Here is a 56,347-nt window from a genome sequence, read left to right on the forward strand (position 1 = left end):
ACCGCTGGGAGGTACCCCCAGCGGCAGGCCCACCCCAGGGGCTTTGGGGGCTCCGCCCCTGGCCTTCGGCCACCCCTGGCCCGGGCCTGCCTCCGGACCCGACCTGCCACCCCTGTCAAGCGCCTCCCCCACACACCACGGGCCGGCACTCCCTTGTGAGATGGCGGCCCGGGTGTCAGCTTCCCGACCCGTCGCGCTTGCTCCCGTGACACCGGTGGTTGCTGGTTGGTTGTGTCGGCTGTCGGCTGTCGGCTGTCGGCTGTCGGCTGTCGGTTGCGGTTGTCGGCTCGGGCCGGTGGGGGTGTGCGGCTACTCCGGGAGGTGGAAGCCGTTGAAGAGGTCGTCCATGCCTCGCAGGGCCAGGCGGGTGGGCGTGGCGTGGACCGCGAGGTCGCGGGCCGCCGTCGCGAGGGGGTTGCGGAGCGCCCCGAGGCGGCCGACCCGGCGGGCGCGGACCCGTACCGCGTCGGTCCGGTCGCGGCGGGCGGCGGTGTACGCGGCCAGGGCTGCCGGTACGGCGTCCGTGGCGTCCGCGTCGTCGCCCGCGGGGAGCAGGTGGGCCAGCACCGCCGCGTCCTCGATGCCCTGGCAGCCGCCCTGGCCGAGGTTGGGCGCCATGGCGTGGGCGGCGTCGCCGAGCCAGGCGATCCGGCCGTGGTGCAGGCGGGGGAGCGGGGCGGCCAGGTCGTAGAGGTCGTTCTGGAGGACGTCGGCGGCGTCGAGGCGGCCGATGCGGTCCAGCAGGGCAGGGATCGGGTCGTGCCACGTGCCGAAGCGGCGGCGGAGTTCGGCGCGCGCGTCGGACGGCCGCGTACCGGGGGGTACGACGGCGGTCGCGTACACGTAGTACCGCCCGTCCGAGAGCGGGGTCACGCCGAACCGCTCGCCCCGCCCCCAGGTTTCGGTCATGGCCGGCACCCGGAGGTCCGGCGCGTCCACGAGCGCCCGCCAGGCGGTCTCGCCGAGGTAGTGCAGACCGGGGTGGTCGGGGAAGAACGCACGCCGCAGCGGGCTGTGGATGCCGTCGGCGGCGACGACCAGGTCGGCGTGCAGGTCCGGGCCGTCCGTCGTACGTACGGTCGGCCGGCCGGAGGAGTCGTCGACCGCGGTCACGGCGGTTCCGTAGCGCAGGGACCCCGGCGGCAGTGCGGCGGCCAGGGCAGTGGTGAGGGCCGGGCGCGGGACGGCGATGGGGGCGGTGCCGTAGCGGGCCGCCAGGTCCGCGGTGGCGGAGCGGACGAGCCACCGCCCGCCGGCGCCGCGCACCCCCATCGTCGCGGGCACCGCGCGGCCCGCGGCGTAGGCGGCGTCGACGCCGATGGCTTCTAGGGCGCGCAGGGCGTTGGGTGCGAGGCCGATGCCGGCCCCGGTGACGGGGGGTTCGGGGGCGCGTTCGCAGACGGTGACGTGCCAGCCGCGGCGGTGCAGGGCGACGGCGGCGGTGAGTCCGGCGATACCGGCCCCGGCCACCACGGCGTGACGTTTCGGCATGGAAGACCCCCCTCGTTGGGTGTCCGGCGGCCGGGTGAACGGGGCGGTGGACCGGCCGGTCGGGCACCTGTTCCGACTGCGGAGGCCTCACTCTGCCACCCCGTCGGAAGCGGCGTCCCGGAGGCCTCTTCGACGGCCGTCACCGACGCCGCCGGGCCGCTGCGATGCGCCGGGGGGCGGTCGTACGTGTACGGCGTCGGCCGGTCGGTGGAATGCCGGGCGGCACGCGGTTGGGCCGCCCGGCCCGGCGGGAAGCGTGCCCGCGTGACGACCTCCGCGCTCCCGCCGCCCGCGGCGCGGCCCGCCCCGCCGGAACGCGCCGGGCCGACGGTGCGGCAGGCGGTCCTCGCCGGTGCCGTCGGCAACTTCGTCGAGTGGTACGAGTTCGGCGTCTACGGCTACTTCGCCACCGTCCTCGCCGCCACGTTCTTCTCCCCGACCGGCACGGTCGACACCGGCTCGCTCGCCGCCACCTACGCGGCGTTCGCCCTGGCCTTCTTCTTCCGGCCGGTCGGGGCACTGCTCTTCGGCCGGCTCGGCGACCGCGCGGGCCGGCGCCCCGCCCTGCTCGCCTCCCTCACCCTGATGACCCTGGCCACCGCGGCCATCGGAGTGCTGCCCGGCCATGCCGCGGCCGGTCCGGCCGCTCCCGTCCTGCTCACCGTGCTGCGCGCGCTTCAGGGCCTGTGCGCGGGCGGCGAGTTCGGTGGCGCGGTCTCCGTCCTCACGGAGTTCGCTCCGCCCGGTCGGCGCGGCCGGTACGGCTCCTGGCAGTCGTGCACCGTCGCGCTCGGGCTGCTGGCGGGCGCGGGCACCGCCGCCGCCCTGGCGACCGCACTGCCGGAGGGCGAACTGTACGCGTGGGGCTGGCGGATCGCCTTCCTGCTGACGCTCCCTCTGGGTGCGGCCGCGCTGGCCCTGCGGGTCCGACTCCCGGAGACCCCGGAGTTCCTCGCCGTCGCCGCCGTCCCCGCGCCGCCCGGCGGGGCGACGGCCCAGCGGGCCCCGGCCGCGGCCGGCACGGCGGCGGCCGCGCCCGACCCCGCGGCCCTGTCCCTCCCGGCCGGTGCGGCGGTCGGGGCGGTGCTGCTCGGCAGCGGGCGCATCGTCGGCTGGTCCGGTGCCGGGTACGCCTTCCTCGTCGTCCTCCCCTCCCACCTCCAGACCGCGCTCGGCACCTCCTACCGCGACGCGCTGCTCGCCACGCTGCTCGCCAACCTCGGGTTCGCCGCGGCCATCGTGCCCGCCGGCGCGCTGAGCGACCGGGTCGGCCGCCGTGCCGTCATGCTCACCGGCACCGTGCTGGTCATCGGCCTGGCCCTGCCGCTGTTCGCCCTGATCACGGACCCCGCCGCGGCCACAACGGGCAAGGCCGCGGCTGTCCTGCTCGCCGGGGCCCTGGTAGGCCTGCTGGCCGGGCCGGGGCCGGCGATGCTCGCCGAGATGTTCCCGGCCCGCGTGCGCTGCACCGGTCTGGGCACGGCGTACGCACTGGCCAACGCGGTGTTCGCGGGCTGCGCCGGCCTCACCGTCACGCGGCTCGCCCAGAGCACCGGACGCGCCGACGTACCGGCCCTCTACGCGGCCGCCGCCTGCACGTTGAGCCTGCCGGCCCTGTGGACCCTGCGCCCCGACGACCACCTGCGGCCCCTGCGGTGACCGGAGCGCACGGCCTGCGCGTGATCGGCCTGATGTCCGGGACGTCGTACGACGCCGTCGACGCCGCGGCCGCCGACCTCGCCGTGGACGGCGGCACGCTGCGCCTCACCCCGCTGGGCGCGCTCAGCCGGCCGTACGCCGCCGACCTCAAGGAGGCCCTCGTCCGGGCCCTGCCGCCCGGGGCCGTCACCATGGCGGACGTCTGCCGGCTCGACACCGGCATCGGCCGGGCCTTCGCCGACGTCGCCGTGCTCGCCGACCGCGAACTGTGCGCGGGAGCGGCGGAGCTGGTCGCCTCGCACGGCCAGACCGTCTACCACTGGGCGGACCCGGGCGGCCGGGTGCACGGCACCCTCCAGCTGGGACAGCCCGCCTGGATCGCCGAGGCCACCGGCCTCCCGGTGGCGGCCGACTTCCGGCCGCGGGACGTCGCGGCCGGCGGCCAGGGCGCCCCGCTGGTCGGCCTGGTGGACCGGATGTGGCTGCGCGGCCGCCCCGGCCGCCCGGTGGCGCTCAACATCGGTGGGATCGCCAACATCACCGCGGTCCGCCCGGCAGCGGGCACCGGCGACGGCGCGGTGGCCTTCGACACCGGTCCCGGCAACGCCCTGATCGACGCCGCCGTACGCGAACTCACCGGCGGACGCCGCGACCACGACGAGGACGGCCGGCTCGCCGCGGCGGGCGCGGTCCACGAGCCGCTGCTGCGGTACCTGCTGGCCGAGCCCTACTACCGGCTGCCGGTGCCCCGGACGACCGGCAAGGAGCTGTTCAACGGGGGCTACCTGCGCGCGGCCCTGCACGCCGCGGGACTCGAGGGACCCGACCGGGACGTCGTCGCCACCCTCACCCTCCTGACCGCCCGCACGATCGCCGACGCGGTACGTCCGCTCGGCGCGACGGAGGTGGTGGCCTCGGGCGGCGGCGTCCGCAACCCGGTCCTGATGGACCGGCTCCGTCGCGAGCTGCCGGGCGTACCGGTGCGGGAGTCGGACGGCCTGGGCCTGCCCGCGCAGGCCAAGGAGGCGTACGCGTTCGCCGTGCTCGGCTTCCTCACCGCCCTGGGACTGCCCGGCAACGCGCCCGCCTGCACGGGCGCCGTAGGCCCCCGCGTGCTCGGCTCCCTCACCCCCGGCCGGCGCCCCCTGCGCCTGCCCGCGACCCCCGCGGCCGCGCCGCACACCCTCGTCGTCACCCGGTGAGCCCGCGCCGCCGCGCGTTCAGTGCCCGGCGGCCTTGACCAGTGCGACCAGGGTGCCGATCGCCGCGTCGACGGCCCCGCCCACCAGGGCCGCGACCGTGCCGCCGCCCATCTTCAGCGCTCCGGAGCAGCCCCAGGCGAACAGCCCGGCCACGTTCACGCCGGCCGAGGTGAGCAGTGCGGTGTCGAGGGCCATCAGGCCCAGCCCCGCCGCCCCGATGAGGACCAGGGGCCCCACGGCCGACAGCAGCAGCGGACTGGAGACGAACAGCAGGCGGCGCAGCTCGCGGACGCCACCGGTGCTGCCGTGCACCACGCGGTGCGCCTGCGCGTCCGCCACCAGCGTCGCCAGCCACAGGCCGACCGAGGTCGCGCCGACCGAGGCCGCGGCGGCGGGGGCGGTGGTGTGCTCGGCCACGGCCAGGCCGATGGCCACCGCGATCATGGTGATCGCCGCGTACAGGCGCTCCTTGAGGCGCGCCGACTCCAGCTGGGGGTCCCGCGCGGGGGGCGGCTCGGCAGCCGCGCCGGGGGTGGGCTCGTGGGCCATGCGGCCACCGTAGGACGCGCGCGCCGCGCGGCCCGTACCCGGCGCACGCGGCCCCGCGTGTCCCTCCGGTCGCGGTGTCCGCCGTCCGCCCGACCGGGTGAGAGGTGAGGGGGAGGGGCGGGCGCCGGGGCCAACCCCTCCACCGGGACGGGGGTTTACCCCACCACGGGTGGGCGGTCGGCCGGATGTCGGGGGCGGGGTGGCCCTCCGTAGCGTCGGGGCCATGACGAACGACATCGACACCGACGACTCCAGTACGTACGCACGGAACGTGACGGGACGCCAGGGCGTGCTCCGCGCGCCGGGGTCGGCGCGGCGGGCGGCCGCCGCCGTGCTGCTCGCGGCCGTGCTCGCGGGTGCGGCCGCCCCCGCGGCGTTCGCCGCGACGCCCGCCCGCCCCCCGGCCGTCGCCCCCGCCGGGCGCGGCACGCTGCTCGCCCTGACCCCGGTCGGCGCGTTCGACCGGCAGCAGGTCGTCGCGTACGAGACCCAGGCCGGGATCAAGGGCGCCCCGCTGCGGTACGGCGTCCGCGCCTACCGGCTCACGTACGCCACCGTCACCCCGCACGGGCGCCCCACCACGGCGACCGGGCTGCTGGTGCTGCCCGTCGGCGGGCCGCGCCGCCTCGACCTGGTGTCCGACACCCACGGCACCGTCACCCACCGCGACAGCGCCCCCTCCGGCGGTATCGGCGACAACCGGCTGACCGCCTACCTGCACGCCTCCGCCGGGCGGGCCGTCGCCGCGCCGGACTACCTCGGGCTCGGCGGCGGCCCCGGCCGGCACCCCTACATGGACACCCGCTCGTCCGTCACCGCCTCGCACGACATGCTCCGCGCCGCCCGCGCGGCCGCCGCCCGTCTCGGCCGCCCCGTCAGCCGCGACGTGTACGTCACCGGCTTCTCCCAGGGCGGCCAGGTCGCGATGGCCCTCGGCCGCGAACTCGCCCGCCCCGGCTCCGGGTTCCGGCTCCGCGCCCTCGCCCCGATCGCCGGCCCGTACGACATCGCGGGCGAGCAGGTGCCGGCCCTGTTCGACGGCCGCGTCGACCCGCACAGCGGCGTCTTCTACCTCTCCTACTTCCTCACCGCGCAGAACCGGCTCCACCCGCTGTACAAGAGCCCGTCCGACGTGTTCAAGGCCCCCTACGCCTCCTTCGTCGAGGACCTGTTCGACGGCCGTCACCAGGAGGACGCGGTCCTCGCCGCCCTGCCCGCGGACGCCGGCCGACTCCTCACCCCGGCCTGGGCCGCGGGACTCCGCCACCCGCACGGCGTCCTGAAGGCCGTGCTCACCTCCAACAGCCGGGCCTGCGACTGGAAGCCGGCCGTCCCGGTCCGCCTGTACGCCGCCGCCGGCGACCGCGACGTGCCCATCGGGAACTCCCGCTCCTGCGCCCGCGACCTGGTCGCACACGGCGCCCGCGCGGTGCGGGTGGTCGACCAGGGGGCCGACGCCACCCACTTCGTCAGCGCTTTCAGGTCGGCGCCCCGGACGGCCCGCTGGTTCGACTCCCTGGCCGACTGAGGTCAGGGCACGGGCGCGCCGGCGGAGAGCCGGGCGAGCCGGTCCTCGGCCAGGATCCGGCGCGTCGTGACCCGGTCCGGGTAGCAGCGCATGAACATCCGTGTGAAGTGCGCCCCGTAGTGGATCTCCTCCGCACCTGGCCCCGCCCGCCGCCCGGCCGGCCGCAGCGGCCGGAGCACGGCGTCGAAGGCCGGTTCGTGGAAGTAGGCCAGCGCGTACCGCTCACGCTCGGCGAGTGCGACCCGGTGCGGCGTCGACAGCAGCGGTCCGCCCGCCAGCTCCGCCGTCAGGAACTGCATCATGTCGCCCGGGAAGACGGTGAAAACCCCCGGGACCGGAGGCACGAAGCACCACCCCGGCTCCCGTTCCCACCGGCCCGCCGTGCTCTCGCCCGGCCGCCAGTTGCACGGCCGGTCCTCGCCCGGCACGGGCGGGCGCACGTACAGTCCGCCCACCTCGTCCTGGGCGGCGATGACGAGCAGCCCGTAGTCCGTGTGCGCGCCGATCCCGCTCCCGCCCGCGACGGTGCGGGCCGGGAAGCGCAGCACCCGCATGTGGTGCCAGCCGCCGCGGGTCAGCCCGGCGAGGGCCGCGGCCCCGCGCTCCCCGAGGCGCAGCCCCAGCGCGACCAGCCGCAGCAGCCGCTCGCCGAGCTCGCCGACGACCGCGAGGTATGCCTCCATCGCCGCCCGGTACCCGGAGTCCGGCCACGGCACCGGGCCGTGCGCGGGCCAGCCCGCCCGCACCCGCGGGTGGGTAGGCGGCAGGTCCGGGGTGACGGTGAAGACCTCCGAACGGTCCGGGCGGCCCGCCGTCAGCTCCTCGCCGGAGGCGATGTACCCGCTGTACGACACGTCGCTGACCAGCGCGGCCTTCTCCGGGTACGGCCGGGCGAAGAACCGCCGGCTTGCCGCCAGGGCGTCCTCGGTGCGGGCGCGGCCACCGGCGTCCGCCGCCACCTGGAAGATCCCGTCCCGCCGCCAGGCCGCCACCATCGCCCGGCCCAGCGCGGCGTCCGCCGCCGTGCCGGCACCGCACGCCGGCATCCGAAAGGTCGTCAACTCTCCCATGAGGACGGCTCCTTAACCCACCGTTGCCGTTCCCCGCGCGCCGCGCGCGGGTTCCGTACGGCTGCACGGACCGGACCACCCCGGGTTCGCCCGTCCGGGGACAGTGACCAACACTTCCGGCAGTCGCCGGTCGGTCCGCGCGGGAGGGGGCGGCGGCACGCGGGGGCGGACCGGATCCCGTGGGGGAGCCGGTCCGCGCGGTGGTGGGGGAGTGGCCTCGGCCCTACGGCACGTTGGTGGCCGTCTCGCAGCCGACGGCCAGGTCGGTGCCCTCCTTGCCGTCGCACGTGTCGGCGGTGCCCTCGCCGGCGTCGAGCACGTCGTTGCCGCCCGCATCGGCGGCGACTGCCGGTGCGGCGGCCGGCGACCCGGCGGGGGCGCCGCCCGTGCCGGAGGCCGTGCCCGGCTCCGTACCCGTTCCCTTGCCGGACCCGGACCCGGACCCGGTACCCGCTCCGGTGCCCGCACCGGGCTCGTCGCGGCCGTGGGCGACGCGGCCGGAGTTGCTGTCCCCGATGAGCGCGTCGTCGCCCGCGCCGCCCACGATGACGTCGTTCCCGCTGCCCGTGGCCCGGGACTCGGCCGAGGAGTCCCCCGTGATCTGGTCGTCCCCGGCGCCGCCGTCGAGGAAGTCGTTGCCGCCGCCCGAGGCGTCGATGCCGCCGCGGCTGTCGCCCACCATGTGGTCGTCGCCGGCGTCGCCGTAGACGGCGTCGTTGCCGCCGCCGGTGGCGCTCGCACCGAAGGCGATGCTGTCGCCGCCGACCCGGTCGTTGCCGTCGCCGCCCCGTACGACGTCGTTGCCGCCGCCCTCGACCGGTGTCCGGGTGGAGATCAGATCGCCGCGCACGAGGTCGTCTCCCGACCCGCCGTCCACCCGGTCGTCGCCGAGTCCGCCGGCGAGGCTGTCGTTGCCGGCCTCGCCGTGCACGACGTCGTCGCCCGTCCCGGCGTCCACCTGGTCGTCGCCGTCACCGCCACGGACCGTGTCGTCGCCGGCTCCGGAGCAGACCAGGTCGTTGCCGCCGCCCGCGTCGATCGTGTCCTCGCCGGCCCCGGCGAGGATGACGTCGTCCCCCGCGGTGCCGGTGATCGTGCCGGAGCCGGTGAGCGTGACCGGCTTGCCGAGGCAGGTGGCCACCGGCGAACCGGTCGCCGAGCAGGGGAACGCGAGGGCGAGCAGGACGACGGCCGTCGCCACCGTGAGCGTCTTGCGGCGGGACATGGGCGGCCTCCGGTCGATACGGCCGCACGCGCGGCCGGCCCCGGGCCTGGGGCGAGGGACGCTGGAGACCCGGGGCCCGGCACGGGAACCCGGCCCGGGGTCGCTGTGGACCCTAGGCCGGGTCGCCACCCGGTTCAATCAAATCCTGAGGGTTGGAGGAGATTCATCCCCTATTGGCCCTGTGCGGGAGTGCGGGTCCCGGGGTCAGCGCCCCCGGACGGGCCGCGGCTGACGGACGATGCGGAAGCCGTGGTACTCGCTGGCCAGCACCCGCCCCGACCCGTCCGTGAACACCCCCGTGACGTCGTACGTCACATCACCGCCCGTGCGGCTCTTGGGCAGGCGCTCGGGCCGCAGGTGGATCTCGTACGGGCCGCCCGCCCGGAACCCGCCCAGCGGCGTCTGCGTACTGGCCGTGACCCGGCCCTCGGAGCTCCGCGTGTCGGTGAACGTCAGACCGTCGACGTCCGTACCCAGCCGGAACGTGAGCGCGACGGTGACCACCGCCCCCTCGGGCAGCTCGACGGGCCTGCGCACCGGTCCCGGGCCCAGCGGGATCCGGATCCTGTCGAGCCCCTCCGGTATGACGGAGATGTCGAGCAGCTCGAAGTCGGTGGCGACGCGTGTGACGTCCATACCCGGCGACTGCCCTGCCGGAAGGGCCGGAAACCCCGCCGCCGGCCGGATCCGGAGCCGCATCCGGATCCGTTTCGGGACACCCGTCGATCCGTGGGGCCGTGCGCGCATGTCCGGCGCCGTACCGGGCAGCCGCGCTTCCGTACGGCCGCCCGGTGCGGGCCCCTGCCCCCGGGACGGCGCGCCGACGAACGCGAGGAGTACGGATCATGGGCCATGGCGGAGACGTCATCGCAGAGCTGACCGCCGACCACGGCGAGGTGAAGGACTTCTTCCAGCGGATCGACCGCACCACCGCCGCCGACGAGCGGCGCACCCTCGCCGACAAGATGACGATCGAGCTGGTGCGCCACTCGATCGCCGAGGAGATGTACCTCTATCCCGCGGTGCGCGAGCACATCGACGGCGGTGACTCGATCGCCGACAAGGAGATCGAGGACCACGCCAAGGTGGAGGCGCTCCTCAAGGAACTGGAGGACCTCGACGCCTCCGGTGCCGCCTTCACCACCACGATGCGGCGGATCGAGACCGAGGTGCTGGACCACATCGCCGACGAGGAGGAGAACCTCTTCCCGGCGCTGCGCCGGGCCTGCCAGGCCGGGATGCTCCACGACCTCGGCGACAAGATCCGGACGGCCAAGAAGACGGCCCCCACCCGCCCGCACCCCGGCCTCCCCTCCACGCCGCCCGCGAACAAGCTGGTCGGCCCCGGCATCGGACTCGTCGACCGGGCCCGCGACCTGCTGTCCGGCCGCGGCAAGGACGACGGTGAGGAATCCGGCGGCGCGGACCGGAGCAGGGCGGCCTGAGCCATGAAGGCCGTCGTCGTCGGGGCCACCGGGAACGCCGGGACGAGCGTCGTCCGGCACCTGGCCGGAGAACCGCAGGTCACCGAGGTCCTGGGGCTGGCCCGCCGGATTCCCGAGTGGCACCCCCAGGGGGTCCGGTGGGCCGAGGCCGACGTCGATCCGGGCGGCACCTCCCTGGAGCCGCTCTTCGACGGGGCCGACGCCGTGGTCCACCTCGCCTGGAAGTTCCAGCCCGCCCGCCGGCCGGTGGAGACCTGGCGCACCAACGTCCTGGGGACCGTCCGCGTGTGCGAGGCGGCCGCCGCGGCCGGCGTACGGGCCCTCGTGTACGCGTCCTCGGTCGGGGCGTACGCGCCCGGTCCGCCGGACGGCCGCCCCGTGGACGAGTCCTGGCCCACCCACGGCTGGCCGGGGGCGGCCTACACCCGCGAGAAGGCGTACGTGGAGCGCTACCTCGACGGGTTCCAACTGGCCCATCCGGAGCTGCGGGTGGTCAGGATGCGGCCCGGCTTCCTCTTCAAGGAGACCGCCGCCTCCGAGCAGTGGCGGATCTTCGCGGGCGGGCTGCTGCCGCAGCGGCTGCTGCGCCCCGACCTGCTTCCGGTGGTGCCCGACCTGCCCGGCCTGCGCTTCCAGGCGCTGCACACCGACGACGCGGCGGCCGCGTACGCCGCCGCCGTGCTGCGGCCGGTGCGGGGACCGTTCAACCTGGCGGCCGACCCGGTCGTGGACGCCGGGGTGCTGGCCGACCTGCTGGAGGCGCGGACGGTGCCGCTGCCGGCCGCCGCGGCGCGGGCGGCGCTGGCCGCCGCGTGGCGGCTGCGCCTGGTGCCGGCCGACCCCGGCCTGTTCGACGCGGTCCTGCGGCTGCCGCTGCTGGACACCGCGCGGGCGCGCGGGGAACTCGGCTGGCGGCCCCGGCACACGGCGACGGAGGCACTGGCCGCGTTCCTGAGCGGGCTGCGGGCCGGCGCGGGCCTGCCGACCCCGCCGCTCCACGCGGCCGCGCCCGCGCTGCACCGCCGGCCGTACGCCCGTCCGCACGCGACCGGCTGACCGGCTGACCGGCCGGCCGCCGGACAGCGACGACCGGGGCCCCGTCCGGAAGGGACGGGGCCCCGGTCGTCGCCGCTCCTCACGCGTTGCCGCTCACCGAGGTGTCCTCGGGCGGCCCGCACGGGGCGGTGATGCACACCCACTCCGGCTCCGTGTGGTGCTTCTTCCCGCCCTCGCCCTTGTGCGGCCGGTGCTTCTTGAGGGGACCGTCGCCCTTGCCGGGGTCGATCCGGATGGTGCCGGGGGCGCCCGGCTCCGCCCTGTGCTCCAGCGTGGAGCTGCTGCCGGCGCCGTCGACGGCACCGCCCTTCACGACCGCGTGGGCCGTGGCGGGGGTGGCGGCGAAGGCCGTCGCGGGGACGAGGACGCCGCCCGCGGCCATCGCGGTCGAGGCGGCGAAGAGGACGAGACGGTGGGGGCGGAAGGGACGGGTCACGGTGCTTCTCCTCTGACGGAAGGGGCGGGCCGGGCGGGTGGTGCACTTCCAGTACGCCCTGCCGCGCGCCCCCCGTCATGCCCCTGGAAGTCGTGTCTTGACGCCCGGGAGGGACCTTGGTAGCCGCGCCTGGTCGCCGCCGCGTCCGCCCGGCCTTCCGGCCCACCCCGTTTCCAGCCCGGCCTTCCGGCCCACCCGTTGCCGGCCGGCCTTCCGGCCCACCCGTTGCCGGCCCGGCCTTCCGGCCCACCCCGTTCCCGGCCGGCCGCACCGTCGCGGGCCGGGCCGCGGCGTTGCGGTGGCACGGAACGCGTCCGCACCGGCACGATGGGTGACATGCCACCTCACTCGCCCCGCCTCGACGGCCGGGTCTGCCTGGTGACCGGCGCCGCCTCGGGGATCGGCAGGGCCACCGCGGCGCGTTTCCACCAGGAGGGCGCCCACGTCGTCGCCTGCGACATCGACGCCGACGGGCTGGACCGGCTCGCCGCCGACCTGCCCGGCCCGGCGGTCACCCTCGTCGTGGGGGACGTGTCCCGGCCCGAGGACGCGCGCCGCATGGTCGAGGCGGCGGTCGCCGCGCACGGCCGACTGGACGTGGCCGTCGCCAACGCCGGGGTCATCCCGCTCATGGACATCCGCGAGGCCGGCGCCGAGGACTTCGACCGGGTGATGGCGGTGGACGGCCGCGGGATGTTCCTGACGTGCAAGTACGCGATCGAGGCCATGCTGGCGCAGGGTGACGGCGGCTCGATCGTGTGCGTCTCGTCCATCTCCGGCGAGGCGGGCCAGAAGGGCCAGGCGGTCTACGGCCCGGCCAAGTTCGTCGCCAGCGGCCTGACCAAGCACCTGGCCGTGGAGTGGGCCGGGCACGGCATCCGCGTGAACGCCGTGGCTCCCGGCACGATCCGCACCGAACGGGTCGCGCGGCTCCCGGAGGAGCCCGGGGGACCCGAGTACCTCGACGCCATCGTGCGCCTGCACCCGCTGGGGCGCCTCGGGCTGCCGGAGGAGGTCGCGGCCGCGATCCTCTTCCTCGCCTCGCCCGAGGCGTCCTTCGTCACCGGCGCGGTCCTCCCGGTCGACGGCGGATACCTGGCCCAGTGACGCGCGGGCGTCCACCGGCCGCCGCCCCGGTGGATCCGGGTCAGGCCGCCGGCGCCCCGAGCAGCCGGGTGCGGAACAGGTCGAGCACCTGCTCCAGCGCCTCGCGGGTGGGCTGCCCCGGCTCGTCGACCAGGTGCTCCGTCAGCACGGAGTGCGGCGGGAGCACGGCGTCCGGGTTCGCGCTGGCGTCGTCGAGTTCGACGGCGACGAACGCGTCCCCGAGCTCGCGGCGCAGGAACGCGAACCGCTCCCCGGGCACCAACCGGTCGCCCTGGAACCGCAGTCCCAGGACCTGGAGGCCCTCGCGCTCGCAGCGCCCGCGGACCACCGCCAGCTCCGCCGGGCCGATGTCGACGGTGCCGGCCCGGCCGGGCAGGCCGGCCAGCGGCAGCGACGGCTGGGACAGCACCGGCGCCAGCAGCCGCTCGTCCGTGGCCATCGCCAGGGCGAACCCCCCGGTCAGGCACATCCCCACGGCCCCGACGCCCGGGCCGCCGCACCGTTCGTGCTCGTGCGCGGCCAGCGCCCGCAGCCATGTCACCACGCGCGAACTGCGGCCCGTCGCCATGAGCGTGAACTCGCGGCTCACGCACACGCGCGCGACGGTGCTGGCCAGGTAGCGGGCCGCCGCGACCCGGCCGTGCGCGTCGGGGTGCGGATCGCGGCCCGGCGTGCCGAACAGCACCGGCAGCACCGCCGTGCACCCGAGGTCCGCCACGCGGGCGGCGAACTCGAGCACCTTGGGGGTGATGCCCGGTATCTCCGCCATCACGATCACCGCGGGACCGGTGCCGCGGCGCAGCACGCGGCGCCGGGTGCCGTCGTGCGTGAAGCTCGTCTTCTCGAAGCCCGCCAAGTCGTGGTCAGCCATGCTCACATCCTCCACGGTGCCCGCCGCGCCGCCGCCACGAGTTCGCCGACTGTGGCGAACTTCGCGCGGGGCCGCCCCACTCGGCGGCCGCGGGCCCGCTCGGCCCGGTCGACCGCCGCGAGTCCGCGGGCGTCGACCAGCCGCCGCACCCGCCGCCGGGCCAGCCGCCGGAACCCCTCCGGCGGCCGTGCGGGGGCGGGCAGCGCACCGGCCACCGCGTCCGCGAGGAGGGTGGCGACGGTCTCGGCGGCGCAGGTCCGGTTGGCCCCGATGCCGCCCGTGGGGCCGCGTTTGATCCAGCCCACGACGTACGTCCCCGACCGGCCGACGACCCGGCCGCCCTCGTGCGGGACGGTCCCGGAGACCTCGTCGAAGGGCAGCCCGGCGACGGGCGAGCCGCGGTGTCCGACGGCCCGGACCAACAGGCCCGCCGCGATGTCCCGGGTGCCCCGCGCCCGGCCCGTGACGCGTACGGTCTCCACCCGCCCCGCACCCAGCGCCTCGACCGGGGCGCTGTGGAACCTCAGGACGATCCGCCGCCCCGGAGCGGGCGGGCGCGCCCAGTCGACCGCGGCGCGCGGCAGGCCGTGCAGGAGCGCCGCCTTGTCGCCGGGGCCCGCCGCGTCGATCGCGGCGCCGGTGCGCGGGTCGTGGCCGTCCACGACCAGCTCCACGCCCGGCAGGTGGCGCAGGGCGAGGAGCTCCGACCGGGTGTACGCCGCCTCCGTGGGCCCGCGCCGTCCGAGGACGACCACCTCCCGCACCCGGGAGCCCCGCAGCGCGGCCAGGGCGTGGTCGGCCATGTCCGTGGCGGCCAGCGCGGCCGGGTCGGTGAGCAGCCGCCGGGCGATGTCCAGGGCCACGTTGCCGTTGCCCACCACGACGGCGCGCTCGGTGTCCGAGAGGTCGACCGCGTCGGCCGGCACCTCGGGGTGGGCGTTGTACCAGGCGGTGACGACCCGGGAGGACAGGCAGCCCGGCAGCTCCTCGCCGGGGATGCCGAGCCGCCGGTCGTCCGCGGCCCCGACGGCGTACACGACGGCGTCGTGGTGCGCCGCGAGCTCCTCGGCGGAGACGTCCCGCCCCACCTCCAGCCCCAGGAACAGCCGTACGCGCGGGTGCGCGTGGAAGCGCGCGAACACGTCGGCGACCTTCTTGGTCCCCCGGTGGTCGGGGGCGACGCCGTACCGCACCAGGCCGCCGGCGACCGGCAGCCGGTCCACCAGCGTCACCCGGGCGCCGGTGTACAGCAGCAGGTCCTCGACCGCGTACATGCCGGCGGGGCCGGTGCCCACGACCGCCACGTGCAGCGGCGCGAAGTCCGCGGGGAGGACCCGCCGGAACGCGGGCGCGTCCCAGGCGTGGAAGTTCGGCCCGGCCGCCCGTCGGGGCGGTCCCGACGCGTCCGCCTGACGGGTCGGATCCGCGGCTGCCGCGCCCGTCGGCTCCTCGAAGTAGGCCGCGTTCACGGCGGCGTACGCCCCTAGCGGGCCCGTCAGGGCGTCCACCGGGAGGATCGCGTCCGCCGGGCAGGCATCGGCGCAGGCGCCGCAGGAGATGCACGAACGCGGGTCGATGTGCAGCATCTCCGTGCTGCCGAACTCCCGGTCCTGCGGGGTCGGACGGATGCAGTTGACCGGGCAGACGGCCACGCAGGACGCGTCGTTGCAGCAGGTCTGGGTGATCGCGAAGGTCATGGACGGTCCCGCTCGTCAGATCAGGTGGGCGCGCTGGTAGAAGGCCAACGCCGGCCGGGTCAGCAGGCCGGCGGAGGCGAGGAACTCCATCAGGCCGGCGCAACTGGCCCGCAGCATGGCCTTGTGGTGCTCGTTGGCCCGCGCTTCGGCCACGGCGCGCCGCTCGTCGAGGCCGGCGGCGGCGTACACCCGCCGGTTCACCATGCTGGTGACGATGACGTACGAGGCGGACGCCACCACGAACGCGTTGATCCGGCGCCGCACCCGGCCCGCGCCCGCGAGCCGGCGGCGGGTCTCGTCGCGCGCGAACTTCATGTGCCGGGACTCCTCGACCACGTGGATGTTGCTGATGGTCCGGACGAACGGCGCCACCCGCTCGTCGCGCATCCAGTCGCGCTGCATGACGTCGAGGACCTCCTCGGCGACCAGGATCGCGGCGTAGGCCGCCTCACCGAAGGCCAGCGTCTTGAAGGCGCGGCCGAGTTCGAGCGCGAGGCGACCGGGACGGTAGGCGGGCGCGCCGAGCTTCCGCGCGCCCCGGGCGAACATGATCGAGTGCCGGCACTCGTCGGCGACCTCGGTCAGCGCCCACTGGAAGCGCGCCTGCGTGGGGTCCTTCGCGTAGAGGTCGCGCAGCACCAGCTGCTGGAGGATCATCTCGAACCAGATCCCCGTGCCGGCCACCGACGCGGCCTCCTGCCGCGTCAGCTCCTTGCGCTGCTCCTCGGTCAGTTCGTTCCAGTAGCGGGTGCCGTAGAGCGTGCTCCACTCCGGGCTCGCGCCGTGGAAGTCCCTGTCGAGGGGCGTCTCCCAGTCCACCTCGGTGGCCGGGTCGTACGACAGGAGCGCCGCGGAGTCCAGCAACCGGCGGGCCGAGTCGTCCGGCGCGGGCGACGACCCGGGGGCGGGTTCCGGGGTCGGCTCCGGGGCCGGGTCGGTGGCGGGCGGGGCTGTCGCGAGCGGGGTGGTGCCCGCGCTGCTGCGTGTCATGGTGCGGCTCCCTTGGGCGTCGAACGGCGGTCCGAACCGGCCACTCGCTTGTTAGACAGGCCGTATAACAAGCTTGTTGGACGGACCGTATAACAAGCGCCCCCGCGCGGCCTACCCCTGAGTAGGAATTCGGACTCCGCATCCGCGCCGGGGCGTTGTCGGTGGCGGCTGGCAGGGTGGGGCCCATGGACGAGCGGATGCACGGGCGGATCGCGCGGGGCCCCGCGCGCGGGCCCGGACGGGAATGGGTGGAGCTGGTGGGCGGGCCGCTGGACGGCCTCGTCCTCGACGTGGCGGGTTGGCCCGCGGCCGAACGGGCCGCGGGCACCCTGCTGATGACGGAGGTCGACGACCCCGGCGGCCGCGCCGCGTACGAGGCCCGCCCGGGCGACGCGCACCGGTTCGACTGGCGCGGCTGACGGCCGCGGGAGCGCCCGTCGCGCCCGGCGGGTCCATCTGTTGGCCCAGCCCGCCCCGGTGGGCGTCACGGCACTTTCTTCCGCGGCGCCCTCGCCCCCGCCGACCTGCGGAAAGGGCCGGTGCGAGGACGCTCGGGGGACGGCCGGTGGCGGGTGGCCGGGACGGCGGCGGGTGGGCCGCAGGGGAGCGTGCGGATGTCCCCTCGGGTGTACGGCCGCACAATGAGCGCTGTCCGCTGTCCGTGCCCGTCCGCGCCGAATCGGAGTCAGCCCATGAAGGACCTCAAGTTCGAGCAGAAGCGCTCGCTGTCGCGCATCGAGGCGGCCGACCAGCTCGCCGCGCTCGCCGACGCGCTGCGCAAGGGCGGGGACGCCGAGCTGGAACTCGGCGACGTCACGCTGAGCCTGCGGATCCCCGACGACCTGCGCAGCGAGGTGGAGGTCGAGGTCGGCAGCGGCGAGGTCGAGCTGGAGATCGAGCTGAAGTGGCCGACCACCCGCCCCCGGACCGCGACCCGCCCGGCAGCCGCCGCCGAAGAGGCCCCCAAGCCGCGCAAGAGCACGCCCGCCAAGCCGCGGCGGACCGGCACCGCACGGACCGCGGCCGCGAAGCGCCCCGCCGTGAAGTCGCCCTGAGCCCCGCGGGGAACCTCTGCCCGTGACCGGTCCGGCGGGGAACCTCTGCCCGTGACTGGCCCCGCGGGGAACCTCTGCCCGTGACCGGCCCCGCGGGGAACCTTTGCCCGTGACCGGTCGTCCTTCCGTTACGGGGGCTGGCTCATCAGCTCGTATGCGACGTCCACGGAAGAGGGCCGACATGCAGGCGAACGACCCGGGCACACTCGAGACCACCCTGGCCGACGGCCGCCGGATGACGCTGTCCCTCCCGCGGACGGACGCGCCCTGGGCCGCCGACGGCATCGGCGCGCTGCGCGTCGTCCCGCCCACGCACACCGGCCGCGCCGCGGAGCCCCAACCGCTGCCCGAACGCCCCGTCCTGCCCCTCGAAGTGGCCCTCCTCGCCTTCTGACCCGCGCAACCCGGCCCCGCTCTCCGACCTGCGCGACCCACCCCGCTCCGACGCGCGCCCCCCGCCCGCCCCGCACCCCCGCGGCCGGTCCCCGCGGCGCGCCCGGGGTCGGCGGCCTGCCCGGCGTGCCGCACCGCCGTCCGCTACACAGAAGGGGGGCGGGCCGGGCAGGCGTGGGGGCACAGCCGAGGTGGGTCTCATGGCGCAGGCAGAAGGACCGGACCGGGACGGCAGCGGTTCCACGGGATCGGGACGCCGGCGCGTCCTCGGGCTGGCCGCCGCCTCCCTGGCGGCCGCCCACCCCCTGGTCGCGGCGGCGCAGACCGCGGAGGGCGCCGCGCTGCCGCCTTCCCGGGGCCTGGACGTGCGGGCCGAGAACGCCCGCCCCGGACACCCCGACTGGCGCGTCACCCGGACCGGTGCGCAGCACGACGTCGAGGGGTTCGCCGACCGTACGAGCGTCCGGCCGGGGGAGCCCTTCACCCTCCGCGTCTCGACCACCGCAGCCGCCTACACCGTCTCCGCGTACCGCATGGGCTGGTACGGCGGGGCGCGGGCCCGGCTGGTGTGGCGCTCCGAGCCGCTGCCCGGAACCCGGCAGGCGCCCGCCCGTACCGACCCCGCGACCCGGATGGTCCGCACCGACTGGGAGCCGTCCGCGCGGATCGATACCACCGGCTGGCCCGAGGGCTGCTATCTCCTGCGGCTGGACACCCGCGACGGCCGCGCCCAGCGGTACGTGCCGATCACCCTGCGGTCCCGGAGCACCGCGGGCCGCACCGTGCTCGTCAACGCCGTCGCGACCTGGCAGGCGTACAACCGCTGGGGCGGCGCCGAGCTGTACCAGGGGAGCACCGGCCGCAACGACTCGCGATCGCTCGCCGTCTCCTTCGACCGGCCGTACGTCAACCGCAAGGGCGGCGGCCAGTTCATGTTCTTCGAGGCGCCGCTGCTCGCCCTGGCCGAACGCCTCGGCCTGCCCCTCGCGTACGCCACCGGGGTGGACGTCGCCCGCGAGGCCCGACTCCTGCGGGGGGCGGCGGCCGTGCTCTCCCCCGGCCACGACGAGTACTGGAGCCCCGAGCAGCGGCTGCACGTCACGCGCGCCCGCGACCGCGGAACGAACCTCGCCGTGTTCGGTGCCAACTGCTGCTACCGGCGCGTCCGCTTCGAGCCCTCGCCGCTCGGCCCCGACCGGATCGTGGTCTGCTACAAGGAGGACTACGCCCGGGACCCCGGCTACCGCCGCGGACTGCCACCCACCCACGACTTCCGGGACGGGCCGGCCGCCGACCCCGAGAGCGCGCTCCTCGGGGTGCTCTACGACGGTTACCCGGTGGACGCGCCGTACGTCGTCTCCCGGCCTGGGCACTGGCTGTTCACGGGCACCGGCGTGCGCGCCGGGGAGTCCTTCGCGCACCTGGTGGGCATCGAGTACGACCGGGTCGACACCACCCGCCCCACCCCGCGGCCGATCGAGATCCTGGCCCACTCCCCGGTGGTGTGCAAGGGCCGCCGCAGCCACGCCGACTCGGCGTACCTCACCCTGCCGGGCGGCGCCGCCGTGTTCGCCACCGGCACCATGCGCTGGGTCGAGGCCCTGGACGCCCAGGGGCCCGGCGACGGGGCGAACCACGGCATGGACGGCCGTACGGGGCGGTTCACCCGCACCGTCACCGAGAACGTGCTGCGGGCCTTCGCGCGCGGCCCGGTGGGCCGGGTCCGGCCCGCCGCCGACAACGTGACGGCCCATTACCCGAACGGCCCGCACCCCGGCGCGTAGGCCCCGTTTACCCGAACGGCCCGCACCCCGGCGCGTAAGCGCCGTCCCGCGCATCCCCCCGGTTACTGTCCGGAAATCGTCAGATACGTTCCTTTCCTCCCGGGGGTGTGTGTTGCGGAAGACCACCGTTGCCCTGACCTTCCTCGCCACGCTCGCCGCGGGCACCGGCCTGACGGCCATGGCCGCCCCCGCCGACGCCGGCGCACCGGAGCGGGGCAGGGGCACGAACGTCCTCGTCGTCGGCATCGACAGCCGGGCCGGCCTGTCCGCCGCGGAGAAGCGCCGCCTCAACGTCGGCGGCAAGGGCTGCAACTGCACGGACGTCATGCTGCTCGTCCACCTCTCCCAGGACGAGCGCCGGGCCAGCGTCGTCTCGATCCCCCGCGACTCGTACGTCGCCTACGCGCAGGACAGCGAGCCGGCCCGGCTCGGCAAGATCAACGGCGCGTACGCCCTCGGTGGCCGGCCGCTGACGGTCAAGACCGTCGAGAAGGCCACCGGCCTGCGCATCGACCACTACCTGGAGACCGGCTTCACGGGCTTCGAGGCGACGGTCGACAACCTCGGCGGGGCCGTCGTGTGCACCACCGAACCGCTCAAGGACGACAACTCCGGCCTCGACATCCCCGCCGGTGTCCACCGCGTCGACGGCCGCGGCGCCCTGCGCTACGTGCGGGCCCGCCACATCACCAAACGCCCCGGGGACCTCGGCCGGATGCGCCGCCAACAGCGCACCGTGTCCGACCTGCTGACGAAGCTGACCGGCGAGGGCGCCCTGGCCGACCCGCTGAGCACCGCCCGTACCGTCCGGACGCTGCTGAAGACCGTGCGCACCGACGACCGGACCGACCTGGAGGACCTGGTCCGCATCGGCTGGGCGGTCGGGCGGCTCTCCGCCCGGCAGACCGAGTTCGCCACCGTCCCGCTCAAGGAGTTCGACCACCGCGTGCCCGGTGTCGGCTCCACCCTCCTGTGGCACGACGCCCGCGCGCAGGCGCTGTGGGCCGCGCTGGCGGCGGACCGGCCGATCACCGGCGATCCGCGCATCCAGCCGGTCGGCGAGGCCGCCACCCCTGCCAACCCGCCCTGGATCGCCGTGCGCGTCGATCACGCGAAGACCGCCGCCGCCCTGCGCAAGAGCAACTTCGCCGTCACCGACACCTCCAAGAACGCGCCGGCCGTACGCCCGGCGGGCCCGCCCGTCGTCCGGTACGCGCCCGGCCGCGACGACGAGGCGGCCACCCTTGCCGCGGCCCTGCCCGGCGCCCGCCTGGAGGCCGTACCGGGACATGACGCCGGCTTCGACGTGGCGGTCGGCACCGGACCCGCCACGGTGCGGACCGTGACCTACGACCGCAACGTCGCCGACGGCGCGCCCGCCACCGGCGACCGGCTGGGCTGCGCCGGCACGATGGGCCGCCCGGGTACGCCGACCGGACCGGCCCCCGCGAAGCCGCACACCGGCTGACCGACGGCCGGGGCGGCCCCGGGCAACGGGGAGGGGGTGTGCGCGCGTCGGTACGAGGAACCGCCGTCCGCGCGACGGCCCCCACCGACCGATGCCGGATCGCGCTGCTCAAGGCGGCCACGCCGCTCTGAGCCCGGATCGACGTGCGCCGGGGGATCCCGGGGGCGCACGATGGTCGTGTAGGCAGTCCCGGCCGTTCTCAGAGGCAGCGATGGCCACTGACCTCGAACTGGAGATCTCGGGCACGCACCCGGGCGGGTACGACGTGCGGGTGGTGCACGCCGCAGCCGGCGGTGAACCCCACGCGGCGCTGCTGCTCGACGTCGAAGGGCTGCTCGACCGGCGCCGCGAGCTCGAGGCGACGGTGCTGGCCTCCTCGGTGCAGGCGCGCCGCGCCGTGTCCGCCACGGAGGAGCCGGTGCGGCAGGTCGGGCGGCAGCTGTTCGAAGCGCTCTTCACCGGGCCGGTCTACGGGAGCTACCGGGCGAGCAGCGGTGTGGCCCAGGAGCGGCAGGAACGGCTGCGCATCGTGCTGCGGCTGAAGACGCCCGAGCTCGCGCTCCTGCCGTGGGAGACGCTGTTCGACCCGGACGCGGACGTCTACCTGTGCCGGCAGGAGCCGCTCGTCCGGCACGTGCCGGCCCGCTACACGCCCGAGCCGCTGCAGGTGGAGCCGCCGTTGCGGATCCTGGCGGTCGTCTCCTCCCCGCGCGGGATGCCCCTGCTGGACACCGACGCCGAACGCGCCCGGCTCGAGGAGGCGCTGGCCGAGCAGATCGAGGCGGGGCGGGTCGAGCTGACCTGGGTACCGCACGCCAGCTGGGACCGGGTGCACGGGTGCATGTTGGAGGGCGAGTGGCACGTACTGCACCTCATCGGGCACGGTGACTACGACGAGAGCGCCGACGAAGGCCTCATCGCGCTGGTCGACGGCAGCGGCGCCGCCGATCTGGTCGAGGCCTCCCGGCTGGCGGACCTGCTCGGCGAGGCCCGGCCGACGCCGCGGCTCGTGGTGCTCAACGCCTGCGCCTCGGCGCAGGGCGGGACGCGCGACGTCTTCTCCAGCACCGGCGCGACCCTGGTCCGCAGCGGCATCAGTGCCGCCGCCGCGATGCAGTTCGCGGTCAGCGACCGCGCCGCGATCCGCTTCGCCCAGGGCTTCTACACCGCCCTCGCCCACGGCCGCCGGATCGACGAGGCGGCGCAGAGCGGGCGGATCGCCATCCTCGGCACCAGCCGCCGCACCCTGGAATGGATCACCCCGGTGCTGTACGTGCGCGGCAACGCCGCCCGGCTGTTCACCTTCACCACCGGAGCCACCCCCCGCACGGTCCCGCCGCGGCCCCGGCCCGAGGGGGCCGACCCCGGACTGCGCGCCCTCTACGTGAAGGCCGCCGCGGAACTGCGCGTGGGCCGCCACGACCTGGCCGTGGAGCTGCTCGACGACCTGCTCGCCCGGGCCCCGGACGACCGGGAAGCGGTGGCGCTGCGCGAGCGGGCCGTCGGCCGGCTCGAGCTCGACCGGGTCTACCGGCGGGCGACGGAGGCGGAGGCCGCCGCCGACTGGGCCGCCGCGCTCGACGGGTACGCGGAGGTCCTCCGGGCCGAGGAGGGATACCGGGACGCCGCCACGCGGGCCGAGTGGTGCCGGTCCCGGCAGCGCGTCGCCGACCTGGAGGCGGAACTGCGCTACCACGCGGACGCCGGCCAGTGGCAGGCCGTCCTCGAGGTCAGCGACGAACTGCGCGGGCTCGACCCGGCCGCGGCCGACCTGTACGGACTGGTCGGCCGTGCCCGGCACGCCCTGCGGGAGTCCGAACAGGAACGCCGCTACGACGACGCCCGCGCGGCGGAGGACGACCGGGAGTGGGCCGTGGCCGCGGACCGGTACGAGGAGCTCGCGGCCGACGGCGGATACCGCGACGCCGCCGAGCGCGGCGCCCTCTGCCGCCGGGTCGCCGACCTGCGCTCCGCGCTGCAGCGGCAGGTCAGGGCACAGGACTGGGTGACGGCGCTCCGGACGATCGCCGAGCTGTCGGCCGTACGGGCGGACGCGGCGGCCGAGTACGCCGAGCTGGCGGGTCACGCCCGGCGGGAGATCGCGGCCGACCCGCCTGAGCTGGCCCGCATCGACTTCGGGGAAGCGGTCCGTTCGGTGGCGTGGCACCCGGGCGGCGAGGACATCGCCGTCGCGGGCGGGTCCCGGTGGGCCCGGATCTACGACACCTCCGGTGCGGAGCGGCTCAGGGTCAAGGGCGGGGGCCTGCGGTCCGCCGTGCCCGCGGTGGCGTTCAGCCCGGACGGCCTGCGGATCGCCACGGGCAGCGCCCACAACGCGGTCCGGATCTGGAGCGCCGGCACCGGCCGGCTGATGGTCGACGCCCGTCATGGCGCCCGCGTGGACTGCATCGCCTTCAGCCCCGACGGAACGCGCCTCGCCAGCGGCGGCGCGGACGCCACGGCCCGGGTGTGGGACGTCACCGGCGTCCGCGAGCAGCTGATCGCGGTGCGCCACGGGGGCAGCAGATGGACCCTCGTGCAGGACGTGGCGTTCGCCCCGGACGGGACCCGGATCGCGACCGGCGGCTCCGACGCCACGGCCCGGGTGTGGGACGCCGGTTCGGGAGGGCAGCTCCTCGAACTGGGCCACGGGGCCGGCGTGAACGCGGTGGCCTACAACGTCGACGGGTCCCGCATCGCCACCGCCGGCTCCGACGGCACCGCCCGTGTCTGGGACGCCTCCTCCGGGAAGCCGCTCCTCGAGCTGCGCCACGGTGCCGGTGTGATCGCCGTGGCGTTCAGCCCGGACGGGACCCGCCTGGCCACCGGCAGCGGCGACGCCACGGCCTGCGTGTGGGACCTGGCCGAGGAGGTGCTGCTCCTCGAGCTGCGCCACGGTGCCGCCGTGAACGCGGTGGCGTTCGCCCCGGACGGGACCCGCCTGGCCACCGGCAGCGACGACCGCACCGTCCGCCTGTGGCCCGTGGGCGACCTGTAGTGGCGGAAGGCGCGACGGGAACACGGAGGAAGGGACGCCTCGGATGGCACACCTGGTGGAATTCCCCACGGCGGACGGCACCACCGTCCTGGTCGAGGTGCGCGACCCGGCCGCGGGGGTCGTCACCCGCGGGCTCCGCGACTCGGCGGTGACGCAGCGGGCGCAGAAGACCTTCGAGGACGCGGTGCGCTGTGCACGGCCCGCGGTCCAAGGCGTGGTCGACCAGCTCCGCTCGATCGCCGACTCGCCCGACGAGATCCACGTCGAGTTCGGCCTGGACCTGCACGCCGAGGCCGGCGCCTTCGTCGCGGCGGCCAGCACCACGGCCAACTTCACCGTCTCCGTCACCTGGCACCGGACCAAGCCCCCGCCGCAGCCGCAGTGAGTCGTCCCCGCACCGCCCCGGCCGGGGCGGACGCTAGAGGGACGGGATTGCGGCGGAGACTGCGACCCCGCCGGGACCACCGCGAAAATCGACGGCCGCGCCCGCCGCGAACTGCTTGGATGCGGCCATGACCCATGAACCTCCGGCCGGGTACGAGATATCCGCCGATCCCGCCCGGATCGATCCCGCCCTGGTGTACCGGTGGCTGTCGCAGGACGCGTACTGGGCCCGCGGCCGGTCCCGCGAGAAGCAGGACCGGGCCATCGCCGGCTCGCTCAACTTCGGTGTCTACGAACGGTCCTCGGGCGCGCAGGTCGGCTATGCCCGCGTCGTGACCGACCGGGCCGACTTCGCCTGGCTGTGCGACGTCTACGTCTGCCCCGAGGCCCGCGGCCGGGGCCTCGGCACGGCGCTCGTCGCCGCCGTGCGCGACCACCTCGCGCCCTACGGCCTGCGCCGCGTCCTCCTGGCCACGTCGGACGCCCAGGGCGTCTACGCGAAGGTCGGCTTCGCCACGCTGGAGAGGCCCGAGTGCTGGATGACCCTCGGCGCCCAGTGAGAGCCGCGCCCTCGAGAGAGAACGGGGGCGGGGTCAGGCGGGGCCGAGCAGGACCGCCAGTTCGCGGTCGAGGGAGTCGGTGTCGGCCGCGGGGCCCTGGTGGAGGAGTTTGCCGTGGGCGTCCACCAGGACGTACGAGCTGGCGCCCTCGACCTCGAAGCGGTCGCGCAGGACGTGGCCCGCATCGGCCAGGTGGGGGAGCGGGACGCCGTTCGAGGGGAGGGTGAAGCCCTGCAGCCCCGAGCCGGCGTGCCCGTCGGGCTCGGTCACGGCGACCACGTTCAGGCGCCCGGTGTACCGGTCCGCGCGCGCCGCGGTCTCGAAGGCATGGGCCGGGCAGGGTGCGCAGGTGGGGGTGTAGAACCACAGCAGCACCGGCTTGCCCGCGAGCGACGTGCTGTCGAACGGCCGGCCGTCCACCGTCCTGACGGTGAAGCGCAGGGAGTCGGGCACGGTGGCGGCCGCCCGCGCCCCGGGTGGGCCGAAGACCCCGGGGTGCGACGACACCGTGTCGCCGGGCCCGCAGCCGGAAGCCGTCACCAGCAGCAGGGGCAGCACGGCGAGCCGGGCGAGCCGGGCGAGCAGGCCGGCGGTGGCGGCGGCAGGTGGGCGCATGGCGACCCTCCCAGGGTGCGGGGTCGAGTCGGAGGGGGTGGTGTCCGACGTCGGGGGGCGAAAGGGCGGGCTTGCGCTCCCGGTCCTTCCGCCCCCGTCCCCGGACAGCGGCGAATCTATGACCGGACAGAAAATCCGATGAGCTGAAACACCGGTCTCGGGTTCGATTCACCTCGATGGCCCAGCCCGGCCGACGGCGGCCGCGGGCCGGGCAGCCCGGGGCGCGCGGTGGCGCGGCCCGTCGGCGGCCGGTAGGTTCGCCCGGCCGGAGGCAGGGGCGAGAGGCACGGCTGAGGGGTGAGGGTGTGAGACAGGAGGGAGGGTCACGGGTTCTCCGTGCTCGGCGGCGTGGTCCGCTGGAGCAGTTCCTGGACGGCCGGTCCGCCGCGGTGCTCACGACGGCGTGGGACGCCGTGTTCGGGCCCGGGGGGCCGGACACCGGACCCTGACGGTCCTGCTCCACCGCGGCGCAACCGCCGCCCGGCTTTCGACACACCGGAGCAGACGCCCCGCCCCGGCCTCCCGCATGATCGGTTCACCGCCCTCCCGACGACGAAAGTGTGTGAGCCCATGTCGACCGGCATCAGCGTCCGCCCCGTGCGCGCGCAGGACTTCCCGCAGTGGCGCGCCCTCTACCGCGGCTACGCCGACTTCTACGGGGTCGAGCAGACCGAGGAGGCCGCCGGGAAGGTGTGGTCGTGGGTGACCGACCCCGGCCACGAGGTGGACGCCCTGGTCGCCGAGGGGGCGGACGGCCGGCTGATCGGCCTCGCCCACTACCGTCCCTTCGCCCGCCCGCTGTCGGCCACCACCGGTGGCTTCCTCGACGACCTCTTCGTCGACCCCGCCAGCCGCGGCTCCGGCGCGGCCGACCTGCTGCTCGCGGCCCTGCGCGGGATCGCCGCCGAGCGCGGCTGGAGCGTGCTCCGGTGGATCACGGCCGACGACAACCACCGCGCCCGCGCCAAGTACGACCAGGTCGCCACCCGCACGATGTGGGTCACGTACGACATGCCGCCGGCCGGCTGACCCGGCGCCCCGCTCCCGCCCCGGACCGGCCCCGCTCCCGCCCCGACTCCCGCCCCGGACCGGCCCCGCTCCCGCCCCGGACCGGCCCCGCTCCCGCCCCGGACCGGCCCCGGTCCGGCTCGCCCCGGCTCCGGCCCGGCCGCCGCCCCCTCCCCGCGGGCGGGCGGAGGCGGGGTTTCACGCGGTGCGCCCGCTCCCGTACAGTCCGTCACGCCCCCGCGCGGCGCAGACGACGTACGACAGCCGAACCAGGAGCAGCCCGTGGCCACACACGCCAGCCCCGGCCCCCGGCCGGCCCCGGTGACCGCCGACCCGCCGGCCGCGCCCGCCGTCGGCCCGCCGGTCCCGGAACTGGACCCCGCCCTGGTCGCGCGCCGGCAGGCGCAGGGCGCCGAGCTGGTGGACCTGCTGCGCGAGGCCCGCGACCGGCTCGGTGGAGTCGCGGCCGTCCGCCTCGGGCCCCGCCCCACCGTCCTGGTCACCGGTCCCGGGGCCGTCCAGCAGGTGCTCGCCCTGCACCCCGACCGGTACGTCAAGCGCTCGCACCGCGCCCGGCTGCTCGTCGGCGACGGTGTCCTGGCCGCCACCGGCGAGGCCTGGCAACGCCAACGGAAGCTGCTCCAGGGGCAGTTCACCGGCCCCGGCATGCGCCGCCACGAGCACCGGATCACTGCGGCCGCCCGTACCGCCGCGGCGCGCTGGGCGGCGTACGCGCGCACCGGGGCGGAGTTCGACCTCGGGGACGAGATGCGCCGCTTCGCCCTCGACACCATCTGGCGCTCGCTGACCGGCCACCCGCTCGACGCGGACACGGAACGCGAACTGACCGCCGTCGGCACCGTCATGACGGCCCTGCCGACCCTGCCGGCGGACGGGACCGCGAGCGCGGCCGTCGCGGCCGAGCTGGCCCGGATCGACGCCGTCGCCCACCGGGCCGTGGCCGCCGCCCGCGGCGGCGCCGCCGGGCCCGAAGGCCCCGGCCTGCTGCACGTCCTGGTGGAAGCCGGGCAGGAGCGCCCCGAGTACACCGACGGGCTGATCCGCGACGAGCTGGTCACCCTCCTCGTCGCCGGCCACGAGACCACCGCCACCACCCTGACCTGGCTGTACCTGCTGCTCGACCGCCATCCGGAAGCCCGCGTACGGGCCCTGGCCGCGGGCCCGGACGGCTCGCCGGAGCGCCGGCAGGCCGTGCGCGCCCTGGTCCACGAGACGCTCCGCCTCTACCCGTCCGCCTGGATCCTGCCACGCCACGCCGCGGCGGACGGCCTCGTGGGCGGGTACGCCGTCCCGGCCGGCACCGACCTGCTGGTCTGCCCGTACCTCACCCACCGCGACCCCGGACTCTGGCCGGAACCCGAGCACTTCGACCCGATGCGCTTCGTCACCCCGGGCCGCCGGCCCGGCCTCCAGGGGAGCTACCTGCCCTTCGGCATCGGTCCGCGCGCCTGCCTCGGACTGCAGTTCGCGCTGCTCGAGGCCGTCGTGCTCCTGGAACACCTCCTGCCCGCCCCCGCCCCCCGCTTCCGCTCCACCCCTGCGGGGGCGCTGTACGGCATCACCGTCCGCCCCGACGGCCCGGCACCCGTCACGCTCTCCTGACCGACGGCGGGGGGCGTCCGGCTCCTCCGGGCCGAGGCCGGGGTGCCGGCGGGTCCACCGGACGTCAGTCGCCGAGCACCCGCCCCAGGTGCGCGGCCAGCGCCTCGCCGGCCGCGGGCCCGGCGAGCGGCTCGATGCGGGTCCCCAGGTAGCCGTCCGGGCGGACGAGGAACGCCGTCGAGCCCTCGGGGTGGTACCGGAGGGCGAACTCCCCGCGCCCGTCCCGGAACACCGCCAACGGCGCGCCGTCGGCGTCCGTGGCCCCGTACGCCACCTCCGCGCCGCCGCCCGTACCCGCGTCCCCGGCGGCGGTCGTACCGACCCCGGGGCCGGCGTCCGCACCGGAGTCCGGGCCCGCGTTCCCGGCGCCGCCCGCACCGGCCGCGACGACGAACGCGGCCAGCAGGCCACCCGCCGACCGGCGGGCGGCGGCGACGAGTTCGCCGCACGCGGCCAGGTCGTCGGGCGCCGCGGCGTAGCACACCAGCACCAGCCCCCGCTCGCGCAGGAGGTCGTACAGCCGCAGCGGCACGGCCGGGACGGCGGGCGCCAGCCCACCGCAGTCGGGGGCCCGCTCGCCGGCGCCCGGCCCGTCCCGTCCCGGGCTGCCCGGTCCCACGACCGGGCTGTCCGGATAGCCGACGAGCAGCTGCGCCTCGCGGAGCAGGACGGTCGCGGCGTCGTCCGCACCGGCTCCCACGCCCTGCCGGGCATGGCGCACCGTCCGCCCGACGACCTCCTCGCCCACCGGGTGGCGCTCGGCGTGGTAGCTGTCGAGCAGCCGCCCCCGTGCGCCGTCGCCGATGCTCCTCCCGCCGCCGTCCAGGGCCAGCGCCAGCTTCCACGCGAGGTTCACGGCGTCCTGGATCCCGGTGTTCATCCCCTGTGCGCCGGTCGGCGGGTGGATGTGCGCGGCGTCGCCGGCCACGAAGGCCCGGCCCGCCCCGTACCGGTCCACCAGCCGGTGGCTGATGCGGAAGACGGACGACCAGCGCATGGCCGCGGCGGTGGTGGGTTCGGGGGACAGCCGGTCCAGTACCGCCTGGATGTGCTCGATGCCGGGCGCCCGGTCCGCCTGCAGCCCGTGCGTGATGCCGTCCCCGGCTCCGCCCGCCGCCTCCGCCCCCTGCGCCGCGGCCGACAGTTCCGGTGCCACCAGCATCGACAGCCGGTAGCGGTTGCGGCCGGGCAGCGGGATGCACACCAGGACGTCGTCGGCCGCGCCCGCCGGGCCGTGGCGGATCGCCCGCACCCCGTAGCCGGCCGGCATGCTCCAGTCCACCTCGACGTCCGCGAGCATGTACTCCTCGGGGAACGCGCCGCCCTCGAAGCCGAGTCCGAGGGACTTGCGCACGGTGCTGTGCGCGCCGTCGCAGCCGACCAGGTACCGCGTGCGCAGTTCCTCCTCGCCGTCCGGGGTGCGCAGCCGGCTGGTGACCCCGGTGTCGTCCTGGGCGAACGACAGCAGTTCGGTGCCGCGCTCGATCCGGGTCCCGAAGCGGGCCAGGTGCTCCTCGATGACGCGCTCGGTCTCGTACTGCGGCATCGCGGCGAAGCCGTAGGGCACCTCGGGCGGGAGCCGCAGGTCGATGCGGCCCTGTGCGGCGCCGTCGACGTAGACCAGTTGGCCGCGCAGGGGCACCGCGGCCTCCAGCGCCGCCCGTACCATGCCCATCCGGTCCCAGACCTCCATGGTCCGGGGCTGGATGCCCACGGCCTTGGCGTACGGCAGCCGGGCCGGGAGCCGGTCGACGAGTCGGCAGGAGACGCCCTGCCGGCGCAGCTCGGCGGCCGCCGTGAGTCCCACGGGGCCGGCCCCCACGACCAGCACGTCGGTGTCCGTCATCGGCATCTCCCGCCGGGAGCCCCCTGACCTGACCGTCCCACCCATGGTCGGCCGAACGGCCGCGACCGGCGACCCGAGCGGCGTACGCCGTCCTGGCCGCCGGCCCGCCGTGCCGCCGTGCCGCCGTGCCGAGGTGCGCGCCGCGGCTTCCCCACCGACCCCGGTCGCCCGTCCGGGTCAGTGGGGGTTGGCGGCGTGGGTGAGGGTCTCCCACGCCTCGAAGTGGTTCTCGGTGCCGGCCGGTCGGCGGCCCTCGGTGAGCGTGCGGGTCCTGTCCATGGTGACGCCCAGCCGGGTGTGCAGCGCGTTGTAGCCGACCTCGGTGGCCGGCCCCAGGCCCCGCTTCAGCGTGCCGCCGCACAGCCAGGACGGCACCGCCTCGCCGAGCTCGTAGCGGGCGTGGAAGCCGAGGGCCTGCCGGAAGCGGTCCTTGAACGCCGGGTAGAGGTCGCGCCCTTGGATCCGCGAGGTCTCGGCGACGTGCATCGCGGCGGCGATGCCCATGCCCGTGTGGCCGAAGTCCCGGCACGTCTCCTGGGCGAGCCCGTCGACGAACGTGGACTGGCCGTGCCAGTAGTCGACCAGTTCGGCCCGCGTGTCGATGCCGGACCGCGGCGGGTACTTCGGCTGGGCCCCGTCCGACTTCAGGTAGAAGTACGCGGGCACGCGGCCCAGGTAGATGCCCATGGCCTTGTCGTAGCTCGCCCGGTCGTCGAGGTGGACGGAGATGCCGACGGCCGCGTCCATCATGATGAGTTCCCAGTTGCCGTTGCTGTTCGGCCGCCCGTCGATCACCTCGGGGAGGTACACGGTGCGCAGCATCGTCGCGAAGCGGCCCCGGTTCGGCCAGCCGCCGGTGTAGGTGTGCCTGACGAGCTCGGCGGCGCGGGCCCAGGTGGAGCCGGCCCAGCCGGTCTGCAGCGGGGCGTTGCTGTTGGTGTGGTCCCTGACGACGGCCGACCACGCGTCCATCAGCTCGATCGACTTCCGGGCGTGCTCCGGGTCGCGGCTGACGTACCAGGCGAGAGCGTGGGTGTAGGCCGCTATCGCGTCCTGGCGCTCGTCCGAGCAGCCGTGGTCGGGGTTGGAGTAGGAGCCGCACTCGACGACCGCGCGGGGCTTGGGCGTTCGGGAGAGCGCAGCGTACGGGCTGGCGAGCATCTGGTCGTACGCCGCCTTCCACGGCTGCTGCCCGGCCTGCACCCTGGCACGTACGAAGTCCAGTTGGGCCCGGCTGCTCAGGACGCCCGGGTGGGCGAACGCGGCGGGGGCGGGGGGAACGGCCGCCGCGGCGGCGGGCGTCGGGGTCAAGGCCGCGGCGGGGGAGGGCACCGCGGGGGCGAGGGCCGCCGCCGCGCCGAGGGCGAGGGCGGTCAGGCCGGCGGGAAGTCCGAAACGCATGGGGGGCCTTCCGGTCGAAGGGGTTCCGGGAAGGAGGCGAACATATCCGCGCCCCGACCGCCTCGACAACGGTGTCTGACAAGAAAGTTTCCTATCAGTCGGCCGCCTCACTCCCTCCACGGGCTGACCGCACAGGCCACCGCGACCGCGCCCGCCGCGCCGAGAGCGGCGGCGAGCAGCGGGAACAGGGGCACGTGCACCACACCGTGCGCCGAGCCGGTGACCATCCCCGCGACGGCGGCGTTCGCCGGTGACGCGCCCGTCACCAGGAGCAGCAGCGCGGCGGCTGCGCCGACGGGGACGCCCCAGGCCGGGCTGCGCAGCAGCGGGCGGTTGGTCAGCGTCCCCACCGCCACACCCGCCAGCACGCAGCACAGGGCCGTCAGCACTCCGGCCAGCGTGGCGGATCCCATGGGCACGGCGGTCCGGTGGTCGCCGGAGCGGGCTTCGGAGAACAGCGCGATCACCGCGGTTCCGGCCAGCCCCACGACGGTCGACGCTCCGGCGGCGGTCAGCAGGCACGCCAGGTGGGCGCGGCGCGGGCCGACGGCGGCCGCCAGGACGTGCCGCGCGGCGGGCGGTTCGACCGTCACGCAGACCCGTACGAGCCAGGCGGAGACCGGTACGAGCGCCGCGGCAGCGTAGCCGAACCCGTCGAGGACGGGCTGGCCCGCCTGGAGGCCGACGACGAGGAAGGCGGCGTGGACGAGGACCGGCGGCAGCCACCGGTGGGACCGCAGCAGGAGGGCGCCGTGGTAGCGGACGAGGGCGGTCACGGGTGGTTCCTCTCCCCGTCGGGACGGGTGCGGTCGATGTCGAGGTGAAGGGTGCCGGCGTCAGGGGTGTGGGGGCCGGGGGTGTGGGCGGGGGTGCCGCCGGGGCCGTTCCGGGGGCCGTCGTACGGGGGGCGGCCGGCGGTCGCACCGGACCGGCCCGGGTCGCCCTCCTCCGGTGCCGTCACCTCGTGGACGTGCCACGGCGGGTCCGCGGTGAGCAGGGCGCGCAACAGGGCGTCGGAGTCGCGGGCCGCGACCCGGAAGCGGTGCCGGTCCCCGTCCCGGGTGACCGAGGGCGCCCCCGGCAGCGGCGGCGGCTGCGCCCCGGCCCCCTCGGGGTGCCGTGCCAGCACGGTCACCCGCGGCCCCGGCGTCCCGTCCGCCGGGCCGACGGACGTACCGGTCACGCGTGCGCCGGAGACCCGGAGCAGGGCGTGGGGTGCACCGGCCAGCCCGCCGGGGTTGTGGTCGACGTACACCACGGTGGTCCCGTCAGCCACCCGCTCGCGCACCGCCTGGTCCACGGCGTCGCGCGCGGCCCGGTCCAGACCCGTCCACGCCTCGTCCAGGACGAGCAGCCCGGGCCGGGCGAGGAACGCCTGGGCCAGTGCAACCTTCTGGCTGCTGCCCTTGGACAGCTCCCGCAGCGGTGTGCCGGCGTGGCCGCCCGCTCCCAGCCGCTCCAGCCAGCGCTCGCCCTCCCGGGCCGCCCCGGGCCCGGACAGGCCGTGCACCCGGCCGACGTGGCCCAGGTACTCCCGCGCGGTGAACGGCAGGTGTCCGGGGAAGCGTTCGGGCACGTAGGCCGTGGGCGGCCGGCCCGTGACCCGGCCGCGGGTGGGGGCGTCCACCCCCGCGACGATGCGGGCCAGCGTCGACTTGCCGCTGCCGTTGTCGCCCCCGATCCGCACCAGGGCGCCGGCCGGGAGGTCGAGGTCGACATCGCGCAGCACCCACGGGCCGCGCACCCCGTACCGCCGCCCCACGCCGTGCAGCCGCATGCCCATGCCCGAAACCCTCCCCGCCGCGTACGGGCCCGCGGGAAACGGACCCGGGTCAAGGGTAATTCGCTGGGCCGGGAGGGCCGTGGCCTGCGATGCTCGCCCGCATGGCAAAAGCGCGCAGGACCAGGCCCAGCCTCTACTTCTCCGTCGACATCGAGGCCGACGGCCCCATCCCCGGGCCGTACTCGATGCTCAGCATCGGCGCGGCGGTCGCCGGCCGCCAGGACGCCGACGGCTACACGGCCGCGGACCCCGAGGAGAACACCTTCTACCGCGAACTGCGCCCGATCAGCACGGACTTCGTCCCGGAGGCGCTCGCCGTGAGCGGGCTGGACCGCGAGCGGCTGCGGGTCGAGGGGGCCGAACCCGAGGCGGCCGTGCGGGATTTCACCGCCTGGGTGCGGGACGCCGCCGCCGCGGCGGGCGCCCAGCCCGTGATGTGCGGCTACCCGGCCGCGTACGACTGGACGTTCCTGTACTGGTACCTGATCCGCTTCACGGGGGAGAGCCCGTTCGGCCACTCCGGCTGCCTGGACATGAAGACCCTGTACGCGGCCAAGGCGGGCCTCCCGCTGCGCGCGGTCGCCAAGGGCACCATGCCCCGGCACCTGCTCTCCCGCCGCCGGCACACCCACCACGCGCTGGACGACGCGCTCGAACAGGCCGACCTGCTCACCAACCTGATGACCTGGCCGGGGCCCGGGCTCAGCAGGCCCTGACGGGCTGGAGGTTGTGGACGTAGCGCGCGGACACCCAGCCCTTGGCGCCCTGCAGCCGGTACCAGACCGGGTTGCCCTGGACGAAGCCGCCGCGCTTCTGGCAGTTGAGGAGCACCCGCTGCTGCGGACGCAGCGACGCGATGGCCGTCGAGTAGACGGTCGGTCGGCTGCGGACGTACAGGCCGGTCCGGGAGTCGACCTGCCCTGTGGGGTACGCGGCCTTCGCGGCGCCCGGCGCGGACTGCGCCGCGGGCGCGGGACCGCGCCGATCCGCGGTGGCTCCACCGGCCGATCCGAGCACCAGGCCCGCCGCCAGCACCGGCCCCAGTGCCGCCGCCGAGGCCCTCGTCACCATCACCTTCATGAGCGTTCGACTCCCGCCTCGCACACGGCCGGCGGAGACTCGGCCGCCGGACCACCGGGCACCCGAGCGGCACCCGTCGTGCCCCGACTATCCGTTCCCGGGACGCTGGGGGACCGGGGACACGCCCGCGTGCGGCCGTCCGGGCGATGTGCGGGTCGGTGCGGGAACGGCCGAGCGGCGGCGGGTCACTCGAAGCGGTCCGGGTCGCCGGCGCCGCGCCGGACGATCTCGGCCGCGCCGCCGGAGAAGTCGACGACCGTCGTCGGGAGCGTGCCGCAGTCACCGGAGTCGACCACGGCGTCGAGCGAGTGGTCGAGCCGCTCCTTGATCTCCCACCCCTGGGTCATGGGCTCGTCCTCGCCCGGGAGCAGCAGCGTGCTGGAGAGCAGCGGCTCGCCGAGCTCGGCGAGCAGCGCCTGGGCCACCGCGTGCTCGGGGATGCGCACGCCGACCGTCTTCTTCTTCGGGTGCAGCAGTTGGCGCGGCACCTCGGAGGTGGCGGGGAGGATGAAGGTGTACGGGCCGGGCGTGGCCGCCTTGACCGCGCGGAAGACCGCGTTGTCGATCCGCACGAGCTGGCCCAGCTGCGCGAAGTTCTGGCACACGAGCGTGAAGTGGTGCTTGTCGCCGAGGCTGCGGATCGAGCGGATCCGTTCCAGGCCCTCGCGGTTGCCCAGCTGGCAGCCGAGCGCGAAGCAGGAGTCGGTCGGGTACGCGACGAGCGCGCCGCCGCGGATCATGTCCGCGACCCCCGTGATCGTGCGCCGCTGGGGGTTGTCCGGGTGAACGTCGAAGTACTTCGCCACGGGGCGAGCTTACGCGACCTCCGGGGGCGGAGCCGTCGCCCGTCCGGGAGCGCCGCCGGACCGACACCGACCCCGGCGCGAGCCGTTCTCCGCCCGGAGCCCGCCCGCTACGCCGACGGCTTCTTGAGTTTGGCCCAGACGCCGTTGAGCGCCTCGACGTCCGCGTCGTCCAGCCGGTCGTCGAAGACCTCGGCCAGGGCCCGGCGCCGGGTGGCGTCGGCCTCGGCGAACGCCTCGTGCCCCTGAGGGGTGAGCGCGATGCCCACCGAGCGGGCGTCGGTGGGGGAGGGCACGCGTTCGACCAGGCCGCGGGCCTGGAGCGCGTCGACCACGCGGGAGACCTGGCTGCGGCTGAGCAGCGTACGGGCGCCGAGTGAGGAGGGGGCGACGGGCTTGGGCTGCGCGCGCAGCCACAGCATGACCTCGAACCAGGAGAGCGGCAGGTCGTGGCCGCGTATCAGTGCCTGGTCCACGCGCGCGGTCAGGGTCGTACCGGCCCAGACCAGACCGTAGAAGGCGCGGTCCCGGCCGGTGAGGTCTCCCATGGTCAGGTTGTCGTCACGGCTCATGCGGGCAGCCTACCGGGCTTGCGTGCATACGCACACATCTCTATGGTGTGTGCGTGTGCACGCAAACAATGTGTGCGGCATTTGATCGCTTGTGACTGGAATGAGGCCACCGATGAGCGCGACGACCGAGACCACCCGCTCCACCGAGACCACCGACAAGATCGTCCTGATCACCGGGGCGTCCTCCGGGATCGGCCTGGCGGCGGCCGTGGCCGCGGCCGGTGCCGGCTGGACGACCGTGGCCACCATGCGCAACCTGGCCAAGGCCGACGCACTGCGCGCGGCCGCCGCCGAGGCCGGCGTCGCCGACCGGGTCCACATCAAGAAGCTGGACGTGACGGACGAGGCGGCGGCCGTGGCCTGCATCGCCGAGGTCGTCGCGGAGTACGGCCGCCTCGACGCCGTGGTCAACAACGCGGGCGCCGGCCACGTCGCCACCATCGAGCAGGGCACCCTCGAGGACGTCCGCGCCACCATGGAGGTGAACTTCTTCGGCGTCGTCGCCGTGACCCGCGCCGCCCTCCCGCACCTGCGCGCCTCCCGGGGCCGGCTGATCAGCGTCACCAGCGTCGGCGGCGTGATCGGCCAGCCCTTCAACGAGGCCTACTGCGCCGCCAAGTTCGCCGTCGAGGGCTTCATGGAGGCCCTCGCCCCGGTCGCGGCGACGGTCGGCGTCCGGGTGAGCGTGGTGGAGCCGGGCGCGGTGGCCAGCGAGTTCGTCACCAACATCGGCCTCGACGTGCCGGCGATGGTCGAGGCGGCCGGCCCGTACGGGCAGGCCCTGCACGGCTACATCGACCACGCCATGAAGTCCTTCAGCACGCCCCAGACCCCGCAGGAGGCGGCCGCCCCCGTCGTCGCGGCGCTGACGGCGGACGAGCCGGCCTTCCGCATCCAGACCTCCGACTGGGCGCGGGAGTTCGTCGGCACCAAGCTCGCCGACCTGGACGGCTCCGCGGTCGTCGGCATGACGGCGGGCTGGCTCGGCTGACGGCGACGGCGACGGCGACGGCGGTGCGGGGCGCCCGGGTCACGAGCGGGCCGCGTAGGAGCGGGCGCCACCGGGGCCGGGGAGCGGCCGCCACCGGGGCCGGGTCGGCGCCGGGGTCACCGGCGGGCCGGCGGGCCCGTCACCGCGGCGGGCACCCGGTCGGCCCCGGTGCCCGGCCCGCCGACCGGGCGGGCGCCCCACGGGGTGTGGGCCGCCGGTACGGCCTCCCCGGGGGCCACCGGTCCCGGCGGGCAGCCGTCCCCGAAGGGCCGCCCGCCCAGCGCGTCGCGGCCGTGCGGGACCAGCCAGTCCGACAGGTCCGGACCCGCGGGCACGATGCCCGTGGGGTTGATGTCGGAGTGCACCACGTAGTAGTGCCGCTTGATGTGGTCGAAGTCGACGGTGTCGCCGAAGCCCGGGGTCTGGAACAGGTCCCGCGCGTAGGCCCACAGCACCGGCATCTCGCTCAGCTTGCGCGCGTTGCACTTGAAGTGGCCGTGGTACACGGCGTCGAAGCGCACCAGCGTCATGAAGAGCCGTACGTCCGCCTCGGTGATCGTGTCGCCGACCAGGTAGCGGGACCCGGCGAGCCGGTCCGAGAGCCGGTGGAGCCGGGCGAACAGTGCGGCGTACGCCTCGGTGTACGCGGACTGCGAGCCGGCGAACCCGGCCCGGTAGACGCCGTTGTTCACGTCCTCGTACACCACCGCGTTCACCGCGTCGATCTCGGACCGCAGCGCGGGCGGGTACAGGGCGGGGGCGCCGGGCCGGTGGTGCGCGGCCCACTCCAGCGAGAGGTCGATCGTGAGCTGCGCGAAGTCGTTGGTCACGACCTCGCCGGTCGTCGTGTCCACGACCGCCGGCACCGTGATGCCCCGGTCGTAGCCCGGGTCGCGGGCGAGGTAGGCCTCCTGGAGGCGCTCGATCCCGAGCACCGGGTCCCGTCCGCCCGGATCGAGGTCGAACGTCCAGCTGCGCTCGTCGTGCACCGGCCCGGCGATCGCCATGGGCAGGGCCCGCTCCAGACCCAGGAGGCGCCGCACGGTCACCGTGCGGCTCGCCCAGGGGCAGGCGCGGCTGACCACGAGCCGGTAGCGGCCGGCCTCCACGGGGAAGCCGTCGCGCCCGTCCGCGGTGATGCGGGTGGTGAGGTAGCGGCTGTCGCGGGTGAAGCCTTCGCCCTTGTGTACGTAGCTCATGTCCCGCGGCTACCCGCAACCGGCGGGCCGACGCGGTCCATGCGGCTGGGGTGTGCGGGTCGCGCGCCCCGCCCGGAGCTCAGCGGCCCTTGCGGACCCGGGCGGCCTTCCGCGCGTCGGCCAGCTGCCGCGCCTCGGCGGACTTGCGCGACTGCCCGCCCGAGCGGCCTCCGCCGCCGCTGCCCAGGCCTCGGAAGGGCACCTTGCGGGCCCGGTCCGACTCCGCGTCGCGACCGCCCGTACCGGCCGCGGATCCCGAACCGGAGCCGGAGCCGGAGCCGGAGCCCGTGCCCGGTCCGGCGCCCCTGGCGGGTTCCCCGCCCCGGCCGCGGCCCGCCGGCCCGCCCGCCGCCCCCGGGGTGGCGTCGCCGCCGGGGCCCTTCGCGGGGCGGGCCCCCGGCGCGGCCGCGTCGGCGTCCGGCAGGCTCCGCGCGCCGGTGATCCGGGCCAGCTCGGGCTCGCCCGGACGGACCGGCGTGACCACGGCCCGGATCCCCGCCGCCGTCAGCATGCGGTTCAGGTCGCGCCGCTGGCCCGGCGTGACGAGGGTGACCACGCTGCCGCCCGCCCCGGCGCGCGCGGTGCGGCCGCCGCGGTGCACGTAGTCCTTGGGATCCGTGGGCGCGTCCACGTTGACGACGAGGTCCAGTGCCTCGACGTGCAGGCCGCGGGCCGCCACGTCGGTCGCCACCAGCACGTTCACCGCGCCCGTCCGGAACTGCTCGAGGGTGTGGGTGCGCAGCGGCTGGGACTTCCCGCTGTGCAGCGCGGCCGCCTTGACGCCGGCCGCCCGCAGCTCACGGGTGAAGCGGTCCACGCCCGCCTTCGAGGCCAGGAACATCAGCACCCGCCCCTCGCGGGCCGCGATCTGCGCGGCCACGACGTACTTCTCCGTCGCCTGGACCTGGAGGAGGTGGTGCTCCACCGTCTCGCCGCCGTCCACCGGGCCGTCGTCCGCCCCGTCGACCGCGGCCAGGACGGGGTCGACCAGGTACCGCCGCACCAGGCCGTCGACCTCGCCGTCGAGGGTGGCCGAGAACAGCATCCGCTGGCCGTCGGGGTGCACCTGGTCGAGGAGCCGCGTCACCTGGGGGCCGAAGCCCATGTCGCACATCCGGTCCGCCTCGTCCAGGACCGTGATCCGTACGGCGTCGAGGGCGCAGTCCCGGCGGTCGACCAGGTCGGCCAGTCGGCCCGGGGTGGCGATGACCACCTCGGCGCCGGCCCGCAGCTCCCTGGCCTGCTGCCCGACGGACAGGCCGCCCACCACGGTCGCCACCCGGACGCCGAGCGCCCGGGCGTGCGGTGCCAGCGCGTCGGCGACCTGCTGCGCGAGCTCCCGGGTCGGTACGAGGACCAGCGCGTGCGGCCGCCTCGCCGCCGCCGCGCGGCGCGCGGCCGTCCGGGCGAGCAGCGGGAGGCCGAAGGCAAGGGTCTTGCCCGATCCGGTCCGGGCCCGGCCGAGTACGTCGCTGCCGGCCAGCCCGGCCGGCAGCGCGGCCGCCTGGACGGGGAACGGCCGCGTCACTCCGAGGCCGGTCAGGGACTCCAGGAGCGCCGCCGGCAGCCCCAGGTCGGCGAACGACACGGGCTCCGCCCCGTCGGCCGCCTCGGCACCTGCGGCGACGCCGTCGCCGTCGACGTCGACGGGCGTGGCCTCGGTGGCGCCGGAGTCGTCGGCGGCTGACGCGTGCGCGTTCATGGGGGAACCTTCCTGCGGGTTGCGGCCGAAACGCATCGGGGCCCGTACCCCCTGGGTACGGGCCCCGATGGTCGAAGCGTGCCGCCATTTTACCAGCGCGCGGCCCGCCCCCGACCCGCGCGGTGCGCCGCCGCCGCGATGCTGACGTCGCGTCGCTCGTCCGCGACCTCCACGGCGCGTGCGCCGAGGTCGTGCGGGACCTGCCCGCAGAGCCCGGCTCGTGGACGGCCTTCGTACGGCCGGCCGGTCCGCCGACGGCGGGCGGCTGAGGGGGCCGGCCGTCCCCTCCGGATCCCGTCCCACCCGGGCCGCGTCCGGACTTCCTCCCTCACGGGTGCATCCGCCGGCGGGCCGGGCGCCGAAGACAGGGACGAAACCGCCAGTGACGCGCCCACCCGGCGCCCGAACCGTCCCGCCCGCACCCGCCGCGGCGGGCCGGGTGCCGTGCCCGGGTGGGCCCCGCCCGCCCAGGAGTGGCGCCATGAACGTCTCGCTCGTCCTCTTCACCTCGGACCTCCGCCTGCACGACCATCCGCCGCTGCGCGCCGCCCTCGACTCCGCGCAGGAGGTCGTCCCCCTGTTCGTGCGCGACCCCGCCGTCGACAAGGCGGGGTTCGCCGCCCCCAACCGGCTCGCCTTCCTCGCCGACTGCCTCGGCGACCTCGACGCGGGCCTGCACGAGCGCGGCGGCCGGCTGGTGGTGCGCAGCGGCGACACGGTGGCCGAGGTCGTCCGCGTCGTACGGGAGGCCGAGGCCGACACCGTGCACATGGCCGCGGGGTGCAGCAGCTTCGCCCGCCGGCGCGAGGAGCGGCTGCGGCGCGCCCTGGAAGCCGAGGGACGGCGGCTGTACGTCCACGACGGCGTCGTCACCGCCCTGCCGCCCGGGGCGGTGACCCCGGGCGGCTCGGACCACTTCGCCGTCTTCACGCCGTACCACCGCCGGTGGTCCGCGCAGGCCCTGCGCACCCCGCTCGCGGCGCCGCGCCGGATCGGGGTCCCCGCGCACGTGCCCTCCGAGCCGCTCCCCGACCGCTGCGCCGTCCCCGCCGTCTCCGAGGGACTGGCGGCGGGCGGCGAGCGGGAGGGCCGCAAGGCGCTGACGGCGTGGCTCTCCCGCCACGCCGACGCGTACGAGGAGCGCCACGACGACCTGGCCGGCGACGCCACCTCCCGGCTCTCCCCGTACCTGCACTTCGGCGCGCTGTCCGCGGCCGAGGTGGTGCACCGGGCCCGCGCGCGGGGCGGCCCCGGCGCCGAGGCGTTCGTACGGCAGCTGTGCTGGCGGGACTTCCACCACCAGGTGCTCGCCGCGCGCCCGGAGGCCGCCGCCGAGGACTACCGGCCGCGGCACGACCACTGGCGCCGGGGCCGGGACGCCGAGGCGGACCTGCGGGCGTGGCGGGCGGGCCGGACCGGCTATCCCGTGGTCGACGCGGCGATGCGCCAGCTCGCGCACGAGGGCTGGATGCACAACCGGGGCCGGCTGCTGGCGGCCTCGTTCCTCACCAAGACGCTGTACGTGGACTGGCGCGAGGGCGCCCGCCACTTCCTCGACCTCCTCGTGGACGGCGACGTGGCGAACAACCAGCTGAACTGGCAGTGGGTGGCGGGCACGGGCACCGACACCCGCCCGAACCGGGTCCTCAACCCCGTGCTCCAGGGCAAGCGGTACGACCCGTACGGCGCGTACGTCCGCCGCTGGGTGCCCGAACTGGCCGACGTACCGGTGCGGTTCGTGCACGAGCCGTGGAAGCTCCCCGCCCCGGACCGGGCCGCCTGCGCGGACTACCCGCGACCGGTGGTGGAACTGGGGGACGGCCTGGCCCGCTTCCGGGCGGCACGGGGCGGGGCGTGAGCGGTCGCCCCGCACCAAACGGTGCACGAACGGTGCGAGTGGCGGGGGTCGGTCCCCGCCCCGGAGGCTGAGGGGGCCGGGGCCCGACCGCCCGCGGGCCCCGGCGACGTCCCGTCCGCCGCCCCGTGCCCGCGCCGGAGCCTGGAGCCCGTCGCACGGGACGGCTCCACAGCCCCGGGAGGGACCGGCAAGCGGCAGTGCGTCGCCTCAGGGCACGGCGCCCGACGGCCCGCCGGGCGGGTAGAGGCGGCCCAGGACGTCGAGGGCCTCGCCCAGCGACGCGGGGCGGGCCATCCCCGGATCCGGTGTCCGGCCCGCCCAGCCCGGCCCGGCGAGGAGCACCGCCGGCCGGGTCCGGGCCCCGCGCACGCCGAACCCGCCGGCCGCCACGGACCGGGCCAGCGCCCGGCTCGCGGTGGAACGCGCCTGGGACCACAGCACCACGGCCGCCGGCCCCGTCCGCCGCACGGCGGCGTCCAGTGCCTCGGCCGGCACGCCGGCCCCGAACATCCGGGTCGGCAGCCCACGTTCGGCCAGGCCCGCCGCGAGTGCCTCCAGCGCCAGGGTGTGCTGCTCGGACGGCACGCAGGCCAGGAGGACCGGTGCGGCCCGGGCCGCGCGCCCGCCTCCACCGCCGTACTCGTGCCCGGCCCCGGGCCACGGACCCCGCCCGGCGGGACCGCCGCCACCGTCCTCTCCGGCCCGCGCGACCGGTCGTGGCAGGGACGCCGCCCGCCGCAGCGCGGTCGAGACGTGCCAGGACAGCAGGTGCTCGACCTCCACGTACCGATCGCCGGCGGTCTCCCACTTGCGTCCCACCGCGTGCAGCGTCGGAGCCATGACCTCCTCCCACGCGGTCACCAGGCCGTGCCGCGCCACGGCGCCGTGCAGCAGTGCGTCCAGGGCCGGCGCATCCAGCCGCACCGCCGCCCGGGCCAGACCGCGGCGCTCCTGCCGCACGTCGCGCGGGACGGCCCCGCCCGCGGCGCCGCCCGGGCCCTTGGACCCGGCGCCGGTACCCGGCGCGTCGCCCGTACGCCGGACGCCACCGGGGCCGGCCGGGTCCCCGGCACCTCCGACGTCCGCGTGCCCGGCACCTCCGACGCCCGCGTCCCCGGTACCCCCGACGCCCGCGTCCCCGGCACCGCCGAGGTCCCCGGCCCCGGTGCCGCGCGCGGACCGCCCGTCGAGGGCGGCCCGGGCCGCCTCCGCCGGCGGCACGCCGGAGGCGGTGAGCCGGCACATCTCCTCCAGCTCCGCGATGTCGCGGGGCGTCCACCTGCGGTGCCGGCCCTCCTGCCGCTCCGCGGCCGGACCGATGCCGTAGCGCCGCTCCCACGAACGCAGGGTCGTGGGCGACACGCCGAGGAGCCGTGCCACGGCCCCGGTGGTGGTCCCGTACGCGGAGTCGGCCATGCGGCGATGGTACGACGCACGAGCGATGCGACCGGGAGACGAGCGCCGAACCCCTCCCGCACCGGCTCCCCACCTGCAAGGATCATGGCGGGACCGCCCGCCCACCCCGCGCGGCGGTCGCCGCCCGCACGTGCCCGAACCCGACTCCGACAGGGAGACCCCGCGTGTCCGAGCAGCCGACCACCCCCGGGTCCACCGCACCGGTAGAGCCCAGCTACGCCTCCGGCGCCTCCACGGCGCCCTTGCTCGGTGACACGATCGGGGCGAACTTCGACCGCACCGTCGCCCGCTTCCCCGACCGCGACGCGCTCGTGGACCGGGCGGCCGGACGCCGTTGGACGTACGCGGAGCTGGCCGCCGACGTGGACGCCCTCGCCCTCGGGCTGCTGGAGCTGGGCATCGTCCGCGGCGACCGCGTCGGCATCTGGGCGCCCAACCGCGCCGAGTGGACCGTCACCCAGTACGCCACCGCCAAGATCGGCGCGATCCTCGTCACCGTCAATCCGGCCTACCGGGCGCACGAACTCGAGTACGTGCTGGGCCAGTCGGGGATGCGGATGCTGGTGGCCGCCGAGCGCTTCAAGTCCTCGCACTACGCCGCCATGATCGAGGAGGTCCGGCCCCGCTGCCCGGACCTGGAGTTCGTCACGCTGCTCGACGGCCCCGAGTGGGACAAGCTGCTCGACCAAGGCCGCACCGCCGCGGACCCGGGGCGACTGGCCCGGGCCCAGGCCGAGTTGGGCCCGGACGACGCGGTGAACATCCAGTACACCTCCGGCACCACGGGCTTTCCCAAGGGCGCCACCCTCTCCCACCACAACATCCTCAACAACGGCTATTCCGTGGGCGAGCTGCTGCACTACACCGAGCACGACCGGGTGTGCATCCCGGTGCCCTTCTACCACTGCTTCGGGATGGTCATGGGGAACCTCGCCTGCACCAGCCACGGCGCGGCCATGGTGATCCCGGCGCCGTCCTTCGAGCCGGCCGCCACCCTGGCCGCCGTCGAGGCGGAGTCGTGCACGTCGCTGTACGGGGTGCCGACGATGTTCATCGCCGAGCTGGCCGAGCCGTCGTTCGACTCCTACGACCTCTCCAGCCTCCGGACCGGGATCATGGCCGGCTCGCCCTGCCCGGTGGAGGTGATGCGCCAGGTGATCGACCGGATGGGGATGGCGGAGGTGTCGATCTGCTACGGGATGACCGAGACCTCGCCGGTCTCGACGCAGACCCGGGTGGACGACTCCGTCGAGCGCCGGGTCTCCACGGTCGGGCGGGTCGGCCCCCACCTGGAGGTGAAGGTGGTCGACCCGGGAACCGGCCGGACCGTGCCGCGCGGCGTCCCGGGCGAACTGTGCACCCGCGGCTACTCGGTGATGCTCGGCTACTGGGCGGACCCCGTGCAGACGGCCGAGGCGGTGGACGCCGGCCGCTGGATGCACACCGGCGACCTCGCCGTGATGGACGCGGACGGGTACCTGAGCATCACCGGCCGGATCAAGGACATGGTGATCCGGGGCGGCGAGAACCTCTACCCGCGGGAGATCGAGGAGTTCCTGCACGGTCACCCGGACGTCCTCGACGTCCAGGTCATCGGCGTGCCCGACGCCACGTACGGCGAGGAGCTGATGGCCTGGATCCGGATGCGCGAGGGCGCCGCCCCCCTGACCGCGGACGACGTCCGGGCCTACTGCACCGGCAGGCTCGCCCACTTCAAGATCCCGCGCTACGTGCACGTGGTCGAGGAGTTCCCGATGACCGTCACGGGCAAGGTCCGCAAGGTCGAGATGCGCGAGCGCGCGGCCGAGATCCTGGCGTCCGGGGACCGGTGACGGCCTCCGGTGCCCCGCCCCGGGCCGTACCGGGGCGGGGCACCGGGGCCGAACGGGCCGAGCGGGCCGAGCGGGTGCGGATCCGGGTCAGGAGGCGGCCACGGCCCGCAGCGGACCGAGCGCCGCGGCCCGCCGGGCGGGCAGCGCCGCGGCCGCGGCGCCGACGGCCAGGGAGAGGGCGACGACCAGGGCGAGCGTGCCCCACGGGACGGCGAACGCGTACTGCGGAACGGCCCCGTTGGCGAGTCCGCTGACCCGCCACGCCCCGAACAGACCGGCCGCCAGGCCCAGCAGCGTGCCGTAGCCGGCGACGGCCAGGGACTCCAGGCGGATCATGCGGCGGACACCGGCGCGGTCCAGGCCGATCGCGCGCAGGACCCCGATCTCCCGGGTGCGCTCGGAGACCGACATGGCCAGCGTGTTCACCATGCCGAGCGCGGAGATGACCACGCCGACGGCGAGCAGCCCGAAGACCATGGTGACCAGGTCCCCCGCGACCCCGGCCTGCTCCCGGACGAGCTGGGCCCGGTCCTGGACCTTCAGCAGGGGATTGTGGTCGACGGCGGCCCGCAGCCGCCGCGCCAGCTCCGCGGAGCCGGCTCCGGAGCCGGTGGCGGCGTCGGCGCGCACCAGGACGCGCTGGACGGACCCGCGCACGAAGCCGTACCGCTGGACGTCGCCGCGGTCGGCCAGCACGTCCCGGGCGGTCGGGTTGTCCTCGTACACGCCGACGACGGTGTAGGTCCGGTCGTGGTCGCCGTCGCCCCGGCCGGGGCCGATGCCCGCCCGGATCCGGCTGCCCGTGCCGATCCGGTTCTCGCGGGCGAATCCGGTGGACACCGCGATCCGGTCGGGGCCGATGTCCGCGGCGGAGCCGCTGGTGAAGCGGAGCCGCATGACGTCCCCCACGGTCCTCGCGTCGACCCCGGAGACCTCCCGGGCGAGGGCACCGGTGGAGAGGGTGGAGTCCGCGACGGCGGAGGCGGTCGCGACACCGGGGACGGCGGCGACCCGCCGGACGGCGGCCGCGTCGACGGCGCTGGTGGCGCTGCGGGTGCTGATGACGAAGTCGGCGCTCAGACCGGCGGCCGCCTGCGCGTCCAGGGCCCGCGCGGAGGAGTGGTCGATCACGGCCAGTCCGGAGACCAGCGCGGTACTGATCATCAGGGCGACCGCGGTGGCGGCCGTACGCCGCGGATCCCGCAGGGCGTTGTCCCGGGCGAGGCCGCCCACGATCCCCGACCGGGCGGTGAGGCGGCCGAACAGGCGGATCACCGGGCCCGCCAGCAGCGGGGCCAGCACGATCAGACCGGTCACGAGGACCCCGCACCCCAGCAGTGCGGTACGGAGGTTGTCGTCCGAGGCGTCCTTCGCGCCGCCCAACGAGACCAGCAGACCGCCGCCGAGGGCGAGCAGCGCCGTGCCGATCGCGGCCCGCAGCCGGGACGGCGCGGCGGCCGGCGGCAGTCCGGCGGAGCGCATCGCGGCGACGGGCGCGATCCGGGCCGCCCGGCGGGACGGCAGCCACGCGGCGAGGACGGTGACGCCGACGCCGACGGCGAGGGAGGCCGGCACCGGGGCCGGGCCGATCACGAGGGGGCCCCGGGGCAGCAGGTCGTCACCGGTTCCGAGGGCGTCCGGCAGCACGGTGGCGACGCCGAGCCCGAGGACGAACCCCAGGGCGGAGGCGACCAGGCCGACCAGGGCGGCCTCGGCCAGCACCGAGCGGACCACCTGGCGGCGGGCGGCGCCGACGGCGCGGAGCAGTGCGATCTCCCGGGAGCGGCGGGTGACGAGCATGCCGAACGTGTTGATGATCAGGAACGAGGCGATGAAGAGCGACACCGCGGCGAAGACCAGCGGCAGCCTGGCGTAGCTGCTCGTCCGGGCGTCGATGAACACCGACTGCTGGTTCGCCAGTGCGGTCGCGGTGACCGCCTCGGCGCGGCCGGCCGGCAGCAGCGGGCCGACCCGCGCGGCGAGATCGGCCGGGTCGGTCCCCGGGGCGGCGGACAGGTCGATCCCGGTGTACCCGCCCGGGGCGTCGAACAGCTTCCGGGCGGTGGACCCGTCGAACACCGCGAGGGTGCCGCCCGCGGTGACACGGGTGTCGTGCGTGCCGACCAGGCCGACCAGCCGCATCCGCAGGACCGGGCCGTCGCCGGCCAGCGTGACGGTGTCGCCCAGGGCGTACCCGCCGGCCGCCGCGGTGCCGCGGTCCAGGGCGACCTCGCCGGCGGAGCGCGGCGCCCGGCCGGCGGTCAGCGGGTGGCGGGGGTCGGTGCCGTCGGGGCCCGGGAGGTAGCCGGCGGCCAGCCTGCCCATGGCGTCGTCGGCGCGCAGCGGCTCGCCGTCCTTGGCGGCCAGGGTGACGGAGCCGTCGAGGACCGGACGGGCGGCGGCGACCCCGGGCACGGCGGCGAGCCGGGCCACGAGGGCGTCGTCGAGGGCCGGGCGGCGCCGGTCCGCCGGGGCGCCGGGCGGGTACGTCGGCTCGATGACGACCGCGATGCCGGCGTAGTCCTTCGCGAGGGAGGCGCGGAAGGCGGCGGTGGTGGAGTCGGCGAAGACGAGCGAGCCGGAGATGAACGCGACCCCGAGGCAGACCGCCAGGACGGTCATGGCCAGACGGGCCTTGTGCGCGAGGACGTTGCGCAGGGCTGTTCGCAGCATGGTGGGCTTTCGGAGGCTGGAGGAGTACGGGCGGACGGCGACCGGCGCGGTCAGGAGGCGCGGCCCTGGGCGTCGAAGGCAAGCATCCGGTCCAGGACGGCGCCGGAGGTCGGTTCGTACAGCTCGTCCACCAGGCGGCCGTCGGCGAGGAACACCACCCGGTCGGCGTGGGCGGCGGCCACCGGGTCGTGGGTGACCATCACGACGGTCCGGCCGAGCTCCCGCACGGAGTCGCGCAGGAAGCCGAGCACCTCGGCGCCGGCACGGGAGTCGAGGTTCCCGGTCGGCTCGTCCGCGAACACGATCTCCGGGCGGGAGAGCAGGGCCCGCGCCACGGCGACGCGCTGCTGCTGGCCGCCCGAGAGCTGGGCGGGGCGGTGGGCGAGCCGGCCCGCGAGTCCGACGGTGGCGACGACGGTGTCCAGCCAGGCGGCGTCGGGCCGACGGCCCGCCAGCCGCAGCGGCAGCGTGATGTTCTCCAGGGCGGTGAGGGTGGGCAGCAGGTTGAAGCCCTGGAACACGAACCCGACCTTCTCCCGCCGCAGTCGCGTGAGTTGACGGTCGTCGAGGGCGGACAGCTCGACGCCGCCGATCCGGGCCGAGCCGGAACTCACCGTGTCCAGGCCCGCCATGCAGTGCATCAGCGTGGACTTGCCGGAACCGGAGGGCCCCATGACGGCGGTGAACCGGCCCCGGGCGAAGTCCACCGACACCGCGTCCAGCGCGGTCACCGCGGTCTCGCCCTTCCCGTACGTCTTGGTCAGGCCGGACGCGCGGGCGGCCGGCTCCGCGAGTGGGCTGCCGGCTCCGCCGGACGGGCCGGCTGCGCGGGGGGAGGGGAAGGTCTGCGACATGGGTGCTCCGCCTGGGTTGCGAGGGCCCGCGCACGGTGCCGCGGGCCTGGGGACGCATCCATCCTCAGGGCGCTGAACTGCGGAAACATCGCCCTGGAGGCGGTAGTTGGCCTCTGCCGAAAGGGCAGTCCCGGCCCGCCGGGCTCTACCGGAGGGCAGAGGCGGGCGGCGTGCCCCGGCCCGGCAGCCGGCCCCCGGAACCGCCCCGCAGTCGGCCCCCGGAACCGCCCCGCAGCCGGTCCTGGAACCCGGCCCTGGAACCCGGCCCGGTTCCGGGGGGCCCGATCGCTGTCAGGTGGCCAGGCCGGTCCGGTGGGCCAGCAGCGCGGCCTGGAGCCTGCTCGCCGAGCCGGTCTTGTCCAGGATCGCGCCCACGTGCGTCTTCACCGTGCCGGTCCCGATGCCGAGCCGCGTGGCGATGTCCTGGTTCGACAGCCCCTCGCCCAGCATCGCCAGCACCTCCCGCTCGCGGCCGGTGAGCCGGGCGATGCGCTCGTCCGCGCCGCCGCCGCCGACCGGGTCGGCGGCGCGCAGCATGCGGGAGATCACGGCCCCGGTGACGCCGGGGGAGAGCACGGCGTCACCGGCCGCGGCCGCCCGTACGGCGCTGATCAGCTCCTGCGGGCCCTCGTCCTTCAGCAGGAAGCCCGTGGCCCCCTCGCGCAGGGCCCGCACGACGTTGTCGTCGTCGCCGAAGGTCGTCAGCATCACCACCCGCGGCGCGGGATCGAGCGCCAGCAGCGGCGCGATCGCGGCCAGGCCGTCGCAGACGGGCATGCGGACGTCGAGGAGCACCACGTCGGGGTGGTGCTCGGCGGCCAGTTCGACGGCCCGCCGGCCGTCCGGGGCCTCGGCGACGACGTCGATGCCCTCGGCGTGCCGCAGGATGAGCCGGACTCCGGTCCGGATCATGGTCTCGTCGTCGGCCAGCAGGACGCGGATCGGCCGCGCGGGCTCGGTCACGGGGTCTCCCAGGGTGCGGCGTCCCGGACCGACGGGACGGTGAAGCGGTCGATGGCGACGAGCCGCTGCGCGGCGTCGAAGCAGTAGCGGGCCACGGTCAGGCCGCCGGGGCGGGCCTCGGTGGCGCCGGCGAACGGGTAGACGCAGCCGGCCGTGCCGGCGGGCCGGGGCGGTTCGCGGCCGGTGGCCGCGGCCCGGACCGCCGCGTTGTCCAGGACGCCGGACCCCCGCACCTCGTCGTACGTCATGCCGACCCGGGGGAGCGGGGGCGGCCCGGTCTCCTGGTGCGGGGCGGTGGCGTACACGAAGGCGGCGCCGAGGGCCGTGAGCACCGACAGCGCGCACAGGCCCAGGGCGAGCGTGAGCAGGTGCGCGGTACGGCGCCGTGGCGGCCCGCCGCGGTCGGCGTCCGCACCGCCCGGGCCGTCCGCACCGCCCGGGCCCTCCGCACCGCCCGGGCCGACCGCGCCGTACGGATCAGCCGCCCCGGCGTCGCGGCGGTCGGCCGGTACGGCGGGGGCGTCGCCGGGCTCGGTCGGCAGGCGCGCGTCCACGAGGAAGCCGCCGGTCGGCAGCGGGGCGGCCGCGAAGGACCCGCCGAGCAGTTCCACCCGTTCCCGCAGGCCGGTCAGCCCGCGGCCGGTGCCCACGCCCCCGGCGGTGCCCGCGCTCCCCGCGGGGGGCGCGGCGCCGTTGCGGACGGCGACCCGTACGGTCTCGTCGTCGTGCACCACGACCACGGTGACGTGGGCGGTGCTCGCGTAGCGGTGGACGTTCGTCAGGGCCTCCCGCACCACCCGGTGCACGGCGCGCCGTACCGGCGCCGGCCGCGCGTCGAGGTCCGGGCCCGTCCAGTCCAGGCGGACCGCGATGCCGCCGTGCCGGGACCCCGCCACCAGCGCCTCGACGTCGGCCCGGGTGCCGGTGGCGGGGGTGAGCGCCTCCGAGCCGGTGTCGCGGCCGAGCGGGCCGAGCACGCCCAGGGCCTGGCGCAGCTCCCGCATCGCGTCGCGCGTGGTCCGCCGGACGAGGACGGCCTCCTCGCGCAGCTCGGGGTCCGCCCCGGCCAGGGCCAGTTCCAGCCCGCCGGCGTGCAGGGAGATCAGGCTGAGCCGGTGGCCGACCAGGTCGTGCATCTCCGCGGCGATCCGCGACCGCTCGTGGATGCGGGCCTCGCTGTCGGCCAGCCGCCGGGCCCGTTCCGCCGCGTCCCCGCGCTCGCGCAGCGCGCGCACCAGCCGCCGCTGCTGCCCGTCCGCCGTGCCGACGAGGCCCGGGACGATCACGGCGGTCGGCGTGAGGACCAGGCCCAGCGCCAGCCCGTACGCCACGGAGCCCGGCCCGAGCCAGGGCCCGGACACCGTCGCGGCCACCACGACCAGGGCGCCGGCGGCGGCCAGCAGGCGGGCGCGCCGGCCAGCCCGGACCGTACGCCGCGCCGTGCCGTACGCCGTCGCCGCGGTGACCGGACCGACGCAGAACGCCAGACCGGTGAGCACGGCCAGTACGAGCGGCACGGCCGTCGGGAACCGGCGCCGCAGCGGGAAGAGCGTGCCGCCGACGGCGAGGACCGGCAGCTGCACGTACACGTGCGGCACGAGCCCGAGGTGCCCGACCGAGGCCCACACCCCCAGCCCCGCACCCAGCACGCCGACCGTCCCGGCCAGGGAACGCACGACTCCCCGGGACGGTCCGAGCGGGGCCGGAGGGGGGAGGGGGCGAGGGAGGAGACGAGCACGATCCACGCCGACCAGTATCGGTGCCGCGATCCCGCCGGGCGTGCGCCCGCGGACCGATCCGCCCTCTGCCGAAAGGCAGGGAACGACCCCGGGTCCCTCTGCCGGAGGTCGGAGCCGCCGGCGGTCAGCCGTGGCAGGCCGGGAGGAACTCCAGGCCCTCCGGGGTGCCGTAGCGGAGGACCGCGAGGTAGGCCTTGGGGACGTCGCACCCGACGTCCATCCACTGGTAGGCGAACACGCTCCAGACGACGGCGGCGGCCGCGAGCAGCCAGCGGGTGGTCTTCGACATGGGGGGATGCTGTCCCCGTGGGCACGGAGGAGTCCGTTCCGTCCCGATCGTGGCCGAAACCCGCTCCGGGACGGCGCGGAACACGGGGCGGGCCGCGTCGGCGGGGACGGAGTGCGGCGCAACCGGGCGGGCCGGTGGGCCGTCCTGACCTGCATGGGGACGACCGGGACGGGGATCGGGGCGGCGGCCGGTGCGTGGGGGCGGCAGCTGCTGCTCTTCGGGTGGACGCAGGTGCGCTGCTGCCTCTTCGCCGCCGCGCTCTTCTGCGGCATGGCCGCTTCCACCCTCCTCCCGCCGCTGCCGGTGGCGCGGTACGACCTGCTGCTCGCGTACGGGATCCTGCTGACCGTCGGCTTCCTCGTGCTCCGCTGGGAGACCCGGGGCGAGGCCGCGGTGATCGCCCTCTGCCACCTGCTCGGGCTGCTCTTCGAGCTGGTCAAGGTCCGGGTCGGCTCGTGGAGCTATCCCGAGGACGCCCTCACCAAGGTCGCCGGGGTGCCGCTGTACGGCGGGTTCATGTACGCGGCCGTCGGCAGCTACGTCTGCCGCGCCTGGCGGCTGTTCGACCTCGGCCTGACCGGCTACCGGCCCCGCGCGACCGCCGCCGTGGCCGCGGCCCTCTACGCCAACTTCCTCACCCACCACTGGATCGCCGACCTCCGCTGGGCGCTCGGCGCGCTGCTGCTCGCGGCGACGGCCGGCACGTGGGTGACGTACCGGGTGGGGGAGCACCGGCACCGGATGCCGTTGGCCGTGGCCTTCGCGCTGATCGGGTTCTTCCTGTGGGTGGCCGAGAACATCGCCACCTACCTCGGCGCCTGGACGTACCCCTCCCAGGCGGTGGCCTGGCAGCCGGTGGCGCTGTCCAAGTGGCTCTCGTGGGGGCTGCTGATCAGCGTCACCTTCGTGCTGTCCCGACCGCGCCGCGCGGCCGGACAGCGGGCCGGACACGCGGTCGGACACCCGGGCGCGGGGCCGGGCGCGACCAGGCGCGCGACCGCGGGCCGGACGGGCGGCCGGACCGCGGGTACGGGACTGTAGCAGCCTTCCGCGGCACCGCCCGGATGTTTGTCCGATGGTGATGCACTTGCCGCGAGGCCACCACATCCGGCACTAGCGTCCCGTCGCACCCCCGGGAACGCGGGTCCGCGCACCGCCCGAGCGGTGCCGTCGTACCGCTTGACGCCCGCCCGTCTCCCGGCACTCGGAGCGAGGAGGATGCGTGCTGCCCCTGCGTCTACGGTCCCTGCCGGACGCCACCCGACACACCCTTGCCGGCGGTCTCGTCATCGGCGCGCTGGCACTGACGTTGCTGGCCCTGCTGGTCCCCGTCGACTCGTTCGGCGCCCGGCCGACCGCCGCCTCGGCGTCGGCCGCGTCGGGCGACGACGGCCTCGGCACCCTGAGCACGCCGTACGGGCCGCTCACCGCCCAGGACCGGGACTTCGTGCGCAAGGTGCGGCTGGCCGGCCTGTGGGAAGGCCCGGCCGGCCGCCAGGCCCAGCAGCGCGGCCGCCGCGCCAGCATCCGCACGGCCGGCGACCACCTCGTCATGGGCCACAGCGACCTCGACCGGCGGGACATCGAGGTGGGCCAGGCCCTCGGCCTGGACCTGCCCACCCAGCCCACCGAGCAGCAGCAGGGCTGGCTCTCCGAACTCGACCAGCTCCAGGGCGACGCCTACGAGCGGCGGTTCGTCCAGCTGGTGCGCGCCGCCCACGGCAAGGTCTTCGCCCTCGTGGCGCTGGTGCGGGCCAACACCCGCAACTCCATGGTGCGCGCCCTGGCCACCACCGCCAACGCCACGGTGCTGGACCACATGACGGTCCTTGAGGACACCGGCCTGGTCGACTTCGAGGCGCTCGTCGACCCCAGCCCCGCGCCCGGCGCACCCGCGTCCTCGGCCACCATCCCAACCGCCCCCTTGACGAAGTGAAGTGATCGAATGAGTCGACAACAGGGCCACAAGCGCACCCGGTTGTCCCGCAAGGGCCTCGCCCTCGTCGCCACCCTGGCCCTGGGCGCCGGTGCCGTCGCGGTGGTCGCCCAGCAGGCCTCCGCCGGCATCACCTCCAACGACGGGGCGAGCCGCGCCGGGAACGGCACCCAGGTCGTCACCGCCACCATCGACTGCCCCGACGTGGGCGACCGGCTGACCGCCGTACCCGACCAGGCGCGGGCCGCCGTGGACCGCAACCTCGCCGACCTGGACACCCAACTCGCCGACGCCTACCGCGACCTGGCCACCGGGCGCGCCTCGGAGCAGGCGCTCCTGGGCCGGCTGGAGCAGCAGCGTGACGGGTCCATCGACCGGGTGGCCGACGCCATCGGCGACTTCGCACGGCGCCCCGGCGAACTGCAGCAGATGAGCTCCTGCTCGATCAGCCGCACCCCCGCCGACCCCGCCGACGCCGCGGCGCCCGCGAACGGCGCCTCCGCCGCACCGGACGACGCAGGAGCGTCCACCGGCGACGCCGCCGCGCAGCAGCAGGGGACGTCGGAGCGGCGCAGCAGGGGCGGCCCGAGCCGCCGCGACTTCGTGCCGATCACCGCCGTACGGCCCAACGTGCGGCGCCCGGCCCTCCAGGCCGGCGCGTCCAACGGCTCCCTCACCGTCTTCTGCGGGCGCAACGAGAACGGCCACTTCAACCCCGACAACGTCATCGTCGCCCCCGGTGTCAGCAACGGCGCCCACCACATGCACGACTACGTCGGCAACCTCGCCACCGACGCCTTCTCCAGCAACGACACCCTCGCCGCCGCCGGCACCACCTGCAGCAACGGCGACAGGTCGACCTACTACTGGCCCGTGCTCCGGCTCCGCGACGGCCGCGCCGAGCGGGACGTGAACGCCCCCGGCGGCGGCCAGGACGCGAACGTCGGCACCATCCAGCGGCCGCGCCAGGTGACCCTGCAGTTCAAGGGCAGCCCCGTGTCCGGGGTGACCGCCATGCCCCGCTTCCTGCGCATCATCACCGGCGACGCCAAGGCGTTCACCAACGGCCCGGGCAACGCCAACGCGTCCTGGAGCTGCACGGGATTCGAGAACCGCCAGCTCAAGGACAAGTACCCCATCTGCCCGACGGGCAGCGACGTGGTGCGCACCTTCACCTTCCAGAGCTGCTGGGACGGGCGCAACATCGACAGCGCCAACCACCGCACCCACGTGGCCTTCCCCGACCGCGGCGGCCGCTGCGCCAACGGCTTCACCGCGATCCCGCAGCTGGTGCAGCGGATCGTCTACCGGGTGCCGGCGGGCTCCCGGATCGCCGTGGACAGCTTCCCGGAGCAGCTGCACAAGCCCGTCACCGACCACGGTGACTTCATCAACGTGATGTCGAACCGCCTGATGGACTTCGCGGTGCGCTGCATCAACTCCGGGCGCGCCTGCAGGTAGCCCGGGTCCGCCCCGCAACCCCGGACGGCCCGGCCGTCCGGGGTTGTCCGTGCCGGAAGCCCCGGCCGTCCGGGGTTGTCCGTGCCGGAGGCCCCGTCCGTGCCGAATGCCGTCCGTGCCGGAAGCCCCGTGCATGCCGCACCGCACCGATGCCCAGGCCGCACGAGCGGCAGCCCGCACGACCGCCGCCCGGGTGCACGGGACGGCGGCCGGCAGAGCCGCGGCACGGGCGCCGGGCCCGGCCGGCCACGACAGCACCGCGCCCTCCCCCCATGAGCGGTCGGGGGAAGGGCGCGGTGCCGTCGTGGCCGGAGCTGCTCGCTCCTACAGCCCGTTGACGCGGGCCAGTTGTACGGATCCCAGCGGACGGAACTCGGTCGTCACGGACCGCACCCGGCGGCCCACCCGCGTGTGCTGGCGCCGGACCTCGGCCATCAGGCGGCGGCTGCGCAGGGCCATCTCGAGCTCGAAGCGGGTACGGGGGTCGCGCAGGCCCGGGCCGAACAGCTTCTCCAGCTGGCGCATCCGGTAGCGCACGGTCTGCGGGTGGACGCTCAGGGCCTTGGCGGCCTCCGGGGCGCCGCCGCCCTCCAGCCAGGCCAGCAGGGTGACTTCCAGGCGCTCGCTCTGCCGCGGGGTCAGGTCGGCGAGCGGCTGCAGCCAGCGGGCGGCCAGCGCATGGGCCAGCGGCTCGTCCTGCAGCAGCAGGAGGGTCGAGAGGTGGTCGTCGACGAACACGGCGCGCGGCTCCATGCCGGCCCGGGTGGGGGAGAGGGCGAGCAGCCGCATCGCCCAGCGCAGGGAGGAAGCGGTCTCGCGGGGTGGTACGGGGTGTCCGACGGCCGCGAACCGACCGCGCAGGGCGGCCTCCACGGCGGTGCGGTCGTCGGCCTCGGGGCTCGGTACCAGCAGGCACGGCTGTCCGCCCACCAGTCCGGCGAGTCCGTCGTCCAGGGCGGCGGCGAGCTGCTGGGCCTCGCCGGGGGTGGCCAGGGCGATCGCCCGCAGCGCCGGCGGCGGGGTCCAGCCGGCGGAGTCCGCGAGCTCGGCCAACTGGATGTCGGTGAGCCCCGGGTCGCCCGTCAGCGCGTGGAAGAGCTCCTGGCGGGCCCGGTCGGGTACGACGGGCGAGTCGTGGCCGCGGGCCTCCTGCGGGCCCGGGTGGTCTGCCCGGGCGTGGTGTTCGGGGACGGCGTCGGGCGCGTCCGCGCCCCGTACCCCTCCGGCGCTCCGCGTTCCGCCCGCGCCCCGTATGCCGGCCGCTCCCACGGGAGCGTCAGCGGGGTCGGTGTCCACGGACGCGGTGTCCAGGTCCTCGTGTCGCCGCGGGGACGGGCGCTGGTAACCCAGCGCGACGAGCAGGGCCTCCTCCAGTGCGCGCCGGAGCAGTTCGTCGTCCATGTCTTCGACGCCCGCCGGAAGTGCGGGTGATCCGTGCAGCATTTCCTCCACGATCTCGCCGACCAGAGCCGGGAGTTCCCTGCGCAGCACACGGCGCCACTCGCCGCGCGGGCGGGACCAGATGCGGTTGAGAAGTTCGCACATCGCTACCTCGTTCATGCCGGGTGAGGCCTGCCCGAGCGGAAAAGCGGCAGGCCCGTCGAGGTGGGCTCCCTCGCCGAACCGGTCATGTCCGGCGGGGAAGTTGAGGCCTCATCACTCCCTCCCAGAGGTAGCCCACCACTGGCTGTCCCGCGGCTGCGCAGCGTCGCGCCGCCGAGGAACGGAGCGGGCG

The 56,347-nt window shown here is 76.1% G+C and carries 49 protein-coding genes; 23 read left to right on the forward strand and 26 right to left on the reverse strand.

Annotated elements, in window-relative coordinates; genetic code table 11:
* Window positions 1-309: 309 nt before the first annotated feature.
* On the reverse strand, window positions 310-1,491 hold the full coding sequence (locus IF43_RS0124705) for an FAD-dependent monooxygenase (protein ID WP_030204576.1): 1,182 nt from the start codon (window positions 1,489-1,491) through the stop codon (window positions 310-312).
* 330 nt (window positions 1,492-1,821) lie between these two features.
* On the opposite strand from IF43_RS0124705, the gene IF43_RS0124710 reads away from it, so the two are divergent.
* Window positions 1,822-3,150 carry an MFS transporter gene (locus IF43_RS0124710; RefSeq protein WP_051796058.1) on the forward strand — a complete coding sequence of 443 codons (1,329 nt, stop codon included), beginning with the start codon at window positions 1,822-1,824 and terminating at the stop codon, window positions 3,148-3,150.
* A 14-nt stretch (window positions 3,151-3,164) separates the two neighbouring features.
* Window positions 3,165-4,352: an anhydro-N-acetylmuramic acid kinase gene (locus IF43_RS0124715; RefSeq protein ID WP_030204580.1), complete on the forward strand. Its 1,188-nt coding sequence runs from the start codon at window positions 3,165-3,167 to the stop codon at window positions 4,350-4,352.
* A gap of 18 nt (window positions 4,353-4,370) precedes the next feature.
* On the opposite strand, the gene IF43_RS0124720 is transcribed toward IF43_RS0124715, so the two are convergent.
* Entirely contained in the window at window positions 4,371-4,901 is a 531-nt protein-coding gene (locus IF43_RS0124720; protein WP_030204585.1) for a hypothetical protein, read from the reverse strand.
* Between the two features lie 223 nt (window positions 4,902-5,124).
* On the opposite strand from IF43_RS0124720, the gene IF43_RS0124725 reads away from it, so the two are divergent.
* Window positions 5,125-6,429 carry a hypothetical protein gene (locus IF43_RS0124725; RefSeq protein WP_030204586.1) on the forward strand — a complete coding sequence of 435 codons (1,305 nt, stop codon included), beginning with the start codon at window positions 5,125-5,127 and terminating at the stop codon, window positions 6,427-6,429.
* Window positions 6,430-6,431: 2 nt separating this feature from the next.
* On the opposite strand, the gene IF43_RS0124730 is transcribed toward IF43_RS0124725, so the two are convergent.
* The 3 genes from IF43_RS0124730 to IF43_RS0124740 all read right to left on the reverse strand — a co-directional run bounded on the left by IF43_RS0124730 (window position 6,432) and on the right by IF43_RS0124740 (window position 9,360).
* The gene (locus tag IF43_RS0124730) at window positions 6,432-7,499 is read right to left on the reverse strand and encodes an isopenicillin N synthase family oxygenase (RefSeq protein WP_030204587.1); all 1,068 of its coding nucleotides are present in this window, start codon (window positions 7,497-7,499) and stop codon (window positions 6,432-6,434) included.
* 223 nt (window positions 7,500-7,722) lie between these two features.
* On the reverse strand, window positions 7,723-8,724 hold the full coding sequence (locus IF43_RS38280; RefSeq protein WP_051796037.1) for a calcium-binding protein: 1,002 nt from the start codon (window positions 8,722-8,724) through the stop codon (window positions 7,723-7,725).
* 204 nt (window positions 8,725-8,928) lie between these two features.
* Window positions 8,929-9,360, reverse strand: a complete 432-nt coding sequence (locus IF43_RS0124740) for a hypothetical protein (protein WP_030204591.1) — start codon at window positions 9,358-9,360, stop codon at window positions 8,929-8,931.
* A 209-nt stretch (window positions 9,361-9,569) separates the two neighbouring features.
* Here IF43_RS0124740 and IF43_RS0124745 point away from each other — a divergent pair, with 209 nt between their 5' ends.
* Together IF43_RS0124745 and IF43_RS0124750 are read left to right on the forward strand one after the other, a co-directional pair.
* Window positions 9,570-10,169: a hemerythrin domain-containing protein gene (locus tag IF43_RS0124745; RefSeq protein WP_051796040.1), complete on the forward strand. Its 600-nt coding sequence runs from the start codon at window positions 9,570-9,572 to the stop codon at window positions 10,167-10,169.
* Between the two features lie 3 nt (window positions 10,170-10,172).
* Window positions 10,173-11,225, forward strand: a complete 1,053-nt coding sequence (locus tag IF43_RS0124750; RefSeq protein WP_051796043.1) for an NAD-dependent epimerase/dehydratase family protein — start codon at window positions 10,173-10,175, stop codon at window positions 11,223-11,225.
* 79 nt (window positions 11,226-11,304) lie between these two features.
* On the opposite strand, the gene IF43_RS0124755 is transcribed toward IF43_RS0124750, so the two are convergent.
* Window positions 11,305-11,661, reverse strand: a complete 357-nt coding sequence (locus IF43_RS0124755) for a hypothetical protein (RefSeq protein ID WP_030204597.1) — start codon at window positions 11,659-11,661, stop codon at window positions 11,305-11,307.
* A gap of 336 nt (window positions 11,662-11,997) precedes the next feature.
* Between IF43_RS0124755 and IF43_RS0124760 the strand changes: the two genes are divergently transcribed.
* Window positions 11,998-12,768 carry an SDR family NAD(P)-dependent oxidoreductase gene (locus IF43_RS0124760; protein WP_030204599.1) on the forward strand — a complete coding sequence of 257 codons (771 nt, stop codon included), beginning with the start codon at window positions 11,998-12,000 and terminating at the stop codon, window positions 12,766-12,768.
* Between the two features lie 40 nt (window positions 12,769-12,808).
* Here IF43_RS0124760 and IF43_RS0124765 read toward each other — a convergent pair whose 3' ends face one another.
* The 3 genes from IF43_RS0124765 to IF43_RS0124775 are packed head-to-tail and all read right to left on the reverse strand — an operon-like array spanning window position 12,809 to window position 16,326.
* A complete protein-coding gene (locus IF43_RS0124765) occupies window positions 12,809-13,639 on the reverse strand; it encodes a dienelactone hydrolase family protein (protein WP_030204602.1) in 831 nt (276 codons plus the stop codon).
* 2 nt (window positions 13,640-13,641) lie between these two features.
* On the reverse strand, window positions 13,642-15,336 hold the full coding sequence (locus IF43_RS0124770) for an FAD-dependent oxidoreductase (protein ID WP_030204604.1): 1,695 nt from the start codon (window positions 15,334-15,336) through the stop codon (window positions 13,642-13,644).
* A 15-nt stretch (window positions 15,337-15,351) separates the two neighbouring features.
* Window positions 15,352-16,326, reverse strand: coding sequence for a diiron oxygenase (locus IF43_RS0124775; protein WP_078910421.1), 975 nt, complete (start codon window positions 16,324-16,326; stop codon window positions 15,352-15,354).
* Between the two features lie 185 nt (window positions 16,327-16,511).
* Here IF43_RS0124775 and IF43_RS0124780 point away from each other — a divergent pair, with 185 nt between their 5' ends.
* From IF43_RS0124780 to IF43_RS0124815, 8 genes are all read left to right on the forward strand, one after another.
* On the forward strand, window positions 16,512-16,745 hold the full coding sequence (locus IF43_RS0124780; RefSeq protein WP_030204608.1) for a hypothetical protein: 234 nt from the start codon (window positions 16,512-16,514) through the stop codon (window positions 16,743-16,745).
* A gap of 273 nt (window positions 16,746-17,018) precedes the next feature.
* On the forward strand, window positions 17,019-17,381 hold the full coding sequence (locus IF43_RS0124785) for an amphi-Trp domain-containing protein (RefSeq protein WP_030204610.1): 363 nt from the start codon (window positions 17,019-17,021) through the stop codon (window positions 17,379-17,381).
* A gap of 181 nt (window positions 17,382-17,562) precedes the next feature.
* Window positions 17,563-17,775, forward strand: a complete 213-nt coding sequence (locus tag IF43_RS0124790) for a hypothetical protein (protein ID WP_030204612.1) — start codon at window positions 17,563-17,565, stop codon at window positions 17,773-17,775.
* Window positions 17,776-17,974: 199 nt separating this feature from the next.
* Window positions 17,975-19,558: a N,N-dimethylformamidase beta subunit family domain-containing protein gene (locus IF43_RS0124795; protein WP_051796045.1), complete on the forward strand. Its 1,584-nt coding sequence runs from the start codon at window positions 17,975-17,977 to the stop codon at window positions 19,556-19,558.
* 112 nt (window positions 19,559-19,670) lie between these two features.
* Complete coding sequence (locus IF43_RS0124800; RefSeq protein WP_037889939.1) at window positions 19,671-21,026, forward strand: LCP family protein; 1,356 nt, start codon at window positions 19,671-19,673, stop codon at window positions 21,024-21,026.
* A 211-nt stretch (window positions 21,027-21,237) separates the two neighbouring features.
* Window positions 21,238-24,024, forward strand: coding sequence for a CHAT domain-containing protein (locus tag IF43_RS0124805; protein ID WP_030204616.1), 2,787 nt, complete (start codon window positions 21,238-21,240; stop codon window positions 24,022-24,024).
* 43 nt (window positions 24,025-24,067) lie between these two features.
* On the forward strand, window positions 24,068-24,409 hold the full coding sequence (locus tag IF43_RS0124810; RefSeq protein WP_037889916.1) for a CU044_2847 family protein: 342 nt from the start codon (window positions 24,068-24,070) through the stop codon (window positions 24,407-24,409).
* A gap of 127 nt (window positions 24,410-24,536) precedes the next feature.
* Window positions 24,537-24,968 carry a GNAT family N-acetyltransferase gene (locus IF43_RS0124815; protein WP_030204621.1) on the forward strand — a complete coding sequence of 144 codons (432 nt, stop codon included), beginning with the start codon at window positions 24,537-24,539 and terminating at the stop codon, window positions 24,966-24,968.
* Between the two features lie 33 nt (window positions 24,969-25,001).
* Here the strand turns inward: IF43_RS0124815 and IF43_RS0124820 are convergent, their stop codons facing one another.
* Window positions 25,002-25,583 (reverse strand): TlpA family protein disulfide reductase, encoded by a 582-nt coding sequence (locus tag IF43_RS0124820; protein WP_051796048.1) that lies wholly within the window; start codon window positions 25,581-25,583, stop codon window positions 25,002-25,004.
* Window positions 25,584-26,153: 570 nt separating this feature from the next.
* Between IF43_RS0124820 and IF43_RS0124825 the strand changes: the two genes are divergently transcribed.
* Window positions 26,154-26,612, forward strand: a complete 459-nt coding sequence (locus IF43_RS0124825) for a GNAT family N-acetyltransferase (protein ID WP_030204628.1) — start codon at window positions 26,154-26,156, stop codon at window positions 26,610-26,612.
* A 261-nt stretch (window positions 26,613-26,873) separates the two neighbouring features.
* Window positions 26,874-28,214, forward strand: a complete 1,341-nt coding sequence (locus IF43_RS0124830; RefSeq protein ID WP_234332522.1) for a cytochrome P450 — start codon at window positions 26,874-26,876, stop codon at window positions 28,212-28,214.
* Between the two features lie 64 nt (window positions 28,215-28,278).
* Here the strand turns inward: IF43_RS0124830 and IF43_RS0124835 are convergent, their stop codons facing one another.
* From IF43_RS0124835 to IF43_RS43030, 4 genes are all read right to left on the reverse strand, one after another.
* Window positions 28,279-30,060 carry an FAD-dependent monooxygenase gene (locus tag IF43_RS0124835; protein WP_030204632.1) on the reverse strand — a complete coding sequence of 594 codons (1,782 nt, stop codon included), beginning with the start codon at window positions 30,058-30,060 and terminating at the stop codon, window positions 28,279-28,281.
* A 177-nt stretch (window positions 30,061-30,237) separates the two neighbouring features.
* The gene (locus IF43_RS0124840; protein WP_030204634.1) at window positions 30,238-31,461 is read right to left on the reverse strand and encodes an alginate lyase family protein; all 1,224 of its coding nucleotides are present in this window, start codon (window positions 31,459-31,461) and stop codon (window positions 30,238-30,240) included.
* A 107-nt stretch (window positions 31,462-31,568) separates the two neighbouring features.
* Window positions 31,569-32,237: a hypothetical protein gene (locus IF43_RS43025; RefSeq protein WP_030204635.1), complete on the reverse strand. Its 669-nt coding sequence runs from the start codon at window positions 32,235-32,237 to the stop codon at window positions 31,569-31,571.
* Window positions 32,234-33,244 (reverse strand): ATP-binding cassette domain-containing protein, encoded by a 1,011-nt coding sequence (locus IF43_RS43030; protein ID WP_063753391.1) that lies wholly within the window; start codon window positions 33,242-33,244, stop codon window positions 32,234-32,236. Before IF43_RS43030 ends, IF43_RS43025 begins: the two co-directional genes overlap by 4 nt.
* Window positions 33,245-33,345: 101 nt before the next feature.
* Here IF43_RS43030 and IF43_RS0124855 point away from each other — a divergent pair, with 101 nt between their 5' ends.
* Window positions 33,346-33,960 carry an exonuclease domain-containing protein gene (locus tag IF43_RS0124855; RefSeq protein ID WP_030204638.1) on the forward strand — a complete coding sequence of 205 codons (615 nt, stop codon included), beginning with the start codon at window positions 33,346-33,348 and terminating at the stop codon, window positions 33,958-33,960.
* Here IF43_RS0124855 and IF43_RS0124860 read toward each other — a convergent pair.
* From IF43_RS0124860 to IF43_RS0124870, 3 genes are all read right to left on the reverse strand, one after another.
* The gene (locus IF43_RS0124860; protein WP_078910423.1) at window positions 33,947-34,324 is read right to left on the reverse strand and encodes an SH3 domain-containing protein; all 378 of its coding nucleotides are present in this window, start codon (window positions 34,322-34,324) and stop codon (window positions 33,947-33,949) included. The two genes, IF43_RS0124855 and IF43_RS0124860, sit on opposite strands and share 14 nt — an antisense overlap.
* Before the next feature lie 185 nt (window positions 34,325-34,509).
* Window positions 34,510-35,130 carry an L-threonylcarbamoyladenylate synthase gene (locus tag IF43_RS0124865; RefSeq protein ID WP_030204640.1) on the reverse strand — a complete coding sequence of 207 codons (621 nt, stop codon included), beginning with the start codon at window positions 35,128-35,130 and terminating at the stop codon, window positions 34,510-34,512.
* A gap of 107 nt (window positions 35,131-35,237) precedes the next feature.
* On the reverse strand, window positions 35,238-35,699 hold the full coding sequence (locus IF43_RS0124870; RefSeq protein ID WP_030204641.1) for a MarR family winged helix-turn-helix transcriptional regulator: 462 nt from the start codon (window positions 35,697-35,699) through the stop codon (window positions 35,238-35,240).
* Window positions 35,700-35,811: 112 nt separating this feature from the next.
* On the opposite strand from IF43_RS0124870, the gene IF43_RS0124875 reads away from it, so the two are divergent.
* The gene (locus IF43_RS0124875; RefSeq protein WP_030204642.1) at window positions 35,812-36,690 is read left to right on the forward strand and encodes an SDR family NAD(P)-dependent oxidoreductase; all 879 of its coding nucleotides are present in this window, start codon (window positions 35,812-35,814) and stop codon (window positions 36,688-36,690) included.
* Between the two features lie 116 nt (window positions 36,691-36,806).
* On the opposite strand, the gene IF43_RS0124880 is transcribed toward IF43_RS0124875, so the two are convergent.
* Window positions 36,807-37,889 (reverse strand): glutathione S-transferase family protein, encoded by a 1,083-nt coding sequence (locus IF43_RS0124880; protein ID WP_078910424.1) that lies wholly within the window; start codon window positions 37,887-37,889, stop codon window positions 36,807-36,809.
* A 79-nt stretch (window positions 37,890-37,968) separates the two neighbouring features.
* The gene (locus IF43_RS39820; protein ID WP_158939486.1) at window positions 37,969-39,591 is read right to left on the reverse strand and encodes a DEAD/DEAH box helicase; all 1,623 of its coding nucleotides are present in this window, start codon (window positions 39,589-39,591) and stop codon (window positions 37,969-37,971) included.
* A 481-nt stretch (window positions 39,592-40,072) separates the two neighbouring features.
* Between IF43_RS39820 and IF43_RS0124895 the strand changes: the two genes are divergently transcribed.
* Complete coding sequence (locus IF43_RS0124895) at window positions 40,073-41,449, forward strand: deoxyribodipyrimidine photo-lyase (RefSeq protein WP_030204648.1); 1,377 nt, start codon at window positions 40,073-40,075, stop codon at window positions 41,447-41,449.
* Window positions 41,450-41,656: 207 nt separating this feature from the next.
* Here the strand turns inward: IF43_RS0124895 and IF43_RS0124900 are convergent, their stop codons facing one another.
* The gene (locus IF43_RS0124900) at window positions 41,657-42,865 is read right to left on the reverse strand and encodes a MerR family transcriptional regulator (protein ID WP_030204651.1); all 1,209 of its coding nucleotides are present in this window, start codon (window positions 42,863-42,865) and stop codon (window positions 41,657-41,659) included.
* A 164-nt stretch (window positions 42,866-43,029) separates the two neighbouring features.
* Here IF43_RS0124900 and IF43_RS0124905 point away from each other — a divergent pair, with 164 nt between their 5' ends.
* Window positions 43,030-44,697, forward strand: a complete 1,668-nt coding sequence (locus IF43_RS0124905) for an AMP-binding protein (RefSeq protein ID WP_030204652.1) — start codon at window positions 43,030-43,032, stop codon at window positions 44,695-44,697.
* 87 nt (window positions 44,698-44,784) lie between these two features.
* Here the strand turns inward: IF43_RS0124905 and IF43_RS0124910 are convergent, their stop codons facing one another.
* The 5 genes from IF43_RS0124910 to IF43_RS43035 all read right to left on the reverse strand — a co-directional run bounded on the left by IF43_RS0124910 (window position 44,785) and on the right by IF43_RS43035 (window position 51,215).
* Window positions 44,785-47,370 carry an ABC transporter permease gene (locus tag IF43_RS0124910; protein WP_030204654.1) on the reverse strand — a complete coding sequence of 862 codons (2,586 nt, stop codon included), beginning with the start codon at window positions 47,368-47,370 and terminating at the stop codon, window positions 44,785-44,787.
* Window positions 47,371-47,420: 50 nt separating this feature from the next.
* Complete coding sequence (locus IF43_RS0124915) at window positions 47,421-48,224, reverse strand: ABC transporter ATP-binding protein (protein WP_030204656.1); 804 nt, start codon at window positions 48,222-48,224, stop codon at window positions 47,421-47,423.
* 291 nt (window positions 48,225-48,515) lie between these two features.
* The gene (locus IF43_RS0124920) at window positions 48,516-49,187 is read right to left on the reverse strand and encodes a response regulator transcription factor (protein ID WP_030204658.1); all 672 of its coding nucleotides are present in this window, start codon (window positions 49,185-49,187) and stop codon (window positions 48,516-48,518) included.
* Entirely contained in the window at window positions 49,184-50,863 is a 1,680-nt protein-coding gene (locus tag IF43_RS0124925) for a sensor histidine kinase (RefSeq protein ID WP_051796050.1), read from the reverse strand. The genes IF43_RS0124920 and IF43_RS0124925 overlap by 4 nt, the downstream gene beginning before the upstream one ends.
* Window positions 50,864-51,050: 187 nt before the next feature.
* Window positions 51,051-51,215 (reverse strand): hypothetical protein, encoded by a 165-nt coding sequence (locus IF43_RS43035; protein WP_234332523.1) that lies wholly within the window; start codon window positions 51,213-51,215, stop codon window positions 51,051-51,053.
* Window positions 51,216-51,368: 153 nt separating this feature from the next.
* Here IF43_RS43035 and IF43_RS0124935 point away from each other — a divergent pair, with 153 nt between their 5' ends.
* From IF43_RS0124935 to IF43_RS0124945, 3 genes are all read left to right on the forward strand, one after another.
* Window positions 51,369-52,256, forward strand: coding sequence for a DUF817 domain-containing protein (locus IF43_RS0124935; RefSeq protein WP_078910428.1), 888 nt, complete (start codon window positions 51,369-51,371; stop codon window positions 52,254-52,256).
* A gap of 181 nt (window positions 52,257-52,437) precedes the next feature.
* The gene (locus IF43_RS36870) at window positions 52,438-53,151 is read left to right on the forward strand and encodes a DUF4142 domain-containing protein (protein ID WP_078910426.1); all 714 of its coding nucleotides are present in this window, start codon (window positions 52,438-52,440) and stop codon (window positions 53,149-53,151) included.
* A gap of 9 nt (window positions 53,152-53,160) precedes the next feature.
* Window positions 53,161-54,612: a DUF1996 domain-containing protein gene (locus IF43_RS0124945; protein WP_030204667.1), complete on the forward strand. Its 1,452-nt coding sequence runs from the start codon at window positions 53,161-53,163 to the stop codon at window positions 54,610-54,612.
* Between the two features lie 324 nt (window positions 54,613-54,936).
* On the opposite strand, the gene IF43_RS0124950 is transcribed toward IF43_RS0124945, so the two are convergent.
* Entirely contained in the window at window positions 54,937-56,157 is a 1,221-nt protein-coding gene (locus IF43_RS0124950; protein WP_030204668.1) for a helix-turn-helix domain-containing protein, read from the reverse strand.
* Between the last annotated feature and the right edge of the window lie 190 nt (window positions 56,158-56,347).

The organism is Streptomyces sp. NRRL S-87, assembly GCF_000719335.1.
In the GTDB taxonomy this organism is placed as follows: domain Bacteria; phylum Actinomycetota; class Actinomycetes; order Streptomycetales; family Streptomycetaceae; genus Streptomyces.

Bases quoted from the DNA above. Each gene is read 5' to 3' on its own strand.
- IF43_RS0124705 (WP_030204576.1), bottom strand. From the start codon at position 1,491: ATGCCGAAACGTCACGCCGTGGTGGCCGGGGCCGGTATCGCCGGACTC.
- IF43_RS0124720 (WP_030204585.1), bottom strand. From the start codon at position 4,901: ATGGCCCACGAGCCCACCCCCGGCGCGGCTGCCGAGCCGCCCCCCGCG.
- IF43_RS0124725 (WP_030204586.1), top strand. From the start codon at position 5,125: ATGACGAACGACATCGACACCGACGACTCCAGTACGTACGCACGGAAC.
- IF43_RS0124730 (WP_030204587.1), bottom strand. From the start codon at position 7,499: ATGGGAGAGTTGACGACCTTTCGGATGCCGGCGTGCGGTGCCGGCACG.
- IF43_RS38280 (WP_051796037.1), bottom strand. From the start codon at position 8,724: ATGTCCCGCCGCAAGACGCTCACGGTGGCGACGGCCGTCGTCCTGCTC.
- IF43_RS0124740 (WP_030204591.1), bottom strand. From the start codon at position 9,360: ATGGACGTCACACGCGTCGCCACCGACTTCGAGCTGCTCGACATCTCC.
- IF43_RS0124745 (WP_051796040.1), top strand. From the start codon at position 9,570: ATGGGCCATGGCGGAGACGTCATCGCAGAGCTGACCGCCGACCACGGC.
- IF43_RS0124750 (WP_051796043.1), top strand. From the start codon at position 10,173: ATGAAGGCCGTCGTCGTCGGGGCCACCGGGAACGCCGGGACGAGCGTC.
- IF43_RS0124760 (WP_030204599.1), top strand. From the start codon at position 11,998: ATGCCACCTCACTCGCCCCGCCTCGACGGCCGGGTCTGCCTGGTGACC.
- IF43_RS0124765 (WP_030204602.1), bottom strand. From the start codon at position 13,639: ATGGCTGACCACGACTTGGCGGGCTTCGAGAAGACGAGCTTCACGCAC.
- IF43_RS0124770 (WP_030204604.1), bottom strand. From the start codon at position 15,336: ATGACCTTCGCGATCACCCAGACCTGCTGCAACGACGCGTCCTGCGTG.
- IF43_RS0124775 (WP_078910421.1), bottom strand. From the start codon at position 16,326: ATGACACGCAGCAGCGCGGGCACCACCCCGCTCGCGACAGCCCCGCCC.
- IF43_RS0124780 (WP_030204608.1), top strand. From the start codon at position 16,512: ATGGACGAGCGGATGCACGGGCGGATCGCGCGGGGCCCCGCGCGCGGG.
- IF43_RS0124785 (WP_030204610.1), top strand. From the start codon at position 17,019: ATGAAGGACCTCAAGTTCGAGCAGAAGCGCTCGCTGTCGCGCATCGAG.
- IF43_RS0124790 (WP_030204612.1), top strand. From the start codon at position 17,563: ATGCAGGCGAACGACCCGGGCACACTCGAGACCACCCTGGCCGACGGC.
- IF43_RS0124795 (WP_051796045.1), top strand. From the start codon at position 17,975: ATGGCGCAGGCAGAAGGACCGGACCGGGACGGCAGCGGTTCCACGGGA.
- IF43_RS0124805 (WP_030204616.1), top strand. From the start codon at position 21,238: ATGGCCACTGACCTCGAACTGGAGATCTCGGGCACGCACCCGGGCGGG.
- IF43_RS0124810 (WP_037889916.1), top strand. From the start codon at position 24,068: ATGGCACACCTGGTGGAATTCCCCACGGCGGACGGCACCACCGTCCTG.
- IF43_RS0124815 (WP_030204621.1), top strand. From the start codon at position 24,537: ATGACCCATGAACCTCCGGCCGGGTACGAGATATCCGCCGATCCCGCC.
- IF43_RS0124820 (WP_051796048.1), bottom strand. From the start codon at position 25,583: ATGCGCCCACCTGCCGCCGCCACCGCCGGCCTGCTCGCCCGGCTCGCC.
- IF43_RS0124825 (WP_030204628.1), top strand. From the start codon at position 26,154: ATGTCGACCGGCATCAGCGTCCGCCCCGTGCGCGCGCAGGACTTCCCG.
- IF43_RS0124835 (WP_030204632.1), bottom strand. From the start codon at position 30,060: ATGACGGACACCGACGTGCTGGTCGTGGGGGCCGGCCCCGTGGGACTC.
- IF43_RS0124840 (WP_030204634.1), bottom strand. From the start codon at position 31,461: ATGCGTTTCGGACTTCCCGCCGGCCTGACCGCCCTCGCCCTCGGCGCG.
- IF43_RS43030 (WP_063753391.1), bottom strand. From the start codon at position 33,244: ATGGGCATGCGGCTGCACGGCGTGGGGCGGCGGTACGGGGTGCGCGGC.
- IF43_RS0124855 (WP_030204638.1), top strand. From the start codon at position 33,346: ATGGCAAAAGCGCGCAGGACCAGGCCCAGCCTCTACTTCTCCGTCGAC.
- IF43_RS0124860 (WP_078910423.1), bottom strand. From the start codon at position 34,324: ATGAAGGTGATGGTGACGAGGGCCTCGGCGGCGGCACTGGGGCCGGTG.
- IF43_RS0124870 (WP_030204641.1), bottom strand. From the start codon at position 35,699: ATGAGCCGTGACGACAACCTGACCATGGGAGACCTCACCGGCCGGGAC.
- IF43_RS0124875 (WP_030204642.1), top strand. From the start codon at position 35,812: ATGAGCGCGACGACCGAGACCACCCGCTCCACCGAGACCACCGACAAG.
- IF43_RS0124880 (WP_078910424.1), bottom strand. From the start codon at position 37,889: ATGAGCTACGTACACAAGGGCGAAGGCTTCACCCGCGACAGCCGCTAC.
- IF43_RS39820 (WP_158939486.1), bottom strand. From the start codon at position 39,591: ATGAACGCGCACGCGTCAGCCGCCGACGACTCCGGCGCCACCGAGGCC.
- IF43_RS0124895 (WP_030204648.1), top strand. From the start codon at position 40,073: ATGAACGTCTCGCTCGTCCTCTTCACCTCGGACCTCCGCCTGCACGAC.
- IF43_RS0124900 (WP_030204651.1), bottom strand. From the start codon at position 42,865: ATGGCCGACTCCGCGTACGGGACCACCACCGGGGCCGTGGCACGGCTC.
- IF43_RS0124910 (WP_030204654.1), bottom strand. From the start codon at position 47,370: ATGCTGCGAACAGCCCTGCGCAACGTCCTCGCGCACAAGGCCCGTCTG.
- IF43_RS0124915 (WP_030204656.1), bottom strand. From the start codon at position 48,224: ATGTCGCAGACCTTCCCCTCCCCCCGCGCAGCCGGCCCGTCCGGCGGA.
- IF43_RS43035 (WP_234332523.1), bottom strand. From the start codon at position 51,215: ATGTCGAAGACCACCCGCTGGCTGCTCGCGGCCGCCGCCGTCGTCTGG.
- IF43_RS0124935 (WP_078910428.1), top strand. From the start codon at position 51,369: ATGGGGACGACCGGGACGGGGATCGGGGCGGCGGCCGGTGCGTGGGGG.
- IF43_RS0124945 (WP_030204667.1), top strand. From the start codon at position 53,161: ATGAGTCGACAACAGGGCCACAAGCGCACCCGGTTGTCCCGCAAGGGC.
- IF43_RS0124950 (WP_030204668.1), bottom strand. From the start codon at position 56,157: ATGTGCGAACTTCTCAACCGCATCTGGTCCCGCCCGCGCGGCGAGTGG.